The sequence below is a fragment of the Erwinia sp. BNK-24-b genome (assembly GCF_047456155.1).
In the GTDB taxonomy this organism is placed as follows: domain Bacteria; phylum Pseudomonadota; class Gammaproteobacteria; order Enterobacterales; family Enterobacteriaceae; genus Erwinia; species Erwinia phyllosphaerae.
On record NZ_CP179901.1, the window covers coordinates 1,722,950 to 1,780,620 of the forward strand.

The 57,671-nt window shown below is 54.2% G+C and carries 46 protein-coding genes and 2 tRNA genes (2 of these 48 running past the window's edge); 31 read left to right on the forward strand and 17 right to left on the reverse strand.

The genetic code is table 11. The annotated features are described in order from the left end of the window. Positions 1–3,518, reverse strand: partial view of a trifunctional transcriptional regulator/proline dehydrogenase/L-glutamate gamma-semialdehyde dehydrogenase gene (gene putA, locus ACMGGR_RS07655; protein ID WP_414148569.1) — the 5' portion only. The gene continues 433 nt to the left of window position 1, outside the view; 3,518 of the gene's 3,951 nt are visible here — the first part of the coding sequence; it begins with the start codon at positions 3,516–3,518; the stop codon falls past the left edge of the window. Positions 3,519–3,949: 431 nt separating this feature from the next. Between putA and putP the strand changes: the two genes are divergently transcribed. The 9 genes from putP to ACMGGR_RS07700 all read left to right on the forward strand — a co-directional run bounded on the left by putP (position 3,950) and on the right by ACMGGR_RS07700 (position 14,639). Next, positions 3,950–5,434, forward strand: a complete 1,485-nt coding sequence (gene putP / locus ACMGGR_RS07660) for a sodium/proline symporter PutP (protein WP_414148570.1) — start codon at positions 3,950–3,952, stop codon at positions 5,432–5,434. A gap of 207 nt (positions 5,435–5,641) precedes the next feature. Then, positions 5,642–5,998: a DUF6516 family protein gene (locus ACMGGR_RS07665; RefSeq protein ID WP_246757627.1), complete on the forward strand. Its 357-nt coding sequence runs from the start codon at positions 5,642–5,644 to the stop codon at positions 5,996–5,998. 22 nt (positions 5,999–6,020) lie between these two features. After that, positions 6,021–6,401 carry a helix-turn-helix domain-containing protein gene (locus ACMGGR_RS07670; RefSeq protein ID WP_246757626.1) on the forward strand — a complete coding sequence of 127 codons (381 nt, stop codon included), beginning with the start codon at positions 6,021–6,023 and terminating at the stop codon, positions 6,399–6,401. A gap of 194 nt (positions 6,402–6,595) precedes the next feature. Beyond that, positions 6,596–7,423, forward strand: a complete 828-nt coding sequence (gene efeU / locus ACMGGR_RS07675) for an iron uptake transporter permease EfeU (RefSeq protein WP_246757625.1) — start codon at positions 6,596–6,598, stop codon at positions 7,421–7,423. 27 nt (positions 7,424–7,450) lie between these two features. After that, positions 7,451–8,569 (forward strand): iron uptake system protein EfeO, encoded by a 1,119-nt coding sequence (efeO, locus tag ACMGGR_RS07680; RefSeq protein ID WP_414148925.1) that lies wholly within the window; start codon positions 7,451–7,453, stop codon positions 8,567–8,569. 1 nt (position 8,570) lies between these two features. After that, positions 8,571–9,851: an iron uptake transporter deferrochelatase/peroxidase subunit gene (efeB, locus tag ACMGGR_RS07685; protein ID WP_414148571.1), complete on the forward strand. Its 1,281-nt coding sequence runs from the start codon at positions 8,571–8,573 to the stop codon at positions 9,849–9,851. A 545-nt stretch (positions 9,852–10,396) separates the two neighbouring features. Beyond that, positions 10,397–11,185, forward strand: coding sequence for a phosphate starvation-inducible protein PhoH (phoH, locus tag ACMGGR_RS07690; protein ID WP_246757623.1), 789 nt, complete (start codon positions 10,397–10,399; stop codon positions 11,183–11,185). 327 nt (positions 11,186–11,512) lie between these two features. Then, positions 11,513–13,045 carry a methyl-accepting chemotaxis protein gene (locus ACMGGR_RS07695; protein ID WP_343215865.1) on the forward strand — a complete coding sequence of 511 codons (1,533 nt, stop codon included), beginning with the start codon at positions 11,513–11,515 and terminating at the stop codon, positions 13,043–13,045. 298 nt (positions 13,046–13,343) lie between these two features. After that, positions 13,344–14,639 carry a hypothetical protein gene (locus ACMGGR_RS07700; RefSeq protein WP_414148572.1) on the forward strand — a complete coding sequence of 432 codons (1,296 nt, stop codon included), beginning with the start codon at positions 13,344–13,346 and terminating at the stop codon, positions 14,637–14,639. A gap of 777 nt (positions 14,640–15,416) precedes the next feature. Here ACMGGR_RS07700 and ACMGGR_RS07705 read toward each other — a convergent pair. Continuing rightward, a tRNA-Ser gene (locus ACMGGR_RS07705) sits at positions 15,417–15,504 on the reverse strand. A 244-nt stretch (positions 15,505–15,748) separates the two neighbouring features. On the opposite strand from ACMGGR_RS07705, the gene phoA reads away from it, so the two are divergent. Further along, positions 15,749–17,152, forward strand: a complete 1,404-nt coding sequence (gene phoA, locus ACMGGR_RS07710) for an alkaline phosphatase (RefSeq protein ID WP_414148573.1) — start codon at positions 15,749–15,751, stop codon at positions 17,150–17,152. A gap of 916 nt (positions 17,153–18,068) precedes the next feature. On the opposite strand, the gene ACMGGR_RS07715 is transcribed toward phoA, so the two are convergent. Beyond that, a tRNA-Ser gene (locus ACMGGR_RS07715) sits at positions 18,069–18,156 on the reverse strand. 219 nt (positions 18,157–18,375) lie between these two features. Here ACMGGR_RS07715 and ACMGGR_RS07720 point away from each other — a divergent pair. The 4 genes from ACMGGR_RS07720 (at position 18,376) to ACMGGR_RS07735 (ending at position 22,225) form a co-directional block, all read left to right on the forward strand. Beyond that, positions 18,376–19,839, forward strand: coding sequence for a peptide MFS transporter (locus ACMGGR_RS07720; RefSeq protein WP_414148574.1), 1,464 nt, complete (start codon positions 18,376–18,378; stop codon positions 19,837–19,839). A gap of 72 nt (positions 19,840–19,911) precedes the next feature. Next, the gene (ghrA, locus tag ACMGGR_RS07725) at positions 19,912–20,850 is read left to right on the forward strand and encodes a glyoxylate/hydroxypyruvate reductase GhrA (protein WP_414148575.1); all 939 of its coding nucleotides are present in this window, start codon (positions 19,912–19,914) and stop codon (positions 20,848–20,850) included. Positions 20,851–20,890: 40 nt separating this feature from the next. Beyond that, on the forward strand, positions 20,891–21,628 hold the full coding sequence (locus tag ACMGGR_RS07730; protein ID WP_414148576.1) for a phosphatase: 738 nt from the start codon (positions 20,891–20,893) through the stop codon (positions 21,626–21,628). Between the two features lie 33 nt (positions 21,629–21,661). Further along, positions 21,662–22,225 (forward strand): molecular chaperone, encoded by a 564-nt coding sequence (locus ACMGGR_RS07735; RefSeq protein WP_414148577.1) that lies wholly within the window; start codon positions 21,662–21,664, stop codon positions 22,223–22,225. A gap of 64 nt (positions 22,226–22,289) precedes the next feature. On the opposite strand, the gene ACMGGR_RS07740 is transcribed toward ACMGGR_RS07735, so the two are convergent. Continuing rightward, complete coding sequence (locus tag ACMGGR_RS07740; RefSeq protein ID WP_414148578.1) at positions 22,290–23,663, reverse strand: CoA transferase; 1,374 nt, start codon at positions 23,661–23,663, stop codon at positions 22,290–22,292. Between the two features lie 44 nt (positions 23,664–23,707). Continuing rightward, complete coding sequence (locus ACMGGR_RS07745; RefSeq protein WP_414148579.1) at positions 23,708–24,595, reverse strand: DMT family transporter; 888 nt, start codon at positions 24,593–24,595, stop codon at positions 23,708–23,710. A gap of 115 nt (positions 24,596–24,710) precedes the next feature. Here ACMGGR_RS07745 and ACMGGR_RS07750 point away from each other — a divergent pair, with 115 nt between their 5' ends. Next, on the forward strand, positions 24,711–25,418 hold the full coding sequence (locus ACMGGR_RS07750) for a glutamine amidotransferase (protein ID WP_414148926.1): 708 nt from the start codon (positions 24,711–24,713) through the stop codon (positions 25,416–25,418). A gap of 105 nt (positions 25,419–25,523) precedes the next feature. After that, positions 25,524–27,044, forward strand: coding sequence for an aldehyde dehydrogenase family protein (locus ACMGGR_RS07755; RefSeq protein ID WP_246757612.1), 1,521 nt, complete (start codon positions 25,524–25,526; stop codon positions 27,042–27,044). 486 nt (positions 27,045–27,530) lie between these two features. Here ACMGGR_RS07755 and ACMGGR_RS07760 read toward each other — a convergent pair whose 3' ends face one another. Together ACMGGR_RS07760 and ACMGGR_RS07765 are read right to left on the reverse strand one after the other, a co-directional pair. Beyond that, complete coding sequence (locus ACMGGR_RS07760) at positions 27,531–29,708, reverse strand: putative bifunctional diguanylate cyclase/phosphodiesterase (protein WP_414148580.1); 2,178 nt, start codon at positions 29,706–29,708, stop codon at positions 27,531–27,533. Between the two features lie 90 nt (positions 29,709–29,798). Then, positions 29,799–31,151, reverse strand: coding sequence for a cation:proton antiporter (locus tag ACMGGR_RS07765; RefSeq protein ID WP_414148581.1), 1,353 nt, complete (start codon positions 31,149–31,151; stop codon positions 29,799–29,801). Positions 31,152–31,512: 361 nt separating this feature from the next. Here ACMGGR_RS07765 and hemB point away from each other — a divergent pair, with 361 nt between their 5' ends. Next, on the forward strand, positions 31,513–32,490 hold the full coding sequence (gene hemB, locus ACMGGR_RS07770; protein WP_246757609.1) for a porphobilinogen synthase: 978 nt from the start codon (positions 31,513–31,515) through the stop codon (positions 32,488–32,490). Between the two features lie 49 nt (positions 32,491–32,539). On the opposite strand, the gene umuC is transcribed toward hemB, so the two are convergent. The 9 genes from umuC to ACMGGR_RS07815 all read right to left on the reverse strand — a co-directional run bounded on the left by umuC (position 32,540) and on the right by ACMGGR_RS07815 (position 41,865). Further along, positions 32,540–33,802 carry a translesion error-prone DNA polymerase V subunit UmuC gene (gene umuC / locus ACMGGR_RS07775; protein WP_414148927.1) on the reverse strand — a complete coding sequence of 421 codons (1,263 nt, stop codon included), beginning with the start codon at positions 33,800–33,802 and terminating at the stop codon, positions 32,540–32,542. Positions 33,803–33,913: 111 nt separating this feature from the next. Continuing rightward, positions 33,914–34,354: a translesion error-prone DNA polymerase V autoproteolytic subunit gene (umuD, locus tag ACMGGR_RS07780; RefSeq protein ID WP_246757608.1), complete on the reverse strand. Its 441-nt coding sequence runs from the start codon at positions 34,352–34,354 to the stop codon at positions 33,914–33,916. Between the two features lie 418 nt (positions 34,355–34,772). Then, positions 34,773–35,846: a porin gene (locus ACMGGR_RS07785; protein WP_414148582.1), complete on the reverse strand. Its 1,074-nt coding sequence runs from the start codon at positions 35,844–35,846 to the stop codon at positions 34,773–34,775. A gap of 82 nt (positions 35,847–35,928) precedes the next feature. After that, positions 35,929–36,585 carry a flavin reductase family protein gene (locus tag ACMGGR_RS07790; protein ID WP_414148583.1) on the reverse strand — a complete coding sequence of 219 codons (657 nt, stop codon included), beginning with the start codon at positions 36,583–36,585 and terminating at the stop codon, positions 35,929–35,931. A gap of 1 nt (position 36,586) precedes the next feature. Beyond that, on the reverse strand, positions 36,587–38,008 hold the full coding sequence (locus ACMGGR_RS07795) for a M24 family metallopeptidase (protein ID WP_414148584.1): 1,422 nt from the start codon (positions 38,006–38,008) through the stop codon (positions 36,587–36,589). Between the two features lie 24 nt (positions 38,009–38,032). Beyond that, positions 38,033–38,857, reverse strand: coding sequence for an ABC transporter permease (locus tag ACMGGR_RS07800; protein WP_414148585.1), 825 nt, complete (start codon positions 38,855–38,857; stop codon positions 38,033–38,035). Continuing rightward, positions 38,850–39,677, reverse strand: a complete 828-nt coding sequence (locus ACMGGR_RS07805; protein WP_246757604.1) for an ABC transporter permease — start codon at positions 39,675–39,677, stop codon at positions 38,850–38,852. The genes ACMGGR_RS07800 and ACMGGR_RS07805 overlap by 8 nt, the downstream gene beginning before the upstream one ends. A 9-nt stretch (positions 39,678–39,686) precedes the next feature. Further along, on the reverse strand, positions 39,687–40,736 hold the full coding sequence (locus tag ACMGGR_RS07810) for an ABC transporter substrate-binding protein (protein WP_414148586.1): 1,050 nt from the start codon (positions 40,734–40,736) through the stop codon (positions 39,687–39,689). Between the two features lie 22 nt (positions 40,737–40,758). Then, complete coding sequence (locus tag ACMGGR_RS07815; RefSeq protein WP_246757602.1) at positions 40,759–41,865, reverse strand: ABC transporter ATP-binding protein; 1,107 nt, start codon at positions 41,863–41,865, stop codon at positions 40,759–40,761. A 523-nt stretch (positions 41,866–42,388) separates the two neighbouring features. Here ACMGGR_RS07815 and ACMGGR_RS07820 point away from each other — a divergent pair. From ACMGGR_RS07820 to ACMGGR_RS07830, 3 genes are all read left to right on the forward strand, one after another. Next, the gene (locus ACMGGR_RS07820) at positions 42,389–43,492 is read left to right on the forward strand and encodes a sugar phosphate isomerase/epimerase family protein (RefSeq protein ID WP_414148587.1); all 1,104 of its coding nucleotides are present in this window, start codon (positions 42,389–42,391) and stop codon (positions 43,490–43,492) included. Between the two features lie 92 nt (positions 43,493–43,584). Next, positions 43,585–44,325: a GntR family transcriptional regulator gene (locus ACMGGR_RS07825; protein ID WP_246757600.1), complete on the forward strand. Its 741-nt coding sequence runs from the start codon at positions 43,585–43,587 to the stop codon at positions 44,323–44,325. Positions 44,326–44,653: 328 nt separating this feature from the next. Further along, the gene (locus ACMGGR_RS07830) at positions 44,654–45,346 is read left to right on the forward strand and encodes a DUF421 domain-containing protein (RefSeq protein WP_246757599.1); all 693 of its coding nucleotides are present in this window, start codon (positions 44,654–44,656) and stop codon (positions 45,344–45,346) included. Positions 45,347–45,407: 61 nt separating this feature from the next. Here ACMGGR_RS07830 and ACMGGR_RS07835 read toward each other — a convergent pair whose 3' ends face one another. After that, positions 45,408–46,490 carry an aldo/keto reductase gene (locus ACMGGR_RS07835; protein ID WP_414148588.1) on the reverse strand — a complete coding sequence of 361 codons (1,083 nt, stop codon included), beginning with the start codon at positions 46,488–46,490 and terminating at the stop codon, positions 45,408–45,410. A gap of 338 nt (positions 46,491–46,828) precedes the next feature. Between ACMGGR_RS07835 and ACMGGR_RS07840 the strand changes: the two genes are divergently transcribed. From ACMGGR_RS07840 to cheA, 11 genes are all read left to right on the forward strand, one after another. After that, the gene (locus ACMGGR_RS07840) at positions 46,829–47,743 is read left to right on the forward strand and encodes a manganese catalase family protein (RefSeq protein ID WP_246757597.1); all 915 of its coding nucleotides are present in this window, start codon (positions 46,829–46,831) and stop codon (positions 47,741–47,743) included. 293 nt (positions 47,744–48,036) lie between these two features. Beyond that, positions 48,037–48,279, forward strand: a complete 243-nt coding sequence (gene ycgZ, locus ACMGGR_RS07845) for a regulatory protein YcgZ (RefSeq protein WP_246757596.1) — start codon at positions 48,037–48,039, stop codon at positions 48,277–48,279. Positions 48,280–48,415: 136 nt separating this feature from the next. Then, the gene (locus ACMGGR_RS07850; RefSeq protein ID WP_246757595.1) at positions 48,416–48,664 is read left to right on the forward strand and encodes a hypothetical protein; all 249 of its coding nucleotides are present in this window, start codon (positions 48,416–48,418) and stop codon (positions 48,662–48,664) included. Positions 48,665–48,923: 259 nt separating this feature from the next. Further along, entirely contained in the window at positions 48,924–50,096 is a 1,173-nt protein-coding gene (locus ACMGGR_RS07855) for an HD-GYP domain-containing protein (RefSeq protein WP_414148589.1), read from the forward strand. A gap of 440 nt (positions 50,097–50,536) precedes the next feature. Further along, the gene (gene otsB / locus ACMGGR_RS07860; protein ID WP_246757593.1) at positions 50,537–51,295 is read left to right on the forward strand and encodes a trehalose-phosphatase; all 759 of its coding nucleotides are present in this window, start codon (positions 50,537–50,539) and stop codon (positions 51,293–51,295) included. A gap of 12 nt (positions 51,296–51,307) precedes the next feature. Further along, on the forward strand, positions 51,308–52,732 hold the full coding sequence (gene otsA / locus ACMGGR_RS07865; RefSeq protein ID WP_246757592.1) for an alpha,alpha-trehalose-phosphate synthase: 1,425 nt from the start codon (positions 51,308–51,310) through the stop codon (positions 52,730–52,732). Between the two features lie 927 nt (positions 52,733–53,659). Further along, positions 53,660–54,013 (forward strand): flagellar transcriptional regulator FlhD, encoded by a 354-nt coding sequence (gene flhD, locus ACMGGR_RS07870; RefSeq protein WP_246757591.1) that lies wholly within the window; start codon positions 53,660–53,662, stop codon positions 54,011–54,013. Continuing rightward, complete coding sequence (gene flhC / locus ACMGGR_RS07875) at positions 54,013–54,591, forward strand: flagellar transcriptional regulator FlhC (protein ID WP_246757590.1); 579 nt, start codon at positions 54,013–54,015, stop codon at positions 54,589–54,591. Before flhD ends, flhC begins: the two co-directional genes overlap by 1 nt. Positions 54,592–54,717: 126 nt before the next feature. Further along, the gene (gene motA, locus ACMGGR_RS07880; protein WP_246757589.1) at positions 54,718–55,596 is read left to right on the forward strand and encodes a flagellar motor stator protein MotA; all 879 of its coding nucleotides are present in this window, start codon (positions 54,718–54,720) and stop codon (positions 55,594–55,596) included. Then, on the forward strand, positions 55,593–56,630 hold the full coding sequence (gene motB, locus ACMGGR_RS07885; RefSeq protein ID WP_246757588.1) for a flagellar motor protein MotB: 1,038 nt from the start codon (positions 55,593–55,595) through the stop codon (positions 56,628–56,630). The genes motA and motB overlap by 4 nt, the downstream gene beginning before the upstream one ends. A 10-nt stretch (positions 56,631–56,640) precedes the next feature. Then, a protein-coding gene (cheA, locus tag ACMGGR_RS07890; protein ID WP_414148928.1) for a chemotaxis protein CheA crosses the window boundary here: on the forward strand, positions 56,641–57,671 show its 5' portion. 970 nt of this gene lie beyond the right edge of the window; only the first 1,031 of its 2,001 coding nucleotides appear in the window; its start codon is at positions 56,641–56,643; its stop codon lies off the right edge, out of view.

Genomic DNA, 57,671 nt, shown 5'->3' on the forward strand with positions numbered 1-57,671 from the left:
CCAGGCAGCAGACGAACGGTGCCGCTTTGTCCCAGTTCCGCGAACTGTTTGCAAATTGCCGCCAGCTCTGGCTTATCCTTCGCCCATTCCGTCAGCGTCTGATGGGTGGTCAGCAATACCGGACGCAGCGCCGCATCAACCGGACGTTCGCTGTCCTGGCGATCCAGCGTCAGCTTCAGCGCGCCTTCCGGACGGTTAGAGAGCAGACGATACAGATAAAGCGGCCCGCCCGCTTTTGGACCGGTGCCGGAAAGGCCCTCGCCACCGAACGGCTGCACGCCAACCACGGCACCAACCATATTACGGTTAACGTACAGGTTGCCCACTCTGGCGCTGGCGGTAACCTGATTGATGGTTTCATCAATACGCGTATGCACGCCCAGCGTCAGGCCATAGCCGGAGGCGTTAATCTGCTCGATAATTTTCGGCAACGTGCTGCGGTTATAGCGCACCACGTGCAAGACCGGGCCAAAGATCTCTTTATCCAGATCCGCGACGTTTTCCAGCTCAATCAGCGTTGGCGGAATAAATGTGCCGCTCTGCCACTCTTTACTGTCGTGCGCATCGTTAAAGGCGGCCTGGTAAACCTTCATCCCTTTACTGCGCATCGCCTGAATATGGCGCTCGATATTCTCTTTCGCTTCGCTGTCGATCACCGGACCGATATCGGTTGAAAGACGTTCAGGATTACCCATGCGGCATTCGGCCATCGCGCCGCGCAGCATTTGCAGCGTATGGTCGGCCACGTCTTCCTGAATACACAACATACGCAGGGCAGAGCAGCGCTGGCCCGCACTGTCGAAAGCCGAGGCGACGATATCGACCACCACCTGTTCAGTCAGCGCGGAAGAGTCGACGATCATGGTGTTCATACCGCCGGTTTCAGCGATTAACGGCGTTGGTCTTCCCTGCGGATCCAGACGACCTGCAAGGTTACGCTGTAATAGCGTTGCGACCGCGGTAGAACCGGTAAACATGACGCCACGTACGCGGTCATCGCCGGTCAGCTGCGCGCCCACGGTTTCACCCATGCCCGGCAGAAGCTGTAACGCACCCACCGGCACGCCCGCCTCATGCAGAATAGCAACGGCGGCAGCGGCGACCAGCGGCGTCTGTTCGGCAGGCTTAGCCAGCACGCTGTTGCCAGCGGCCAGCGCGGCGGCAATTTGTCCGGTAAAGATCGCCAGCGGGAAGTTCCACGGGCTGATACAGACTACCGGGCCCAGCGGACGGTGCGTTTCGTTATCAAAATCGTCACGTACCTGCCCGGCGTAGTAGTGCAGGAAGTCCACGGCCTCTCGCACTTCGGCAATGGCGTTATTAAAGGTTTTGCCCGCTTCACGTACCAGGATACCCAGCAGACGCTGTAGCTGTCCTTCCATCATTTCGGCGGCGCGAGTCAAAATTTCTGCACGCGCGGCAGGCGGGGTGGCGAACCAGATTGGGCCAGCGTTGACGGCGGCATCCAGCGCGGTAGAAACTTCCCGGGCCGTAGCGTGGCGCACATAGCCAACGATATCGGCAGGTTCTGCCGGGTTAACGACCGGCAGCTGTTCGCCGCTTTCCGTTTCACCATCGATAACCGGCGCGGCATGCCACGGCTGGATAGCGCTATTAAGCAGGGCGCTGGAAAGCGAAGCCAGACGATGCTCGTTGGCCAGATCCAGACCGGCAGAGTTCTGGCGATTGTCGCCATACAGATCGCGCGGCAAAGGAATTTTTGGATGCGGCAGGCCGATTGCGCCTTCCGTGCGGGCCAGTTTTTCGACTTCCTGTACCGGATCGGCAACCAGGTCTTCAATTTGCAGCGTGTTGTCTGCAATACGGTTAACGAAGGAAGTGTTTGCGCCGTTTTCCAGCAGGCGACGCACCAGATAGGCCAGCAGCGTTTCATGTGTGCCGACCGGCGCATAAATACGGCATGGGCGATTCAGCTTGCCGTCGGCCACTTTGCCTACAACCTGTTCGTACAGCGGTTCGCCCATGCCGTGCAGGCACTGGAACTCATACTGGCCAGGATAATAGTTGTTACCCGCCATCTGATAGATCACCGCCAGCGTGTGCGCGTTATGCGTAGCAAACTGCGGATAGATCAGGTTAGGTACCGCCAGCAGCTTGCGCGCGCAGGCCAGATAAGAGATATCGGTGTAAACCTTGCGGGTGAATACCGGGTAGCCTTCCAGTCCGTCCATCTGCGCGCGTTTGATTTCGCTGTCCCAGTAGGCGCCTTTTACCAGACGGATCATCAGGCGGCGGCGGCTGCGCTGAGCCATATCGATGAGCGCATCGATCACAAACGGGCAGCGTTTCTGGTAGGCCTGAATAACAAAACCGATGCCGTTCCAGCCTTCCAGCTCCGGCTCAAAGCAGAGTTTTTCCAGCAGATCCAGCGACAGCTCCAGCCGATCCGCTTCTTCCGCATCGATATTGATGCCGATGTCGTAAGAGCGCGCCAGCAGCGTCAGCGATTTCAGGATGGGGTAAAGCTCGCTCATCACGCGTTCATACTGCGCGCGGCTGTAGCGCGGATGCAGAGCGGAGAGCTTGATTGAGATGCCCGGGCCTTCATAAATGCCGCGGCCGTTAGAAGCCTTACCAATAGCGTGGATCGCCTGCTGGTAGGAAACCAGATAGGCTTCGGCATCTTTAGCCGTCAGCGCGGCTTCGCCCAGCATGTCATAAGAGTAGCGGAAGCCTTTCTCTTCCAGCTTGCGGGCATTGGCCAGCGCTTCCGCGATGGTTTCGCCGGTAACAAACTGTTCACCCATCAGGCGCATCGCCATATCCACGCCTTTGCGGATCAGCGGCTCGCCGCTTTTACCGATGATGCGGTTCAGAGAGCGGGAGAGGTTAGCTTCGTTATGCGTTGCCACCAGGCGGCCGGTAAACAGCAAACCCCAGGTCGCCGCATTAACAAACATCGAAGGGCTACGGCCCAGGTGCGACTGCCAGTTGCCGTTGCTGATTTTATCGCGGATCAGCGCGTCACGGGTTGGCTTATCAGGGATACGTAATAGCGCTTCCGCCAGGCACATCAGCGCCACGCCTTCCTGAGAAGAGAGTGAGAACTCTTGCAGCAGCGATTGCACCATTCCGGCGCGCCCGCCTGCACCTTTTTGGTGCCGAAGGGCGGTAGCGAGCTTGTGAGCCAGCTTTTGCGTTTGCTGTCCTAATGGCTCGGGCAGACGGGCCTGCTCAAGCAACATCGGCACTGCCTGTGTCTCAGGCGTGCGCCATGCCGCAGTGATGGCCGAGCGCGTAACCGACTGTGGCAGAATATGTTCTGCAAACTCCAGAAACGGCTGATGCAGTTCTTCAACCGGCGCCTCGTTGTTCTCCTGAGCCACCGCCTGCAAAGGGAATTCCGGCAGGGCGTCGCCTCTTTCCAGCTGTTCCAGATAGTTAAAAATAGCCTGTTTAATCAGCCAGTGCGGCGTGCGGTCGATCTGGCCTGCGGCCTGGCGAATACGGTCGCGCGTGGCCTCGTCCAGCTTAACGCCCATAGTGGTTGTGCCCATGCCTTCAAACTCCTTGCAAATAGTCAAAAATGAAACTGGCAAGCAATATCACTTAAGTTGCAACTTTGTGCAACCTTGTTAAATGTGACCCTGATTGCAGAGTGCAAAATCGCTTTTTTTAAAAGCGGCATGAATATTGCTGCAAGAATCCGGCCAGATTTGCGAAACGCCACAATTTCTGGTTTTACAGGGGTTTTTTGGCAGGTGCTACCGGTGAGTTTGTGATCCAGTGCAACCTGTCAGATCGCCGTAAACGATGTAAGGTGAAATTTATGTAACGAGTGTGTTAAACCATTCAGCGGTGTTGTACCAGCTGACGGTTTACGGCAGGATACCCCGCCTGGGATGGGGATGAGTGGCACCGCTACGTTCCGGCGGTAACGCAAATAGCCTGGCGGTTGCACATTAACAATAATAAGTGGAGAACCTGAATGACAGTAAGTACACCGATGATGGTGACCTTTTGCGTTTATATTCTTGGCATGGTGTTTATCGGCTTTATGGCCTGGCGCTCGACCAAGAATTTTGACGACTATATTCTCGGGGGACGTAGCCTTGGCAGCGTGGTAACCGCACTGTCGGCAGGCGCATCAGATATGAGCGGCTGGCTGCTGATGGGCTTGCCCGGCGCTATCTTCCTGTCCGGTATTTCAGAAAGCTGGATCGCCATTGGCCTGACGCTGGGCGCCTATCTGAACTGGAAGATCGTTGCCGGACGCCTGCGCGTACAAACCGAACATCACGATAATGCATTAACGCTGCCGGATTTCTTTGCCAGCCGTTTTGAAGACCATAGCAAAATCTTGCGGGTTATCTCGGCGCTGGTCATTCTGGTGTTCTTCACTATTTACTGCGCTTCCGGCATTGTGGCCGGTGCCCGCCTGTTTGAAAGCACTTTTGGCATGAGTTATGAAACGGCGCTGTGGGCCGGTGCGGCCGCCACCATCATCTATACCTTTGTGGGTGGTTTCCTGGCGGTAAGCTGGACCGATACCGTTCAGGCCAGCCTGATGATTTTCGCACTAATCCTGACGCCGGTAATGGTGATTATTGCCGTAGGCGGACTGGGCGACTCGCTGGCGGTTATTCAGGCCAAAAGCATTGAGAATATCGATATGCTGAAAAACCTGAACTTCGTGGCGGTGATTTCGCTGCTGGGCTGGGGGCTTGGCTACTTCGGCCAGCCGCACATTCTTGCTCGCTTTATGGCGGCAGATTCTCACCACTCTATCCGTAGCGCGCGCCGTATCGGTATGACGTGGATGATCCTGTGCCTCGGTGGCGCAGTAGCCGTCGGTTTCTTCGGTATTGCCTATTTCCAGAACCATCCTGAACTGGCGGCGGGCGTCAGCGATAACAGCGAGCGTATTTTTATCGAGCTGGCTCGAATTCTGTTCAATCCATGGATTGCCGGGATCCTGCTTTCTGCTATCCTGGCGGCGGTGATGTCGACGCTGAGCTGCCAGCTGCTGGTTTGCTCCAGCGCGCTGACGGAAGATCTCTACAAGAACTTTTTGCGCAAAAACGCTACCCAGCGCGAGCTGGTCTGGGTAGGGCGGCTGATGGTGCTGCTGGTGGCCGTGATCGCTATCGCGCTGGCTTCTAACCCCAATAACCGCGTGCTGGGACTGGTAAGCTACGCCTGGGCCGGTTTTGGTGCTGCCTTCGGCCCGGTAGTGGTCTTCTCGCTTATCTGGAAGCGCATGACGCGTAACGGTGCGCTTGCCGGTATTATCGTGGGTGCCGCTACCGTGCTGATCTGGAAGCAATACGCATGGCTGAACCTGTATGAAATCATTCCGGGATTCATCTTTGCCAGCATTGCTATCGTGGTATTCAGCATGATTGGCAGCAAGCCTTCCGCAGCGGCGGTAGCGCGTTTTGAAACGGCGGAGGCCGAGTTCCATTCGCGTTAACAGTAGGTGACAAAGCTTAAAGGTGGTGGATAAACCTTAAGCGCTTTGTTTACAAGCTAAGGCTCGCTTCGGCGGGCCTTTTTTATGCGAGGGTGGGGGCAGAATAACGGCAGGCATCAGGTTAATTATAAGGATCTTAAGAGAGCGAAAGGTTGAAACGCTACTTTTATAGGGTTATGATTGGGTCATATAACAAGGATTTGTTGCATGGACTATGGATTAGAAACGCTTCTGAGCTTGCACGGTACAAAATATGAATATGCCTGTGGCTACTGGTATGAAATTATCGCTTATCGGGTAGAGCCGGGCATTAACAGGCCACACGGCATCAGATATTCGTTAACGCTGCACGATCGCCATAATCAACGTGTTTACGGTATGGATAATGCGCATGCGCCTCACTGTCCGCAAAAAAGAATGTCAAGAGCGCGGATCCAGCGATGGGATCACGTGCACCAGACGCTGACAGATAAGGGTAAGCCTTATGATTTTGTTGATGCGGCACAGCTCATGGAACATTTTTTTACCGCTGTTGACGACATTATCGCGCAAGTGATCCAATGACGTTATAAAACAAGGGACTATTATGAAAGCACTTATTGGTATTATGCCGGAAAATGAATTTCGCGCGCGAATAATGGCGATTGTCAGAAAAGAATATGTGCCCGCTGAGGATGAGCCGAAAATCTGGTTTTCATCGCTTAATGCCGTTGCACAGATCCTCAGCCCTGAAAATCTTGAGCTGCTGGATCTCATCGATCGGGAAAAACCAGAAAGCATCTCCCGCCTGGCGGAATTGTCGGGACGGGCAAAGAGCAATCTTTCAGCCACGCTTACCACGCTGGCAAAGCATGGTTTTGTAAAAAAGGTAAAAGGTAATAACTGCATCAAACCCGTCGCTATTTTTACCGAATTTGATATCAGAACCGCCCGTTTCCCGCCCCGAAAAGCCAGCGCTGCCGCATAAGCGTTTCCCCCGTCATTGTGCGGGGCGTTCACTTCCTTCCATGTTTCGCCAGCCTGGAGGCGTAAGACCACCTCAGACAGTGAAAATAAACGGCCCGCCTCTTGTATTTCTTATGCCGATAATGATAATCGGTATCGTTTAGATTTACCCTTCTTTACCCGTTGCCCGTTCCTTCTTTGATGCCCGAGGTGCCTGTGTTTGTGCCGTTTCTGATTATGTTACGCGAAGGCCTCGAAGCCGCGCTGATCGTTAGCCTGATTGCCAGCTATTTGCAGCGCACCCAACGCAGCGAATGGTTTGGCGCCATGTGGGTTGGCGTGTTTGTCGCCGCCACGCTCTGCCTGGTGCTGGGCTACGTTATCAACGAGACCACCGGCGAGTTTCCCCAGCAGGAACAGGAACTTTTTGAAGGCGTGGTAGCGGTGGTCGCCGTCTGCATCCTCACCGGAATGGTGTTCTGGATGCGCAAAGTTTCACGCAATATCAAAGTGCATCTGGAAGGCGCGGTGGATAACGCTTTACAGCGCGGAAAGGGCGGTGGCTGGGCGCTGGTGCTGATGGTTTTTCTGGCCGTCGCGCGTGAAGGGCTGGAATCGGTCTTTTTTCTGCTGGCGGCCTTTCAGCAGGATGTTGGTATTGCGCCGCCGGTTGGCGCTATCCTGGGGCTGGCCACGGCTATCGTGCTCGGCATGCTGATTTACTGGGGCGGCGTGCGGCTGAATATGGCGGTGTTCTTTAAATGGACCAGCCTGTTTATCCTGCTGGTCGCGGCGGGCCTTGCGGCGAGTGCCGTTCGTGCATTTCATGAAGCCGGCTTGTGGAACGCGTTCCAGGGCCAGGCTTTCGATCTCAGCGACGTGCTTTCTACCAGTACGCTAACCGGTACGCTGCTGGAAGGCGTTTTTGGCTATCAGGAAGCGCCAAGCGTCAGTGAGGTCACGGTCTGGCTTTGCTATTTCATTCCTGCGCTGCTGCTTTATTGTCTGCCTGCACGGCCTTCGGCTGCGGCAATTTCACGTTAATTTGTTCGGCTTACACCTAAGGGATTTATCATGATTCACCGTTTTCGTAAGACGTCGCTGGCGGCAGCGCTGCTGGCCTGTTCTTCTGCTGCTCTGGCTGCAAATGTACCCCAGGTAAAAATCACGGTTAACGACAAGCAGTGCGAGCCGATGAACGTCACCGTCAATGCCGGTAAGACGCAGTTTATTATCCAGAACAACAGCCAGAAAGGGCTGGAGTGGGAGATCCTGAAAGGGGTCATGGTGGTGGAAGAGCGGGAAAACATCGCGCCAGGTTTTACACAAAAGCTTACCGCTAATCTTGCAGCGGGCGAATATGAAATGACCTGTGGATTGCTCAGCAACCCTAAAGGCAAGCTGGTGGTGAAAGGTGTGCAGGATAAGTCAGACGCGCAGCCGGTGCTGATGCAGCTGGCTGGCCCACTGGCCGACTACAAGACCTGGGTCAACAGTGAAGTAGCCGCGCTGGTTACGGGCACCAAAGCCTTTACCGATGCGGTTAAAGCGGGCGACATTGAGAAAGCGCAGGCGCTCTATGCGCCAACGCGCGCGCACTACGAGCGTATTGAGCCAATCGCCGAGCTCTTCTCCGATCTGGACGGCAGCATTGATGCCCGTGAAGATGACTATGAGAAAAAGGCCGCCGATCCTAAATTCACCGGCTTCCACCGCCTGGAAAAAGCGCTGTGGGGCGACAAGTCAACCAAAGGCATGGAAAGCTACGCCGACAGGCTCTATGCCGACACGCTGGAACTGCAAAAACGCGTCAGCGAACTGGCTTTCCCGCCGGGTAAAGTGGTGGGTGGCGCGGCCGATCTGGTTGAAGAGGTTGCTTCCAGCAAAATTTCCGGCGAAGAAGATCGCTACAGCCGTACCGACCTGTGGGATTTCCAGGCCAACATTGATGGTGCACAAAAGATCGTTAACCTGCTGCGTCCAATGCTGCAAAAAGCCAATCCCGACCTGCTGGCGAAAATCGACGCTAACTTTAAGAAAGTTGACGCGGTTTTATCTAAATATCGCAGCGGCGAAGGATTTGAATCCTATGACAAGTTAACCAGCGCCGACCGTACCGCGATGAAAGGGCCTGTCACTACGCTGGCGGAAGACCTGGCTTTACTGCGCGGAACGCTGGGACTGGATTAGTATGGTAAAGCGAGCTGATGACGAAGCGGCGCTGCCTTCGCGCCGCCGTCTGCTTAAGGGAATGGGTATTCTTGGCGGCGTCGCGCTGACGGGCGGCTGTCCGGCACATGGCGCGACGGAAAAATCGTTTTCGCCGGGCGCGCTGTCGCCCAATGCCCGACAGCAGACCCAGCCTTTCTTCGGCCCGCATCAGGCTGGCATCGTCACGCCACAGCAGGCGGCGATGATGCTGGTGGCCTTTGACGTGCTGGCTGCGGATAAGGCCGATCTGGAACGCCTGTTCAGGCTGTTGACCGATCGCATTGCTTTTTTGACCCGGGGCGGTAAAGCGCCGCTGGTCACTAATCCTCGCCTGCCGCCGATGGATTCCGGTATCCTGGGTGAAACGATTTATCCCGATAACCTGACGATAACGGTTTCGGTCGGCAATGCCTTGTTTGACGAACGCTATGGCCTGCAGGCGTCAAAGCCGCGCAGGTTACAGCCGATGACGCGTTTTCCTAACGATGCCCTGGATGCCAGCCTGTGCCACGGCGATCTGCTGCTGCAAATCTGTGCTAATACCAACGACACCGTTATCCATGCGCTGCGTGATATCATCAAGCATACGCCGGATCTCCTTAGCGTTCGCTGGCGGCGGGAAGGGTTTATCTCGGACCACGCAGCGCGCAGCCAGGGTAAAGAGACGCCGATTAATCTGCTGGGCTTCAAAGACGGTACGGCCAATCCCAATACGGCCGATGGCTCATTGATGGATAAAATCTTATGGGTGACCACTAAGCAGGATGAGCCTGGCTGGGCAGTCGGCGGCAGCTATCAGGCCGTCCGGATTATACAGTTTCATGTTGAATTTTGGGATCGCACGCCGCTGCGGGAACAGGAAAACATTTTTGGCCGCGTCAAGCACAGCGGTGCACCGTTAGGCATGCTTAACGAACACGATGTGCCGGACTACGCCAGCGATCCGGAAGGTACGATTACACCGCTGGACGCGCATATCCGTCTGGCAAACCCGCGCACGCCTCAGACCCAGGAAAACCTGATGCTGCGTCGTGGCTACAGCTACTCGCTGGGCGTATCTAATTCTGGCCAGCTGGAAATGGGACTGCTGTTTGTTTGCTATCAGCACGATTTGCAAAAAGGCTTTCTTGCTGTACAAAAAAGACTCAATGGTGAGGCGCTGGAAGAATATATCAAACCCGTCGGCGGCGGTTATTTTTTCGCGCTGCCCGGCGTCGTTGACGACAAACATTATCTTGGACAAGCTTTACTTCAGGCCTGATGGTTTTCAACCTTCCGTTACGCCTCGTGCGGAAGGTTGTTTTTTAATCAATTGCCAACTTTCTAACCAGTTCTCACTATTTAGAAAAAAGTGTTCCTCGATTATCAATAGCTATCTCATTGAATTTTATCACCTGTTAATTTAGCCATCGCGTACGCGTCCTGTTATTCGGTGGTTTCCTCTGCCTCGCCTGCAAATTTAATGTTGCATTATTGTGGGAATATGTTGAAATTTAATTATCAGGCGTCAGATGTTTCCAGTGTGCAACACGGAGATCGCGAATGGACAAGTCCTTTTACGGACATAAGCGTCAGACAAATATCGCATCCTTACGCGAGGGCCTCATTGCCCCGGTGACTTTCTCCCTCTTTTTTTCACTTCGTGCCGACTCTTTTCAACACCATCCGGTACCCGTATCTTTATCCCGAGTACCATTCCAAAGGCCAGCTAAGGCTTACAAGGAAGCCGCCAAAACCTCTAAAGCGTTCACGTAATCGCACCGCCTTATCGGGTGTGGGAAATGAAACCAACTGTAAGGTGCCACTATGGGAAGACAGAAAGCAGTGATCAAAGCTCGTCGTGAAGCCAGGCGTGTGCTTCGTAGCGATTCACGCAGTCATCGTCAGCGTGAAGATGAATCGGTCACCTCGCTGGTGCAGATGGGTGGGCTGGATGCAATTGGCATGGCGCGCGACAGCCGCGACCATTCACCGATTGAAGCCCGTAATGAAGCTCAGGCGCACTATCTTAAAGCCATAGAGACGAAGCAACTGATTTTCGCCACTGGCGAAGCAGGCTGCGGTAAAACCTGGATTAGCGCTGCGAAAGCGGCCGAGGCCCTGATAAATAAGGATGTAGAGAGGATCATAGTGACGCGTCCGGTGCTGCAGGCGGACGAGGATCTGGGATTTTTGCCCGGCAACATCGCAGAAAAATTCGCTCCATACTTCCGGCCGGTCTATGACGTTCTGGTTAAACGTCTTGGTTCTTCCTTTATGCAGTACTGCCTGCGTCCCGAAATAGGTAAGGTTGAGATTGCACCTTTTGCCTATATGCGCGGACGTACCTTCGAAAATGCCGTGGTGATCCTTGATGAGGCGCAAAATGTCACCGCCGCCCAGATGAAGATGTTTCTGACTCGCCTTGGGGAAAACGTTACCGTTATCGTGAACGGCGATATCACACAGTGCGATTTGCCGTCACACGTTCACTCCGGCCTCAGCGATGCGCTGGCCCGCTTCAAAGAGGACGAGATGATTGGCGTGGTGCGTTTTGGTAAAGAAGATTGCGTACGCTCACAGCTCTGCCAGCATACGCTGATGGCTTATGGTTAACAGCGATAACAATCGATAGCTTTTTATCGTCATCTTAAACAGTTGCTCTGCAAGCCCGAACGGGGAAATCCCGGTTCGGGCTTTATTTTTGCCTGCTTTACGCCTTTTTTCCTGATTTTTTCTTCGTCTGTAACTTTTTTTGCGCTGCCTTTGGCTTAAAAAAATAGTTCAGATTAGTGAATGCGTTAGCTGAAAAATGAGACGGAATTGTGCAGAAGCTTTAAAGCTCGAATAGGTTGTGCCGATAGTAGTGATTGTCAAGATAAGTGCCTGTCGCGCACCTTTCCCCCTTTTGAGAGCGTGAATAAGATGTTTAGAAACCTTTCGGTGAGTACCAAATTCGTTGCTGCTTTTGGCGTTGTCGTAGCGCTGCTTCTGCTGCTCTGCGCAACCTTTTACATTAACTTCTCGCGGATTATCGATTCAAATAACTGGAACGTGCATACCTGGCGCGTGATAGATGAAAGCCGGGGGCTAACGTTAAGCCTGGTTAATATGGAAACGGGACTGCGTGGCTACGCCATCAACGGCAAAGAGGAAATGCTGGCACCCTGGACGGAAGGCCAGAAAACGTTTTCCCAGCATGTCCAGCAAGCAAAATCGCTGACTTCAGATAATGAAAAGCAGCAGGATCGGCTAGCCCGGCTGGCCGCGCAGGAGCAGGCCTGGGAAGCGTCTTTTGTGACGCCGCTGATTGAAAGGCGCCGTGCCCTGAATGCCGGCACGCTGTCCGGGGAGGCTTTCCAGGCCGCTTTCCAGGCCAACACAGGCAAAACGCAGATGGACGCTATGCGTCAAATCATCAACGAGCTGGCGGGGGATGAGCAGGGTTTACTGGTTAAACGCCAGGCCACCGTGGATTCTACCGAAGCGCAGACCAGGCTGACCCTGCTGTTTGGCGCGCTGGCTGGACTGATTGTTGCCTCTACGCTTGGCTATCTGCTGGCCCGTTCCATTACCGTGCCTCTGCATCAGGCGGTAAACGCCGCTCGCGCTATTGCAGCCGGCGACTTGTCAACGGTGTTGGTGGCTCGTTCAAAAGATGAAACCGGCGTGCTGATTGAAAATTTTGCCGTTATGCAGACGCAGTTGAAGAAAGTGGTTTCTGAAATCCAGGATGCCGCCGCTTCTATTGACAGCGCAGCGAAAGAGGTGGCCTCTGGAAACACCGATCTCTCCAGCCGTACGGAAGAACAGGCTGCATCGCTTGAAGAAACCTCTGCCAGCATGGAGCAGCTGACCGCAACGGTGCGTCAGAACTCCTCTAACGCGCAGCACGCCAGCGGCCTTGCCTCCGATGCGTCACGCGTGGCGGAGCATGGCGGAGCGGTGGTTGGCAAAGTGGTCTCGACCATGTCTGCCATCTATGACAGTTCCAAAAGCGTGGCCGACATTATCAGCACGATAGAAAGCATCGCTTTCCAGACGAATATCCTGGCGCTTAACGCCGCTGTTGAAGCAGCACGCGCCGGTGAGCAGGGAAGAGGCTTTGCCGTGGTGGCATCCGAAGTCCGTGCGCTGGCGCAGCGCAGCGCGGTGGCGGCTAAAGAGATTAAAGCACTGATTGAAACCTCAAGCCTGCGTATTACGGAAGGCAGCGAGCTGGTGGCTAACGCCGGAAAAACGATGGATGACATTGTTGCTTCTATCGGTAACGTTTCGCAGATTATGGCCGAAATCTTCTCCGCCTCTGGCGAACAGGTAAACGGTATTGAGCACGTAAGTACGGCAGTCAGCCAGATGGATGAAGTAACCCAGCAGAACGCCGCGCTAGTGGAAGAAGCCGCCACCGCAGCAGCTTCGCTGGAAGACCAGGCCGCTCAGCTTATTCGCACTATTGCTATCTTTAAAATAGCCTGAGCCTGAAGGGCAGCGTCTGCCGATTGAAGTAACACGATATTCGAAACAAAGCATCACAGGCTATAAGTGGCCTGTGCTGGCGGGGATGGCGGAAAGATATAAGCTTCCTGAGCCATAATTCTGCTAATCCCCTGAAGCCCGAACCTGAGTTCGGGTTTTTTTTCGCGAAAATTTTGTCAACGGCGGCTGATAAGAGGGGAAGAGTGCGAAAAAAATTGCCCTGAAGCTGCCAGTACAGGAACCAGAGGCGATATCGATTCACTCAGATCCAAACCCTCACTCTCAGGTGGAATCGTTTATGTCAGTCGACAGGCTTAATCCAGCAGGTGGCATTACCCAGCCCCAGCCGTTTGATAATATGTTCAGCACGGATACTAAAAACGCAGATGCGTTCAATAATCAAAGCGTAGCGAAGCAGTCTGGCGGTGGCGGCATAAATTTCGGCATGGCTCAGCCGGGCAGCAGCAGCCTGAATTTTGGCGATCTGTCGCAGAAAAGTAATGCCGTCCAGAATAGCGGGGACGCGACTAACGCACAGAGTTCCGGCAGCGAGCTTAATCAGCAGACCACGCAGTTGCTGAACGAAGTGCTAAAGATAATTATGCAGATGCTACAGCAGTTCAACGGCGGCAGCGACAGCGATACTAAAGGTTCCGGTTCGCCATCGACTACCAGCGGCAACGGTTCCGGCTCGCCGGCAACCAGCAGCAATACCAATGGTTCCGCTTTGCCGGCAACTGATAGCGATATCAACGCTTCTGGCTCGTTAGCAACCGGCAGCGGTGGCGAAGCCTCTGCCGGGAATACTGACGAAGCGTTGCCTTCTTATCAGGAAGCGACGGCCAGTCCGCCATCTTACCAGGCGGCGACGGCTAACCCGCCTTCTTACCAGGATGCCACCGCTTCTGCTCAGCCGGAAGCCGCAGCAGCAACAGGCGCAGCGGATGCTGATGCAGCGACGGCCGGAAACACGAAAACGGCTGCCACATCGGCGGAAAGCACCGCTTCTGCCTCTTCAGCCAGCGCAACAGCGGCTTCCGATCAGGTTACAGGCAGCGGGCCACGCTCTTTTGATATTACTAACGCCGAGGATCACGATATAACCCTTGGCATGTTTGATAAGGATAATAAGCAGGTGGCCTCCATGACGCTGAAGCCGGGCGAGAAGGGCACCATGAATTATCAAAACGACTTCACGGGCGTGATTAAGCAGGCTGATGCGGATGGGAAGTTTCAGGACAGTGCCAGTCGCCTGGAATTTTATAACGGCTTCATTAATACCAGCGATATCGACGGGCGAAACGCGGCTATCAGCGCTACCGACCATAACGGATTTAATATCGGTGATAACAAAAGCATTGCTGACGGCGCGCCAGACAATATCGTTTCAACCGACTCAGCCGGAGACAAGACTATTGCAGGCTGGTATGACGGTTCAACCGATACCATGAAAGCTGGCGGAGAATATATGGAAAATCAGCTGGGAACCGGTGACACCTATATTCATCCAAACGACGACCAGCTCGGCCAGGGGAATAACCCTATGCGCCATACCGATGCGACTAAGGTCGATGTGACCTTCAGTAAGGCATAAAGCTGCCTGTCGAACCCGGTCAAGGCTTCTCACCCTTCCTTGTGGGGAACATGCATAAAAAAAGCCTGAACGTGAGTTCAGGCTCAGACTGTTAACAAACTTACTCAGCTCGTGCTTTCCGGCATTTTAACAGCAACACCGTAGCTTTCTGGCAGCGGAGGCCAACCGGATAAGCGGACCGTTTTGGCGCATGGACGCGCCAAACGAGCCTCCATGGATGGATTCACGGCGTGTCCGTGTTCCGGTTGACCTCTGCTGCTGTTCTCCGGGCTGAACGCGACCTGACGTTTAAGAGTCTGTTAACGCCCTCAGTCCCAACTGACTAAAGTCAGTTGTCGAACCCGGTCAAGGCTTCTCACCCTTCCTCGTGGGGAATATGCATAAAAAAGCCTGAACGTGAGTTCAGGCTCTTCTTTAAATATGGCGGTGAGGAAGGGATAGACTCGCTTTGCTCGCCCCGCGGGCAGTTCGTTCGCGAGCGCCCGAACTGTCCAACTGACTAAAGTCAGTTGTCGAACCCGGTCAAGGCTTCTCACCCTTCCTCGTGGGGAACATGCATAAAAAAAGCCTGAACGTGAGTTCAGGCTCTTCTTTAAATATGGCGGTGAGGAAGGGATAGACTCGCTTTGCTCGCCCTGCGGGCAGTTCGTTCGCAAGCGCCCGAACTGTCCAACTGACTAAAGTCAGTTGTCGAACCCGGTCAAGGCCTCTCACCCTTCCTCGTGGGGAATATGCATAAAAAAAGCCTGAACGTGAGTTCAGGCTCTTCTTTAAATATGGCGGTGAGGAAGGGATTCGAACCCTTGATACGTTGCCGTATACACACTTTCCAGGCGTGCTCCTTCAGCCACTCGGACACCTCACCAAATTTTTATCCATCACCCTCTCGGGCGACGGGGCGCTACTATAGGGAGTCCGGCGTTAAGGGTCAAGAAGATTTTTTCCTTTTTATTCTGGCAGGTTAAGCGGTGAACAGCATGCGCTGCCTTTCTGCTGGCGCAGCCGAAGCCTGTCACCCTTATGACACTTTCCTGACACAAAATCGTCATGGTTGTATCGCAGACTAAGCTCCTGAAATTTTTAGCAACGTTTGCTCATGGAGTTATGCAATGAAGAAAAGCCTGTTTACTTTTTCCTTTGCCGCCACGCTGTTATCAACCGCGCTTTGCGCGCAGGCCGCAGATTATAATCGCGCCGCGCAGGGCGACATCACACAGCCCGGCGGCGCTCGCCGGTTGCAGCAAGATCAGACAGAAGCGCTAAAAGCTTCGCTAAACAGCAACAAAGCAAAAAATGTCATCCTGCTGATTGGCGACGGTATGGGCGATTCCGAAATCACTGCCGCGCGTAACTATGCTGAGGGTGCGGGCGGTTTTTTTAAAGGGATCGACGCGCTGCCGTTGACCGGTCAGTACACGCATTATTCGCTGGATAAAAAGACGCATAAGCCGGATTACGTCACCGATTCTGCGGCATCGGCCACCGCATGGAGCACCGGTGTAAAATCCTATAACGGCGCGATTGGCGTGGACGTAAACGGCAAAGATCACCAGACGATCATGGAGATCGCAAAGGCCGCAGGAAAAGCGACCGGCAACGTCTCTACCGCAGAACTGGAAGATGCTACGCCAGCAGCGCAGATTGCGCACGTGACCTCCCGTAAGTGTTACGGCCCGGAAAAAACCAGCGAAACCTGCGCGGGCAACGCGCTGGAAAAAGGCGGCAAAGGATCCATTGCCGAGCAGCTGTTAAACGCCCGCGTTGACGTAACCTTGGGCGGCGGTGGCAAAACCTTTGCTGAAACGGCCAAAGCAGGCGAATGGCAGGGTAAACCACTAAACGAACAGGCTAAAATTCGCGGTTATCAGCTGGTAAGTAATCTTGAAGGGATGAATGCGCTAACGGAGGCTTCACAGGATAAGCCGGTACTTGGTTTGTTTGCCGACGGTAATATGCCGGTGCGCTGGAAAGGGCCAAAAGCGACCTATCACGGTAACCTTGAGGGCAAACCGGTCAGCTGCGAAGTTAACGGCGAGCGTCAGGCTTCTACGCCAACGCTGGCCCAGATGACCGATAAAGCTATCCAGCTATTAAGCAAAAACCAGAACGGTTTCTTTTTGCAGGTGGAAGGCGCGTCGATTGATAAACAGGATCACGTAGCGAATCCATGCGGCCAGATTGGCGAAACGGTCGATCTGGATGAAGCCGTCCAGAAAGCGCTGGCGTTTGCGCATAAAGATGGCAATACCCTGGTCATCGTTACCGCCGACCATGCGCACTCCAGCCAGATTATCGCCAACGACAGCAAAGCGCCTGGCCTGACGCAAACGTTGCAAACGAAAGAGGGCGGGCTGATGACTATCAGCTACGGCAACTCGGAAGAGGAATCGCAGGGACACACCGGCACGCAGCTGCGTATTGCGGCTTATGGCCCGCATGCAGCGAACGTCGTGGGATTAACGGATCAGACGGATCTGTTTTATACCATGAAGGCGGCGATGGAAATTAAATAAGCGGAAGGAAAAAAGCCTGAACGCGAGTTCAGGCTCAGACTGTTAACAAACTTACTCAGCTCGTGCTTTCCGGCATTTTAACAGCAACACCGTAGCTTTCTGGCAGCGGAGGCCAACCGGATAAGCGGACCGTTTTGGCGCATGGACGCGCCAAACGAGCCTCCATGGATGGATTCACGGCGTGTCCGTGTTCCGGTTGACCTCTGCTGCTGTTCACCGGGCTGAACGCGACCTGACGTTTAAGAGTCTGTTAACGCTCTCAGTCTGAACGTGAATTCGGGCTATCTTTGAAATATGACGGTGAGGAAGGGATAGACTTGCTTTACTCACCCTTCCTCGTGGGGAATATGCATAAAAAAAGCCTGAACGTGAGTTCAGGCTCAGACTGTTAACAAACTTACTCAGCTCGTGCTTTCCGGCATTTTTACAGCAACACAGTGCTTTCTGGCAGCGGAGGCCAACCGGATAAGCGGACCGTTTTGGCGCATGGACGCGCCAAACGAGCCTCCATGGATGGATTCACGGCGTGTCCGTGTTCCGGTTGACCTCTGCAGCTGTTCGCCGGGCTGAACGCGACCTGACGTTTAAGAGTCTGTTAACGCCCTCAGTCTGAACGTAAATCTGGGCTATCTTTGAAATATGACGGTGAGGAAGGGATAGAATCGCTTTACTCACCCTTCCTCGTGAGGAACATGCATAAAAAAAGCCTGAACGTGAGTTCAGGCTCTTCTTTAAATATGGCGGTGAGGAAGGGATAGACTCGCTTTGCTCGCCCTGCGGGCAGTTCGTTCGCGAGCGCCCGAACTGTCCAACTGACTAAAGTCAGTTGTCGAACCCGGTCAAGGCTTCTCACCCTTCCTCGTGAGGAATATGCATAAAAAAAGCCTGAACGCGAGTTCAGGCTCTTCTTTAAATATGGCGGTGAGGAAGGGATTCGAACCCTTGATACGTTGCCGTATACACACTTTCCAGGCGTGCTCCTTCAGCCACTCGGACACCTCACCATATTGTTGTTGCAACCTCGTTGCTAACGGCCGCTAATGTAGGGAAAAGCACTGCGCCGGTCAACTCTCTTTCTGCATTTTTCCGTTCGTTCACTCACTTTTACAGCGGTTTGCTGCTTAAAACGTCAAAAAAACGTTTAACTTATTGGTAACAACACATTCTGCGGCGCAATGTGCATAATGATCTGCTTCATCAGCCAGTAAATCGTGAGGCCAGTAGTGAATCAGATTGACAGCAGAAGCGCTGAACCGGACGGAACCCGCGCGCTCTTTTTTATCCAGATTTTTTCCACGCTCGGCTTTGCCGTGCTTTATTCCTCGCTGGTGCTTTACGCCACTAAAAAACTGGGCTTCAGCGAAACGCAGGCCAACACCATGATGGGCGTCTTTGGCGCATTTAACTATGGCCTGCACCTGTTTGGCGGCTACCTCGGCGGACGCTTCCTCAGCAACCGCAATCTGTTTGTGCTGGGGATGGTCCTACAGGTGATCGGCTGCTGGGTGCTCTCCGGACAGCAGGCGGAAGGGCTTTACTGGGGGCTGGCGATGTTCCTGACCGGCAGCGGGCTGAACGTTACCTGCATCAACATGATGCTGACGCAGCGTTTTGCGCCGGAAGACAGCCGCCGCGAAAGCGCCTTTCTCTGGAACTACGCCGGAATGAACCTGGGCTTTTTTATAGGTTTTACCGGCGCGGGCTACTTCCAGCTTCAGGAACATTATCAGGCACTGTTCCTGTTTGCGACGCTGGGAAATGCTGTCGCTATCGTCGTTTCTCTTCTGCGCTGGAAAACGCTGGCCGATCTTGATACGCCGCTGCTCCACGTCAGCGGTAGCCAGCTGCGGCTGCGCATGCTGGCGGGGCTCATTATTCTGGCCGTGCTGGTGCCGGTTTTACGCATCTTGCTGACGCATGCCGGCTTTACCGGCACTTTTGTGCTGGCACTCGGTGCGGTAATTTTTCTGCTTCTGGCCGTGCTTACCTTGCGCCATCGCCCACGCGAAGAGCAGCGCAAAATGACTGCTTATCTGCTCCTGGCCCTCAGTTCGCTGATCTTCTGGACGCTGTATCAGCTGGCACCGATGGGGCTGATGCTGTTTACCGAACACAACATCATGCTGGACGTCTGGGGTATCCGTATTGCGCCGCAGTGGGTACAGAATATCAACACGCTGGTTATTGTGTTTGGCGGGCCGCTGCTGGCTATTGGATTCCGCAACCTGCGCGAACGCGGCTGGCGCGTTGATATTCCTTTGCAGTTTGCCGCTTCGCTGTTCTGCATCGGACTGGGCATGCTGGTCCTGCCGATTGGCATTATGCTGGCGGGCCAGGACGGCATGGTGGCGTTTAAATGGATCGTTATCAGCTACGTCCTGCAAAGCATTGCGGAACTGCTGATTTCGCCCGTCGGTTACGCGATGATCGGCAGGCTGGCCCCGCAGCGCTATCAGGGCATTATGATGGGCTGCTGGATGATGGTTACGGGCGTAGCGTCGGTACTTTCCGGCTACGTCTCCGGGCTGATGCCGCAAAACAGCGGCAGTACGCCTGCGCTGACTAATCCGGGCTACAGCCATATCTTTACGCTGCTGGGCTGGGGCAGCGCGGCGACCGGGGTGATGCTGCTGGTACTGATGCCGCTGCTGCGCAGGCTGATTCAAGCGTCCGCCTCTCGCCTTTAAGCAACAACCGGAATTTTTACTTGCCACGGCTGCTGTTTTACCCGAGCCTGAAGAAAAAACAGGAGAACCTGCATGGATATCATCTTTTACCATCCTTCTTTTAATACGGAAAAATGGATTGCCGGTTTACAGCAGCGTCTGCCGCAGGCGCGCATACGTAAGTGGACAGCGGGCGATACGGCGCATGCGGATTACGCGCTGGTACGCCAGCCGCCGGTGGAAATGCTACAGGGACGTGCGCTGAAAGGCGTCTTCGCGCTGGGCGCGGGCGTGGATGATATTCTTAACCAGCTGCGCGAGCATCCGCACATGCTGGCCGAAGGCGTGCCGCTGTTTCGTCTGGAAGACACCGGCATGGGCCGCCAGATGCAGGAGTACGCGGTATGGCACGTTCTGGGCTGGTTTCGCCGCTTTAACGACTATCAGCAGCAGAAAAATGAGGCGGTATGGCAACCGCTGCGCAATCATTCCCGCGATGACTTTACTATCGGTATTCTGGGCGCGGGCGTGCTTGGCAGCAGCGTGGCGGAAAGCCTGCGCTTCTGGGGATTTCCGGTGCGCTGCTGGAGCCGTTCGCCAAAAGACTTGCCGGGCGTGACCAGCTTTCATGGCGAAGCGCAGCTGGATGACTTTCTGGCAGGTAGCAAGGTGCTGATCAACCTGTTGCCAAATACGCCGCAGACCGTCGGTATTCTTAACCGTAAACTACTCGGCAAGCTCAAGCCACAGGCTTACCTGATTAACCTGGCGCGCGGCGCGCATCTGGTGGAAGACGATCTGCTGGCGGCCATTGAGGCGGGCGAAATCAAAGCGGCGGCGCTGGATGTGTTTGTGCAGGAGCCGCTGGCGCAGCAGCATCCTTTCTGGGCGCACCCTGCTATTGCCATCACGCCGCATAATGCCGCTGTAACTTTACCGGAAGAAGCTATGGACTATATCGCCGACGCGATCCGACTGCGCGAAACTGGCGCAATGCCGTCTGGCCTCGTCGATGTGGTAAGAGGCTATTAATTCAGCGGGCAGTGGATTGCCCGTTAGCAAGGAGAAAACTATGTATCCTGTCGATCTTCACATGCATACCGTTGCCAGCACGCACGCCTACAGCACGCTGCGGGACTACGTTCAGCAGGCGCAAACCTGCGGCGTCAAACTGCTGGCGATTACCGATCACGGGCCTGATATGGCAGATGCGCCGCACTACTGGCACTTTGTGAATATGCGTATCTGGCCACGCGTAGTGGAAGGCGTAGGCATCCTGCGCGGTATCGAAGCCAATATCAAAAACGTCGCGGGCGAGATTGACTGTACCGGGCCGATGATGGAGGTCATGGATATCGTGGTCGCAGGCTTTCATGAGCCGGTTTTCGCGCCGCGCGACAAGGCGACCAATACGCAGGCGATGATCGCCGCGATGGCCAGCGGCAACGTGCATATCATCAGCCATCCGGGCAATCCGAAATATCCGGTGGATATTCCCGCTATTGCCGAAGCCGCCGCAAAGTACGAGGTCGCGCTGGAGCTGAATAACTCCTCTTTTACCCACTCACGGAAAGGCAGCGAGCCAAACTGCCGGGCGATTGCGGCAGCGGTGCGCGACGCGGGCGGCTGGATAGCCTGCGGTTCCGATTCCCATACGGCATTTACGCTGGGAAACTTTGAACACTGTCTGCGAATTATGAAGGAAGTGGATTTTCCGCAGGAACGCGTATTAAATGTTACGCCGCGCCGCCTGCTCGATTTCCTGCAGCGCAGAACCGGCAGCGCCATTGCGGAATTTGCCGAACTGTGACGTTGTCACGCCTGATATTATGGACCTACTGTTATGAATGAATTTTCGATCATCTGCCGCATCCTTGGCTCGCTCTACAATCGCCAGCCGCAGGATCCGCTGCTGGTGCCGCTTTTTACTCTGCTGCGTGAAGGTAAGCTGCAGCAGCAGTGGCCGCTGGAGCAGGATGAGTTGCTAACCCGCCTACAGCAGAACAGCGATCCGCAGGCGCTGGCGGCTGACTATAACGCTCTGTTTGTCGGCAGTGACTGCAAAGTACCGCAGGAAGGTTCCCGGTGGGAAAATGGCCCGCAGGAGAGCGCGGTTCGCGCCTTTTTGCAAAGCCGTGGTATGCCTTTGAGCGAAGCACCGGCCGACCGTTTTGGCTCGCTGCTGCTGGCAGCGTCCTGGCTGGAAGATCAGTCGCAGGAAGATGAAGTTCAGGCTCAGATCGCGCTGTTCGATGACTTTTTACTGCCCTGGTGCGGCCAGTTTTTGGGCAAGGTAGAAGCCTGGGCCGACACGCCGTTCTACCGCACGCTGGCCGCGCTAAGCCGTGAAGCGATTCAGGCAATGCGTGATGAACTGGCGGAAGAAGGCGAGCAAGGCGAGAGCTAAGCGCTCTCCTCAACCAGCGTTCGGTCGTGAAATAACGCGTACTAATGCGAAAACGGGCAGCAAATTACGTCTGCCATGCTGCCGTATCTGAACCGAGCGGCGAAGCGGAGCGCGACCAGACCAGCGGCGTGCCCGGTAGCCAAACCGGCGGATTAAGGCGCTTGCCAATGCCCCAGCGCGTTATTTCCGTCGCGGCATTTTCATCATACAGCCCCGCTGGCCCCAGACCGTCGGGCTGCACTGTGTCGGGATAAGGATGGTCTGTCAGCACGCAGGCTGTTCTGGCTAACGATAACCTTGCCGTAAAACCTGTGTTATTACGCAGCCGCAAACGCATTCCCTCCAGCGCGGCTGCTGCCATCAGGTAGCCGGTAGCATGATCCAGCGCCTGCACCGGCAGCGGAGCCGGGGCATCGCTCAACTTCCACTGGCGTCCGGTATCGGCTATACCGCAACCCATCTGCACCAGGCTGTCGAAACCGCGCCGGTTACGCCACGGCCCCGTCCAGCCCCACGCGTTCAGGCTGATATCAATCAGTCCGGGCGAAAGTTTTTGCAGACTCTCGCTGTCATAGCCCAGCGCGGGCAGTGCATCAGCACGATAGCCGTGTACGATAATGTCTGCCTGGCCCAGCAGCTGTTCAAACAGTTTCCGCCCTTCGGCAGATTTCAGATCCAGCCGCGCGCAGCGCTTACCCAGCGTGATCTCCTCTTCCAGTGCGGGTTCCTGCCAGCCCGGCGGATCCAGACGCAAAACCTCCGCACCCAGCCCGGCCAGAAAGCGTGTAGCGACAGGGCCAGCGATAATCCTCGTCAGATCCAGGATCTTCACGTTATGCAGCGGGCGCAGGACGTGCAGCCGCCAGGCAGGCAGCGCGGCTTCCGGTTGCAGCGTTTGCGCAATCAGGGCTTCTCTCTGTACGCTCTGGCCCTGCGGATGTTGTTGCCAGGCAGCAACGCTGCGCATTTCAGCCGCGCAGCCGCCAGCCTCGATCACCGCCTGCTCCAGCGAGGTTTTTTGCCAGCGTCGGACAGCGGCGGCAAGCTCTTTACGGTCAGAATGAATGCCAAGCACTTTTTCCATCGCGGCCCGATGAGGGGGCGCATTAGTATGCAGGCGGATCCAGCCGTCGTCGGTAGCATAGTCGCCAGCGAAGGCATCCCACTGCGCAGGCGCAGAACGGTTGATGGGATGAAAGCTGTGCTGAAACCAGCGCGAGGCCAGGCGCATATTAACCTGGAGCCGGGAAGGATTGTTCACCAGCGCGGCCGCCGCCTGCATTGCCAGTGCAAAGCTGGTGGCCGCCAGTTCGGTAACGGGATAAACGGAACTCAGGCGTTCAGTGCCGTTAAAGCGCACGTCTGGAACGGGCGTTGCGCTGTTGCGCAGGGCCTGCCAGAGCTGTTGCCATAAAAGCGTAGTCAACCGTTTTGCCATGGTTTTCTCCTTTTTTTAACCATAGCAATGAAGCCTGGCTGGCGCTACCGTATGCGTTTCAGCCTGGGCAGCCGCGCATGCATACGCAGATTACGTAAATTAATGACCGCAATCGCGGTGCCCAGCACCACCAGCAGCGAACCACAGATTTTAAACACGTTCATGCTGTCGCCCTGAAACAGCACGCCCATAATCACCGAAAGCACCGGGGTCAGCAGTGACCAGGGCATAATCAGGTTGACGTTATAGGTACGCAGCAGCCCATACCAGATGGAATAGGCAACCACAGAAGAGCAGACGGCGCTATAAATAATCGCCAGCCAGCCTCGCCAGGAGGCATGAACCAGGCTGGTCAGCTGGCCGCTTTCCATCACCAGCGAAGAAAAGCCGACAATGGGGATCGCCAGCAAAGAGAGCCAGCCCGTCATAGCCAGCGGCTTGATACCGGAAGATTTCTTCACAATTAAATTACTGATTGCCCATCCGGCCGCGCTGCATAACAGCAGGCAAAGCACCCACCAGGAGGGAATTGTGGGGCTTCCGGCTAACACCACAACGCCGGTTAAGGAAACAGCGATGCCCAGCATCTGCACCAGCGACAGTTTTTCCTGCAAAAAAACCATGGCCAGGACCATTGCGAAAGGCGTACCAAGCTGCACCACAATCGCGCCGGTCCCGGCATCGGTATACTTCAGCCCAAGAAACAGCAGGGAAAAGTGCATAAAGCCGAAGGTAAAAGCCAGCGGCAGCAGATAGCGTAACTGCTCGCGCGTGACGCGGGTAAAAGGCACCAGGATCAACGCTACTACCACAAAACGCATCAGCGTCAGAAAAAGCGGCGGGATCTCGCCCAGCCCCCATTTCACCACGATATTGTTAAAGGCCCACAGGGTGACGACCAAAAAAACCAGCAAAAAATGACGTAATGCCACAACGTAATCCTTTAGTGTGTTTAATCATTCGCTTATCATGGCACGAATCGCGCTTATTTTAAGCGCATCGCCCGCTTTTTTGTTTCCCCGGTTAAACCGCTATCGTTCAGCAAGGATATTTCTGACTATGAGCTTACCTGTAGCAATTATTCAGTTCGAAACGCCGCCTGAAAACGTAATGGCACGTGTGGGCGAGCAGCACCAATGGTTTGTGGCTGCGACAGGCTTAGGGCCTGACGATTATCTGGTGGTACGTCCCGATTTGGGTGAAGCGTTGCCGAATCCCGCTTCGCTTTCAGCTGCCATTCTTTCTGGCTCCTGGGCGATGGTAACGGATCATGCGGAATGGAGTGAACGTTCAGCGGCATGGATCCGTAGCGCAATGGATCACCAGCTGCCGCTGCTTGGCGTTTGCTATGGTCACCAGCTGATGGCTTACGCATTGGGCGGCGTAGTGGATGACAACCCGCGCGGTTGGGAAGGCGGGCTGCAACAGGTTACCAGGCATGCCGACTGCGCTGGCGATCCGCTGCTGACGATATTGCCCGCGCAGTTTTCCGCCTGGCTTTCCCACCGTCAGTCTGTGCTGCAACCGCCAGAGGGCGCGCGGGTTATCGCTTCTTCAGCGCTCGATGACTGCCAGATTGTGCGCTACAGCCCGCAGGCGCTTTCAGTGCAGTTTCATCCCGAATTCACGCTGGAAATTATGACCGCCTGTCTCCAGACGAGCGAGCAAGGTGATGTCCCCGTCTGGCCTCTGCGGCTGCTCCAGGCGTTTTGCCAGCAATATCATTCTGCCGACAAACGCGCGGCGTCGCTTTAATATCGTGCCGGTCACACTTTCTGTCGCGCCAGGCTGTCAAACTAAATCGTTCTGTTAATGTTAACTTAAAGTTGTTCAATTGTTAATTATCACGGAGGGACGATTATGCGCTACGCATATCCAGGCAGCAGCGACTCTTTAATAGAGCTGAAATCGCACTACGGCAACTTTATTAACGGCGAGTTTGTTGCGCCGCTTAACGGCAATTATTTCACTAACAGCTCGCCGGTTGACGGCTCGGTTATCGGCGAATTTCCTCGTTCAGGGAAAGAAGATATTGAAAAAGCGATCGACGCCGCGCATGCCGCGGCCGAAGCGTGGGGGAAAACCTCTGTCCAGTCGCGGTCGCTGGCGCTGCTGAAGATCGCCGACCGGCTGGAAGAAAATCTGGAATATCTGGCGGTAAACGAAACCTGGGATAACGGCAAACCGGTACGCGAAACCCTGGCGGCCGATTTACCGCTGGCGGTCGATCATTTCCGCTATTTCGCGGGCTGTTTGCGGGCGCAGGAAGGCACGGCGGCAGAAATCGACGAGTTTACTGCCGCCTATCATTTTCACGAACCTCTGGGCGTGGTCGGCCAGATTATTCCGTGGAATTTTCCTCTGTTAATGGCGGCCTGGAAGCTGGCTCCGGCGCTGGGCGCGGGTAACTGCGTGGTGTTGAAACCCGCCGAGCAGACCCCGCTGTCGATAACCCTGTTTGTCGAACTGATTGCCGATTTACTGCCGAAAGGCGTACTCAATGTGGTGCATGGCTATGGCCGCGAGGCGGGAGAGGCGCTGGCAGGTAACACACGTATCGCCAAAATCGCGTTCACCGGGTCGACCGCAACGGGCGGCCATATTCTGGAGCTGGCGGCAAAAAACCTGATCCCTTCTACCGTAGAGCTTGGCGGCAAATCACCAAACATCTTCTTTGAAGATATTATGCAGGCCGAGCCTTCATTTATAGAAAAGGCGGCGGAAGGCGTGGTGCTGGGCTTTTTAAACCAGGGCGAGGTCTGTACCTGTCCGTCACGTGCGCTGGTGCAGGAATCTATTTATGTCCCGTTTATGGCAGCGGTGATGGAGAGAATAAAAACCATCAAGCGCGGCGATCCGCTCGATACCGATACCATGATTGGCGCGCAGGCTTCACAGCAGCAGTTTGATAAAATCCTCTCTTATCTTGATATTGCGCGCCAGGAAGGGGCAGAAGTGCTGACCGGCGGCAATATTGAAAAGCTGGAAGGCTCGCTGGCGAACGGTTATTACATTCAGCCGACGCTGTTAAAAGGTAATAACAGCATGCGCGTTTTCCAGGAGGAGATTTTTGGGCCGGTAGTCGGCATTACTACCTTCAAGGACGAAGCGGAAGCCATCGCCATCGCTAACGACTCTATTTACGGGCTGGGCGCAGGCGTCTGGACACGTGATATCAACCGCGCCTATCGGGTAGGCAGAGCCATCAAGGCAGGGCGCGTCTGGACTAACTGCTACCATCTCTATCCGGCACACGCCGCGTTTGGCGGCTATAAGAAATCAGGGATTGGCCGCGAAACCCATAAAATGATGCTCGATCACTATCAGCAAACTAAAAATCTGCTGGTGAGTTACAGCACGGAACCGCTGGGCTTTTTCTGACCTTAGTTAACGAAGGTGTCGCCAAAATGGTTCGCCGTTTTGTACCGACGGGCAGCACCTGAGTTTAAAGTGCGGGGAAAGGAGACAACGAGCAGAGAGTGGCGCGACATGGACGTCGCGCCCCGAGCTGACAGGGATGCCGTTTTTGCGTCTTTACGACCGTACCCTGTTCGCCACGCCTGTACCGCTTCCTTAAGCTATTCCCTGTTCGCCACGCCTGTGCCGCTTCCTCAAGCTATTCCCTGTTCGCCACGCCTGTATTGGTTTCTCAAGCTATTCCCTGTTTGCCATGCCTGTATCGGTTCCTCAAGCTATTCCCTGTTCGCTACGCCTGTATCGGTTCTTTAAGCTATTCCCTGTTCGCTACGCCTGTATCGGTTCTTTAAGCTCTTTCGCTCTTTCACTATGCTTTGCGCCAGTTTCCGCAAGTTCGGCGGTGCCGGACGCTTGATACTACATATCGTTAACGTGACGTTGTCACTTGTATCAGCCTGCTTTACGTGGGGTTAACAGCGCTTTGATCTCTTCTTCCGCCACGGCGTGGGAAAACAAAAATCCCTGTAGCTGATTGCATCCCGCCTCGGCCAGCGCCTGCATCTGGCTGCTGGTTTCCACGCCTTCCGCCGTCACGGTTAACCCCATAGCCTGGCCCAGCCTGACCACCGATTCGATAATCGCCGTGGAATTTTCCGTCACGCCCAGCGACTGGGTAAAAGAACGGTCGATCTTGATTTTATCCACCGAGAAATGGCGCAGGTAGTTAAGGCTGGAGTAGCCGGTGCCGAAATCATCCAGCGCGATACGGAAACCTGCCTGACGCAGCTCGCTCATGATCTCCTGCGCGCCTTTCTCATCTTCTATCAGGACGCCCTCGGTGATTTCCAGCTCAATACGCGAAGGCTGCGTTTTCTCCTGCTTAACGATGGCCTTGACGCGTTCGACAAAACCCGCCGAACGAAACTGTAAAGGCGAAACGTTAATCGCCATAGATAAATCTGGCCAGGCAAGCGACACGCGGCACGCCTCGCGCAATACCCACTCGCCAAGCTGAATAATCAGCCCCATCTCTTCCGCCAGCGGAATGAAGTCGCCCGGAGAAATCAGGCCGTGAACCGGATGATTCCAGCGGATCAGCGCTTCCAGCCCCACCACTTTCTGGCCGGCAATATCCATCAGCGGCTGGTAATAAACCGCCAGATCGCGCTTGCTCTGTAGCGCAATACGCAGGTCGCCCGCTATCTGCTGGCGCTTTTTAACCGATTCATCCATTGATTCGTCAAAAATGCGATGCTGTCCGCGCCCCTGGCTTTTGGCTTCGTACAGCGCGATATCCGCCTTGCGCATTAGTTCCAGCCTGTCGCTGGCGTTTTGTGGAGCCGTGGCCACCCCAATACTGACGCCGATCCAGGTCTGGCTGCCTAATAAAGTAAAAGGGCGAGCCAGCGACGCGATAATACGTTCGCAAAGTTGCTCAATGACGTGCGGGGAGGTTATGCCTTCCAGAATCACCACAAACTCGTCGCCGCCCAGTCGCCCAACCGTATCGTTTTCCCGCACCAGTTCGCTGAGCCGGTGGCCTACATCGATGATCAGTTCGTCCCCGGCATGGTGCCCATAGGTATCATTCACCAGTTTGAAGCGATCCAGATCCAGCAGCAGTAACGCTATTTGTCCTTCGCTGCGCATTAGCCTGCCTAACGCCTGTGTCAGCCGTTCTTCGACCAGCGCGCGGTTAGGCAAACCGGTTAATACATCGTGAAAGGCCAGATGCTGAGCCTGTGCCTCGCTGGCGCTAAGCTGTAGCAGCGACTGCGATAGCCGCGACGAGGACAGCCATAAACGGCGGATCATTAACACGCAAATCAGCGTGATAATCAGCACCATCACCAGGCCAACAGGGCCGATGACCTGAAACATCTGCGAACCGGGCGTAGAAGGCCGCCAGCTGATATAACCCAGCGGCTCGCCTGCGACATTGGTCAGCAGATAGTTAGCACATTTGTGCAGCGGATTGCCGTCGGCGTAATGCAGGTCGCGCAGCAGGCTGCGCTGGGCGAGGGAGTCAAGATAGCTGCTGTCCAGATACTTAACGCTGACCAGGCGGAACCGGCCGTTTTGCCCGTAGCCGTTGTCTATGGCGCTAATGGCCAGCGCGGCGGGGCGTTTGTCGATCAGGGTAAAATCTACCGTTTCGGCATGGCGGCTACCGATGGCAAAGGGAATTTTCAGCTTATTCAGCAGGGAAGTGACCGGCAGGCGCAAATGCTCAAATCGCGCTACCGGCACGTTTTCGCCCCATTCCCAGCGGTAGACCGGCTGATTATGCTCATCAAGAATATAGATAAGCTGATGGTCAAACATCTCCGTCAGCCAGGCACCGACGTTTTGATTCAGCCAGAGGATATCCAGCGGCGCACGCTCCAGTCGGCTGCCAAGCGGCTGCCATAGCGCGAGGCTACGGTTCTGCTTGATCATCTCTGCCAGGCTTTGCGAAAGCGAGGTCTGAATAATGCGCTGCTGCTGTCCGGCGGCGTCGCGATTGGTTTTGGCCGTCGCCCACCAGACGGTAAACGTGGCAGCGGTAAACGTAATCAGTAACACCAGCACTAACGGGATAAGCACTTCACGAATAAAATGGCTGCGAAAACTGTCTGATATTTTCATCTTTTTATCAACCCGCTCTCCAGAACAGCAATAGATCCCCTCGCTTTGAGGCTAGCATAAATCCTGGATTGAGCAGGTTGATGGCGGAAGCTACTCCCGCTCTTTTTGCTGCCGGGCGGCTATCCGCGCCTGACGCCAGTTCAGCAACGGCGTCACCGAAATACCGTGCAGAATGACGCTGGCCACGATCAGCGTAAAGGCAATATTCGCCATCCGCGTCATCTCCGGGCCAGCGACGCCATGCGTATAGGCCCAGGCAATATAGTTAATACTGCCGATACCGCGAATACCCAGCCAGCCGATAATCAGCTTTTGCTGCCAGGGAACCTTAATGCCCGTGGTGCCCAGCCAGACCGCTACCGGACGCACCACGATAAAAAGCACCGCCGCCATCACCAGGCCCAGCGGATCCCAGTGCTGCGCCAGCGTCACGCCCAGCACGATGATAATGCCCGCAGCAAACAGGCGTTCTACCGTATCGCCAAAAGAGAGGGCGTCGCCAACTACCAGGCCAACGGAGCGCGCCGGATCGGGTTTAAAAGAGTCATGTCGAATATGCGGATTAACCAGCAGTTCAGCGGGTGGCCGATGTTCGCTGTCGTCGAAAGCATCGGCAGGCTGGCGGCTGATTACCCGCACCTCCGCGCGGCGCAGGCCGACACCGGCTGCAAACGCGGCCAGAAAGCCGGAGGCATCCAGCGTCTGAGCAGCGGCATAGCTTAGCGCAATCAGCGCCAGCGCCAGAAAGTCGTTGGGAGCAACGTCCTGATGCGCGTGGCGTAAGTGCGTTACGTATTGTCCGACAAAGCGACCAAGAACAAAGCCGATCCCCAGCCCGCCCACGATGGCCCACAGCACATCTTTTAGCGCCCAGTGGGTGAGCAATTCTGCCGACAGCGGCTGCTGCGTGGTCAACAGCGTCACGGCCAGGATCAGCAGCGGCAGGGCCGTGCCGTCGTTCATTCCCGCCTCGCTGGAGAGCGAAACGCGCAGGTTATCATCATCGCGCGCGTCGTTAACGGAAATCAGGCTGGCGAGTACCGGATCGGTTGGTGCCACAATGGCGCTAAAGGCCAGCGCGTAAGGCCACGACAGGCCAGCCAGGTAGTGGGCGGCCAGCGACATGCCGGCCACGGTCAGTAGCATTCCCGGAAACGCCAGCCGCAGCCCGAGCCGCCAGCCCGGATTACGCAGCGGCAGACGCAGCTTCAGGCCGGTAATAAACAGGGAAGCCGCCATCGCGATTTCGGTCAGGTGCGCGGTCAGGACGCTGTGGGCGGCAATATCAATATGCAGCAGATCCAGTACCCACGGGCCGCAAACCACGCCCGCTATCAGATAAAGGGTAAACGTGGTGAGCGGACCACGGTTAATCCAGCCCGATGCCAGCGACATCAACAGTAAAAGCGCGCCGGTAGCGGCGGTCCAGCTTAGAAATCCCATCTTTACTCCTTTGCAGTCACTGGCTTAATTATGGACGTTAAAAAAGAATCGGGCTGGATATCTGTTTGAAAAGGCAAATTTTTACCAGGGATGCGGTTAAGGCTGGCCTTATCCTCAGCAAAAAAGCCCGCTGGTCGGAAAAATAACGCTATAGCGGGCGATGAGAAAGCTCGGGCGAGAAGCCGGGTGAAAAGGGAAGCCGATGGCAAAGGCAGCGGGCAGGAGAAAGCCAGGCATTCTGTGCCGTTAGCCAGGGCAGGAAGATGACAGACATTGTCAGAAAGCGCCTGTAGGTATACTGTTAACAGACTTCTCCGGCGGTGCCGCTTTGCCGCTGACCATCTGTTAAACCGAGGTTGTTTTGTCCAGTCTATCCCCAAACCTTCGCCCAAGACGTCTGCGTCAGACCCCATCTTTCCGCTCGCTGTTTCAGGAATCTTCGCTCAGCATCAACGATCTGGCGCTGCCAATCTTTGTTGAAGAAGAGCTGGATGACTATAAGGCTATCCAGGCGATGCCTGGCGTGATGCGCATTCCCGAAAAGCGTCTGGCCTATGAGATTGAGCGTATCGCCAAAGCGGGCATCCGTTCCGTAATGACCTTTGGTATCTCTCATCATACCGATGCCGACGGCAGCGACACCTGGCAGGAAAACGGCCTGGTTTCGCGCATGGCGCGCATCTGTAAAGATGCAGTACCGGAAATGATCGTCATGTCCGACACCTGTTTTTGCGAATACACCACGCACGGCCACTGTGGCGTACTGCACGACCACGGCGTGGATAACGATGCAACGCTGGTGAACCTGGGCAGACAAGCCGTTGCCGCCGCGCGCGCCGGTGCAGACTTTATTGCGCCTTCTGCGGCGATGGACGGGCAGGTGGCGGCAATCCGCCACGCGCTGGATGAAGCGGGCTTTACCGATACGGCGATCATGTCTTACTCCACCAAGTTTGCCTCTTCCTTCTACGGCCCTTTCCGCGAAGCGGCGGGCACCTCGCTGAAGGGCGATCGCAAAACCTACCAGATGAACCCGATGAACCGTCGCGAAGCGATTCGCGAATCGTTAATCGATCAGGCGGAAGGTGCGGATGCGCTGATGGTGAAACCGGCGGGCGCCTATCTGGATATTATTCGTGACGTGCGCGAGCGCAGCGAACTTCCGCTGGCGGCTTACCAGGTTAGCGGCGAATACGCGATGCTGAAGTTTGCCGCGCAGGCTGGCGCTATTAACGAGCAGGACGTGGTGCTGGAAAGCCTGGGCGCCATCAAGCGCGCCGGTGCCGATCTGATCTTCAGCTATTATGCGCTGGAGCTGGCCGAAAAAAATCTGCTGTAGCAGCATGGAGAGGGGCAGGCTGTCGCCCGGCTGAACGGGCAATAGCCTCTCACCTCGCTACGGGCATATCGCTGTAGCGCGTTGTCCAGGCGGGAGAGAGCATCTCCCGCTTCATTGACCAGCTTTTCTCAATGCCCTGTCCGGCGAACCAGATTTTGCCCTTGCCGGACTGGTTCAGCGTATCTATTACCTTCATCAACGCCACGCTGTTCGCCAGCGGTTTTTCTTCGGCAAACAGGTCGTACTGCGCCACGCCTTCGCTATAAAAGTCACTGAGCATCACGCCCGCTTTCAGATAGCGTTCGCCTTCGCGCCAGATGCGGTCAAGCGCTTCGGTCGCTACGCGAATAATATCGCGCGTATCGTTTGAAGGCAGCAGCAGTCGGCCGGAAGCCTGATTGTTATAGCCGCTGGCGTTGCTGTCATACGGGCTGGTGCGGATAAACACGCTGATAAAGCGGCAGTACTGTTTTTCACCGCGCAGCTTTTCCGCCGCGCGCTCTGCCCAGGCGCAGATGGCCTGGTGCATATCGCTATAGTCCGTAATACGGTGACCAAAAGAGCGGCTGCACACAATTTGCTGTTTGGTGGGCGCAAGCTCTTCTATTACCAGACAGGATTCGCCGCGCAGCTCGCGCACCGTTCTTTCCATCACCACGCTAAAATGTTTTTTGATGGTGGGCACGGAGCTGTCGGCCAGATGCAGCGCGTTTTTAATCCCCATCAGCTGTAGCCGTTTACCGACGCGACGACCAATACCCCAGACTTCTTCAACAGGCACCAGCGGCAGCAGCTTGCGCTGACGGGCGGGATCGGACAGATCGACCACGCCGCCCGTCTTGCGCCACTTTTTTGCGGCGTAATTGGCAAGCTTGGCCAGCGTCTTGGTGGGCGCAATACCGACGCCTACCGTCAGCCCGGTGGCCTGTAAGATCGTCTGCTGAATTTCACGGCCAAACTCTTCCAGCGCGATACAGTTGCTGACGCCGGTTAAATCGATAAAGGCTTCATCGATAGAGTAACGTTCTACAGAGGGGGCCAGCTCGTCGAGAAGGGTCATTACGCGGTGGCTGAGATCGGCATAGAGCGCGTAGTTAGAACTAAAAACCTGCACCTGCATCCGTTGCAAATCATCTTTAATTTTAAAGTAGGGCTCGGCCATTTTAATACCCAGCGCCTTTGCTTCCGCCGAACGCGAAATAATACAGCCGTCGTTATTAGAGACGACAACGACCGGCCTGTTTTTTAAATCCGGCCGGAAAACCTTCTCGCAGGAAGTATAAAAGTTGTTCACATCAACCAGAGCAAACATAGTCATAGCCCAAATCAAGCCAGAGCGCGGCGGTTATCCTTGCGGTAAAGAGCCCGTCAGCCAGCGCGGGCTCTTTACCGGGAAAGCTAAAAACAGTGATTCAGCGAGCCGTTACGTAAAACTCTCGCGGCTGTTTTTTGTAGATTTCAGAATAAAAGTGACCACGCCGAAGATCTCCAGCTCTTCCGCATTGTGAAACTCGACGGGAGAATAGTGGCGATTGCGCGGCACCAGTTGCAAGCAAGGACGGGTACGCAGTTCCTTAACGGTAAATTCGCCCGCTACCGCCGCCACCACAATATCGCCATGCGTCGCCGACAGCGCCCGATCCACCACCAGCAAATCGTCATGGCCGATACCGGCCTCAATCATCGAGTCGCCGCTGACCTTAATAAAATAGGTGGCGCTGGGATGACGGATCACCAGCTTATTCAGATCCAGCCGGTCCTCAATGTAATCCTGGGCCGGACTGGGAAAGCCGCAGGGGACGCGCTCAATAAAAAGCGGCAAAAAAAGGTCGTCCATAATTTCAGCAGGAAAAATCGGCTGCATAATAGTTATTCCGGATTAGCTGTATATACATACAGTATCGCCGAACGCGGTGAGCAATCAAGACGCTAAACTGAATTTTCATAAAACTTACTGATCTTGCAGCGTTTTTAATTTTATTTGAGCGCCGGGCTTATTTTAGCCAGGGCAGAAAACAGGCGGTTAATTTAGCCGCAATCAGGCAGAGGATAAAAAGGAATTAGCGCGAAAGATAAATTCTGCTTAGCTTTTTTATGCTGATCAAGACGCCATCTGACTATTACGGCGGCAGCGAAAGATCGGGCGATGGCTAAAACCGCCCGATAAAAATGCTTTTTCCCGGCGGTATGCTATGTTTTTACGCCTCGAAAAATCAGTGCCGCATGCTGTTTTGCCAGCTTGCCTGGATCGGACTGCCCCAGGACTATCACTGGCAGCTCTGTCAAAACTGATAAACCAGCCCAAGCGCCAGCACGTCATCGGTAGCCAGTCCCAGCGGGTTATCCTTTCTCAGGAGGTTTACTTTGTACTCTCCAAACGCCACCATATTTTTATTGAAGTAATAAGAGGCACCTGCGGCGATATAGTTAATAATGTCTGTATCGCCGATACCTTCAATATCTTCTCCTCTGGAGGATACATAAGCCAGAGAAGGACGAAAACCGTTGGTAAACTGATATTGCGCCACGATTTCCAGGTTTTTCGCCTGATTGGCGAAGCCACCGCTCACCGGGATGGCGTTCTGGCTGACATCATAGACGGCGGCCAGATAGATGCTGTTTGCGTCGTATTTTAAACCCGCCGCATAATGCTGCGCTTTATCGCCTTTGCCTCTGCTCAGGCTATTCTGCGCTTCGGTGCGATCCAGACTGGCGAGGGATCCTACTACACTCACACCTGAGTCAAAGGAATAGGACATCGATAGCGCATAGCCATCGCCGTTGGAGCGCGTCACTGCACCGCTGTCGCCAGTGCGATCGTTCTTACCTTCGTACTGGGCGGCAACGTTTAGTCCCTTGAGCAGGCCAAAGAAATCGTTGTTACGCCAGGTCAGCAGTCCTGTAGACCTGCCGATGAGAAATACATCATTGTAATCGGAGTCGCTGCCGAAATACGGCAGCATATCGGTATAGCTCATTACGTCATACACAAGGCCAAAGTTGCGGCCATAGTCTATTGACCCCAGCTCACCGTACTTTACTCCGGCATAGCCAAGGCGGGTGGCGTTGCCATTTTGTGCATCACTGCCTTCAGCGTTATGCAGGCTATACTGGTAGGACCAGGTGCCGTAGCCGGTAAGCTGGCTGGATATCTGCGTCATACCGCTAAACCCGCCCTGAAGATTTGAAGAGACGTCGCCATCATTGTTCGCATCATCAGAAATAGAGTGAGAAACTTTAATTCGACCGATAAGCTCCAGCCTGTTGCCATCTTGATTATATATCTCTGCGCCGTGCGCCGGACACAGGAAAGCCAGCAGTGGCATTGCTGCCATTGCAAATGAACGCCTCATCATTATTATTTACCCTGTCTGAATATAATTATTTTCCCATAGGAGGGAGTTTATATATAAGCCATTGCCTGACGGGCGACACCCGCTATTTAATTAACTGACTTTCCTTCCACTGTTCTTTGGTTAATGTTTTCACGTCAAACTGTTCACGCGTGCGGCAGTAGGTATTTCCGCCCATACGGCCTATAGCGTCCATCAAATGCTGATCGATATGCAGGTTTTCCGGATTGATCGCATCGCTTCTGATGTACACGCCGATGACCTCGCCTAAGATAATTTCACGCGCCGCCCCAACCTGAAGCGTGGTGTGACGCCGACACTCCAGCGCTGCCGGAGCGGCCAGAATTCGTGGGCTGCCTACCATTCTCCCTGGCGTAGTTTCCAGCCCGGCAACGTCAAGCTCATTTACCTCCGGGCCAAATTTGATGGCGCAGATTTCCATCTGGCTGACCAGCGCATCATCAACAATATGAACAGTAAATTCGCCGGTTTCACGAATATTGCGGGCGGTGTCTTTAAAGCGCATGTCGTCATAATTTTCCACGCCGATGGCCACAATCGCCGGAGCGTGCGTCAATACGTTAAAAAAGCTGAACGGGCCCGCATTGGGCACGCCTTCTTTACTGACTGTGGTGACCAGTGCGACAGGGCGAGGGATGACGGTGCCAATCAAAATTTTGTAACGTTCGCGCTCGGTTAACGCAGAAAAATCAAAATAAGTGTGTGGGATAGCGGGGTTCATTTCAGGCTCCGGAAGCAATACGGTGAGTTTCAAGGGGTGTATGGTGGCTGAGATTTTCAAACCCATCATGGGTCACAACGTAGCAATCACCGATGTTACAGCCAGCCGAAAGCGGTTCCAGCCACTGGGTATGCAGCACAAACACCATGCCTTCTTCCAGCCGATCGTAGTTGTGCGAGGAAATGTTAAAGCTGTTCTGTCCCCCCGCCATGCCGACCGAGTGGCCGAGGTTGGGGTTATGAGGCCCGTGAGTTGCCGGATATACATGCATCAGCTTGCGGCCTTGTGCCTCCCAGTCGAGATCGCGCACATACTGTTGTGGGATCAGACGCGCGCTGCCGTCAGGCATCGGAGACCAGTTGTAAGGCATACTGCGCGCCTCTGGCGAAATGAGCAGACCTTGCTCAATCATTGATTCAAAGGCGGCGTTGTTGATATCGCACATCAGCGCACCGGGCCTGATCAGACGCTCAGCCCGCTTCACGCCCTCGGTACAGGCTGCCAACACTTTTTCCTGGCGTTCGGTAATCTCACCAACCGCAATCATTCGGGCTGTCTGCGCGGTGTAGCCGCGCCAGGTAACATTGGAGATATATAAATTGATCAAATCACCGGGGCGAACGACGTGTCCGTAAGGCTTGCCGCAATGGGTGCCGAATTCATTAATGCCAATCTGATAGCCGTCACCGGTTTCGCCACCAAACGCCATTTGTGCAGCGGTAAATGCGGCAAAAATCTCATGATCCGTCACGCCTGGTTTAGTAACGTGCCAGGCTGCCTGGGTGCCGATGCCGATCAGCTGAGCCGCCGCACGGAACATTTCGATTTCGCGCGGCGAACGCACTTTCTGTAAGCGGTCGAGGATTGGGTTGTCGCTAATAAATTTGCACCCCGGCAGCATCGATTCCAGCCCGGCCCAGAAGGTCAGGGCAGTCCGGTCACCGATTATCCCGATTTGCGCTTTCTTCATGCCAAAGCCAGTGAGGATTTCGCTGCATTTTTCCGCCGTTTTAAGCACTGAGTCACCGGGCCTGTCGGCGTACTCACGGCCAATCGGCCCAATCTGCCAGATATCGTTAACCAACAGCGGTTCGCCAGCGGGGGGAAGCAGCACGGACTGAGTAAAGAAAGAGAGTAGCGTCAATGGCTTATCGACATCGGTCGGGATAATTAATACTCCTTCGCGCATCCAGTCACAGAGGTAGCGCAGATAGTGGTTGGAAGCATGAAACCAGCCGACGCTGCCGGTATGAACAACCAGCGCATCGTGCCCGGCTTCAACCGCTGAACGGCGAACGCGGCGCAAACGCTCCTCAAACTCTTCCGGCGGCAACGGTAACGGGGCTGAGAAGTCAAAATCGGGCTGAAAATCGGCCAGCAGAGAGCCAATGCGGTAGCCCGCGGCCTGAGGATGAGTATTCATAATAATTCCTTTTTATTCATTTGGTTATTGATTGTTCGGGCGAGGTGCCAATACGCGTCGGGCCACCAGTAGCCCCAGCAGCGTGATGGCGATCAGGATCCCGGAAATAGCCGCAACGCGGACATCCAGTGATTCCTCAATCAGCGCAAACATGCGCAGCGGCAGAACCGTGGTGCTGGCATCTGCCAGAAACAGCGTGACGGTGACGTTATCCAGTGACTGGATAAACACCAGAAATGCCCCGGCAAGAATGCCCGGCATCAGCAGCGGTAAAGTTACCCGTCGTAAAGTCATGAACCAGCTGGCGCCCATGGTAGTGGACGCTTCTGCCAACGAAGGGTTCACTCCCTGAGCCACCACCGAGGCGGCGCGATACATTAAGGGGCCAAACACCACTACGTGGCCCAGCACGGTCAGCCATAAAGAAGGAGCAAAGCCAAAAAAGTTCGCGACAATCAGCGCTGCCAGCCCATAGACCAGGCTCGGCAGCACCAACGGTGCCAGCAACAGTGGCTCAATCGCATTAACGCTTTTACGCTTCATCCGCGTCATGCCGATGGTTGCCGGTACCGCAAACAGCAGCGAGCCCAGTACCGCCAGTCCGGCAATTTTCAGTGAGTTCCATGCAGCAATGTGCTCAGTACCGGATTTGACCGGATCTAACAACGCTTCATACCAGCGAAGGGAGAAGCCTTCTGGTGGGTACTTCAGCGTTTGCCCGGCGGTAAAGGACATCATGATGGCGATGACAATCGGTGCGACCAGATAGATCAGACACAGCGTGCCAAAGCCAAACACGAACAGTTTATAAAGCAGCGGCGGGATCGGATTTTCTCGTTGTTCAGACATGGCCACTCAGCCTCCTGTGACGGGAAATCATGGTCAGTGCAACCAGCAGACAGCCGGTAGACACCAACAGCACCACCGCAATAGCTGAAGCCAGGGGCCAGTCAAACAGCGTGCCGACTTCGCGATAGATCAACTGAGGAACATATACATTGCGCGCGCCGCCAATTACCGCCTGGGTAACGAACGAGCTGCTGGTGCTGGCAAAGACCAGGATCCAGCCCGCCAGCAGGCCAGGAAGCATCAGCGGGAGCAATATAGTCAGCAGAATACGCCACGGCCCGGCCCCGGAAACCAGTGCGGCTTCGGTCAGCGACCAGGGCGTACGGGTCATAATGGCAATCAACGGCAAAACGATCAGGGGCAGATCGATCTGGCACATTGCCAGTACCAGTCCGGTTTCGGTAAACATCAGGCTGGTTGGCATGCCGGTGATCCCCAGCGCCATCAGTGCCTCGCTGATCGGTCCCTGGCGCCCCAGAATAACGATCCACGCAAAGGTTCTGACCACATTGCTGGTCAGCATTGGGATCAGCGTCAGGAAGATGACAATCTGCCGCACGTTTTTGCCGCTGTGCCAGTAAAGCAGCGCAATCGGCATGCCCAACAGCGTGGTGGCGATAACCGTTTCTATCCCCAGCCTGGCAGTGTTGATCAGCACGTGAAAGTTGAACGAATCGCCAAAAAATCGGATGTAGTGCTCCAGCGTCACGCCACTTTTAGCAAAGAAGCTGAACCCCACTAAAACAGCGAGCGGCGTTGCAAAGAACGCCACAAAAAGCAGTAGCATGGGCATAACATAGGGAAAGCCGCTCTGTTTCATAACCTCGCCTCACCCGGCTACAAGCGTGTCGAACTCGCGGATCCAGGCATCGCGATTCTGATTAATCGCCGCCCAGTCAGGATAAACCAGCGTTGGAAGCTGGGCGCGGGTAACATAGGCCGAAATAGCTGGCGTCAGCTCCACGTTTTTGTTGGTAGGGAACATTTCTGCCGGAGGCTGTTTGAACCGATCCTGCGCCGCCTGAGAAATGGCCGCATCCATATAGGCATAGACGGCGTCGGCGTTTTTGGTGCCTTTGACCATGTGAATATTGACTGGTGCGGCTGGAGAACCGGTTGTAGGATGCACAAATTCCGCGTTCATCCCCAGGCTCTTCAGGCGTGCCACGTTGCTGGTACTGCACATAAACACGGCAATTTCCTGCTGCTGAAACAGCGTCATCTGATGGTTGGTGCTGTCGACAATGCTGGCCATTTGTTCAGGATGAGTTTTGAACAACCTGAACACCGCAGCCATATCATTCGGTCCGTTGCCATAAATTTTGGCAATTTCGGTGTAGGCCATTACGGCAGTGTTAGAAGCGAAACCGGTCCAGGAGACCAGCCCTTTATATTTCGGGTTATCAAACAGATCGGCATAGCCAGCCGGACGCGGAACAAGGTCAGGATTATAAGCAATCCCGTTGACTTCTACCGTCACGGTCGGGCCGTACTCGCCCTGGAAACTTTTGTCGAGCAGGTTCCAGTTTTTCAGTCGCAACGGGTCGATCTTCTCAATCAGATTATTTTTTACGGCGATGTCCATTTGGCCTGGCGACATCAACAAGGCATCGTAGGGCGGGTTGCCAGGGCTGGCCATCACTTTTGCCAGCTGATCCTGCGCCATCGCCGGAGCAATCGTCAGCCCAAACCCCTCTTTGCTCATTATCGGCGTCAGCACACTGCGGTAGGCATCCTCCCAGTTGCCAGGGAAAGTGGCCGCAACGGCTGACTGTTGGCTGGTAGCCATCGCCCGAAGAGAAAGAGGCAGCAGGGAGGTTGCTGCCGCGCCCACTAGAAATTGACCGAACCGACGACGACTGATTTCAAAGTCTTTCATGTTGTTCACCTCTGGTTGTAATTTACGGTTGTGGTTCAGCCGGAAAGGCATGACAGCGAGAAGTATCGATTTCAGCAAAAAGCTGTGAGCCGGGAAGGGGGATGGAGGTGCCGGGCCCACGAACCTGTGAGGCACGTAAACCGTTGCCACAGTCCAGGGTGAGCTCGTGAACAAGTACCGGCCCAAGCGGCACCGACACAGTTAACCTTACCGGCTGGCGATTTTCGCCGGGCAGATCGAACAAAATCACCTCTTCAGGTCTGAAGGTAATGACCACCTTCGAGCCGAGGGTAAAATTAAGCCTGCGTGGCAGACGAAGGGTTTTATTATCCGCCAGGCCAATCAGCGTCGTGTCGTTCTCAAAGCGCAGCACCTTACCCGGCAGCTGGTTGGTCTGGCCGATAAAGGTATTCACGAAAAGTGATTTTGGACGGTCGTAAACCGCCATCGGTGTATCAATCTGCTCAATATTGCCTTTGTTCATCAGTACCAGGCGGTTGGCGAGACTTTGAGCTTCCTCCTGATCGTGCGTCACAATCAGGGTGGTAATGCCCAGACTCTTTTGCAGATGCAGCAACTCGACCTGGAGATCGAAGCGCAGCGCACGGTCAAGTGCACCTAAAGGCTCGTCAAGCAGTAACAGCGAAGGCCGACCGGCAATAGCGCGCGCCACTGCAACACGCTGCTGCTGTCCCCCTGAAAGTTCACGGGGAAGACGGTTGCCGTATTCGCCTAAGCGAACCAGCTCCAGCATCTCCCTGACGCGTAACTTACGCTCAGCGCGAGAGATATGTTGACAGGCCAGCGGATAGGCAATGTTCTCGGCCACTGTCAAATGCGGAAACAGCGCATAGTTCTGAAAAACCATCCCAATGCCGCGCGCTCTGGCTGAGACGGTGGCCAGGTTTTGGTTGCCCAGCTCAATTTTCCCGGCTTTAGGCTGGATAAGTCCGGCAATGGCGCGCAGGACGGTCGATTTCCCGCAGCCGCTGGGGCCAAGCAGGGCAACAATTTCGCCTGGCTCAATGGTGAAGGCAATATCGCTAATCGCATTATTGCCGCCGTAGCTATGGGTAAGACCCTGGACGCTTAGCCGCTTACGTTCTGATGTTTTGGGCATAGTTGACATAGTGCTTTCCTGGTGCTGAGACGCTAAACAAAAAATCTGCGGGCAGATGACGAAAAAATTGCAAAGCACATGCCAATAAAACGCTGCGGGTTAAAAAAATGTGTAACTCCTTGAAATAAAAACGCTTTACTTTTTTATAAGTATTCGCAAATACTTTCGTAAGTTTGTGATACTTAGATTTAGAAACATAATGGTTAAAGTTAATTTCTTTTTTGGTGCGAGAGATTCATCAATTTGGTGCAAATATCGACCGATACAGAGAGGGCTGGAGCGGAAAGCTCGTGATGAAGGTAAAGCCTTCATCCGGGATATCTGGCTGAAAGCCTTATGTGACAGGGGTTAAAGCAAATCACTCTTAAAGCATAAGTATTTAAAGATAAAATTATCTACATTAAAATTTATATAAAAATATTTTTTATTAAATTATTTTATAATAAATACAGTATGTTGACAGGGTTTGCTTTACGCCTGGCATACCGCTTGCAAAGCAACATGAACACTCTTTGTAAAAAGGAATCACGTTGTGAGATTAGGCATTGATGGTTTAAAGCTTCCTGAAGCGAAAAAGCGCGGCCCGTTGGCAAGTCTTGACCACGTCACCGAACTGGGTTTGAGCGGGATCTTCTTCAGTACTTTGTTGGAGATGAGTCCCACCCTGGACGTCGGTGAGCTACGGGAGATTCGGGCCAAAGCCGACGGGCTGGGGCTCTATCTGGAAAGCGGGCTGGGCAAAATCAACCCTTATTGCAGCGCCGAATCGCCGGAACTGCGTGATGCTGGTAACGGCGATATTATTGCAGGGCTAACCCGCATGATCGAAGCTGGCGCTGAGATTGGCTGCAAAGAGTTGTGGGTATCTCCAGGAAATTTTAAGGCCGCTTATCCTGGCCGACTGGCAGTCGATCGCTTTCGTACCGATGTAACGTGGGATGAGCAACTGTTGGCGATGGAAAAGGTACTGCTTAAACTGGCCCCGGCAGCAAGGGCTAACGGCGTGCATATGAATATCGAGACGCATGATGAGATAACATCGTTTGAGATTTTGCGGCTGATTGAAGCGGTTGGAGAAGACTGCGTAGGAGTAGTGCTGGATACCGCCAATATGTTGCAGCGCGGTGAACATCCGGTATGGGCTGCTAAACGTCTGGCTCCCTGGGTTCGGCAGACGCATATAAAAGATGCCTACATTGGCCGGGCGCCTGGCGGCCTCGATTTCCAGCCGCGACCTTGTGGCACCGGCATCGTAGATTTTTCTGCCGTGCTCAGCCTGCTGGCCAGATGTAACCCGCAGCTGAATCTCTCGCTGGAGATTGCCCAGTCATCGGCAGATAAACCGCGTAAAGCAAACCCGCGCCAGTGTATTCAGATTGACGATCCTGTCTGGCGGGCAGGGCATCCAGACCTGACCCCTGAGGAGTTGGAAGCCTATTTCGCCATGCTGGATATATATCAACAGCGAGTCGTAGCGGGCGAGGTAGCAGACTGGGAAAGCTTTGAGTCCGCCAACTACGGTTATCCCGGCTACGAGCAGCAAGCCTATGGCTTTAGCCAGGCTGTCGGCTTTATTCAGCAGTCTGCTGCTCATATCCGGGCGCTCTGTGCCGGGCAGGGCATCATTCTAAATTAAGCAGTTGCGCAGGGATTGTATTATGGCGATAGTAAAGCCTGAAGGCCACGATGGGGAGCAGCGATGCTTATCGTAAGATTAGGGAGAAAAGAATGAAGACTACGCGCAGCCGGGGAGCCGCAGCGGTAAACAAAAAAGAAGCCCTCAGCGGAGAGGGCTCTGATGATGTTTCAGAACGTATTCGCGTTACCCTGGCTACGGCCATCGGCGAGGGAGCGCTAAAACCGGGCAGCAAGATCCTTGAAGAAGCCATTGCCGATCACTTTAGCGTAAGCCGTACCGTGGTACGCGGAGCATTAGGCGTGCTGGAAAGCGATCATCTGCTGGAACGAAAGCGTAATCGCGGGACTTTTGTGGCCGAGCCGGGCATTCAGGAAGCCAAAAGCCTGTTCGAAGCACGTCGTAAGCTGGAAAGTATTCTGCTGGAGTTGCTTACCGAACGCGCCACAAAGGACCAGCTTGACGCGCTGGAAAAACTCACGGATGAGGAGGAACACATTCATCAGCATGGCGATGAGAAATCTAAAACCGTGCTGTCCGGAAAATTTCATATCGTGCTGGCGGAAATGGCCGGTAATTCGGTTCTTACCGAAATGTTGTCTAAAATTGTCGCGCGGTTGTCTCTGGTGATGGCCTTGTATGAAGAGAAGCACAGCAATGACTGCGGTGCCGACCATCATCGGATGATTGTAAAAGCGCTAAAAGCTAAAGACCTGCTGAAGGCTCAGCAACTTATGGAGCACCATCTTACTGATATTGAAGGCCGGGTACATTTGACCGAAGGTCAGGGCGATCGCCACTCCTTTATCTCGGTGTTAGAAAATTTCTCCTGAGATTAACCTGCCGACGACGTCGGCAGCTGCTTAACATTCTACTCTGGAAAATCTATGATGGCGGCATATAGCTCAAGCCTCCTCATTTTAATGGCCGTAACGTCATTAGTGGCAGGCAGGGTGTTTTGTCAAACTGACAGGCTGTATTCAGACTGGCCGGACAGGCATCATTTCCGCTAAAAAAAGGCTAACCGGCGCAGTTACAAAGACTTATCAATGGCTTTTGTCACGAAAAAATGCCATAAGGGTTTGGTTTACGCTTTGCTAAAAGAGTGATGTCTGCTGAGGGATCTTCAGCTTTTTATTTTGCGGATAATAATACCTGCTTATGTTCAACTTCGACTGGCACCGTTTCCTTCTTAACAATCTTTCCATTACCTTTCTGGGCGAAGTCGTGGTACGCGTCGTATTCGCCTACGTTATCGTCTTCACCTTTCTTAAAATTTCCGGCAGGCGCGGCATTCGCCAGCTGTCGCTGTTTGAGCTGGTGATTGTGTTGACGCTGGGTTCAGCGGCTGGCGACGTCACCTTTTACAACGATGTGCCGGTCCTGCCGGTGGCAATGGTATTTGTGGTGCTGCTGGCGCTCTATCGCCTGACCACTTTTCTGACCGCGCGCAGTCCTCGCTTTTCAAAGCTGATCGAAGGCGAGGTGATTACGTTAATTCAGGACGGGCTTTATAAGCTCGACAGCCTCGACGGCCTGAATATCTCCGAAAACGAATTTTTTATGGAGCTGCGTCAGGAAGGCGTCGAGCATCTGGGGCAGGTTCGGCTGGCGCTGATTGAGCTGGATGGCGATATCAGCGCTTATTATTACAATGCGGACGAGGTGCGGCCGGGGCTTTCGGTACTGCCACCGGAGCACCGGCCTGACTTTACGCAAATGCCGTCAGACGGGTTATATGCCTGCAACCATTGCGGACTGACGCAGCGGTTACAGGCCCGGCAAAAGCTGGTTTGTCCGCGCTGCACGCGCGAGGTCTGGTCACTGGCGATGATGACTCAGCGCTCGCGCTAGCCGCACAACTTTCGCGTTTCGCGACGCGAGCGGCGAACCCGCTTTCGGGTTCGCCAGATGGTTATTTCTGCAAGTCTCTGCGCTCGTCCAGCGTTTGCTTATATTCGTCCAGAAAGACTTTTTCTGACGGATCCAGCCGGTCCATGCCGCTGGTAAAGCGGTGCCAGTAAGGATAGCGCGGAGCCGGACGCGTTACCTGCTCGATGCGTTTAATCTGCGCTTCGCTCAGCTTCAGTTCCGCTGCGGCCAGGTTATCTTTCAGGTGCGCTTCGCTACGGTTGCCGACAATCAGCGAGGTAATGCCAGGCCGCGTCAACAGCCACGCAAGGCAGACTCGCGCGGTCGAAACGTTATGCTCTTTGCCTATCTCGGTCAGCACGTCGATAACGTTATAGGCGTGTTCCATATCGTGTACGTAGGGTTCCGGCCAGCCGTTGCCCTGGCGCGAAGTCGGCGGCGTTTTGGTATTGCGCTGCACGGTGCCGGTCAGTAAACCTTCGCCCATCGGCCCCCAGATAAAAGTGCCAATATCCTGATCGAGCGCCATCGGCAGCAGTTCAAACTCCGCCTCGCGCGATTCCGGCGTGTAGTAAATCTGCTGGCTTACCGGCTTAAGGATATGGTTTGCCTGGGCATAGCCCAGCGTTTTCATCATCTGCCAGGCGGTATAGTTAGAGGTGCCGAAGTAGCGAATCTTGCCGCTGGTCACCAGGTCTTCCAGCGCGCGCAGCGTCTCTTCCACCGGCGTGACGCCATCCCAGTTATGGATCTGGTAGAGATCGATATGATCGGTCTTTAAACGTCTGAGGCTGTTTTCGCAGGACTTAATCAGGTGAAAACGCGTTGCGCCGCTGTCGTTGGGATCGGCGCTCATCGGGCTGCGGGCTTTGGTGGCCAGAATAAATCGATCGCGGTAGTCGGCCAGCGCTTCGCCCAGCGTCTCTTCCGCGCCACCCTGCGAGTAAAGGTCGGCGGTATCCACCGTATTGACGCCTTGTTCCAGCGCGATTTCCAGGAAGCGACGCGCCTGTTTAGCATCTACATTACCGGTTTTTTCAAAACCGGCCTTGCCGTTAAAGGTTAACGTACCGAGCGTCAGCTCAGAAATCATCAGGCCCGAATGGCCCAGCTTTCTGTACTTCATTGCTTTCTCCTCATTGTTAAAACCTGAGGGCAAGCATAGACCACGATCGGCCGCTCTCCGCCATTCAGAAACATTTCGTACAAATTGTTATGTGATTCAATAAGTTTTCAAAATATTTCCGCGCGCGGGTAACAGAATAAAATGGTCCTGGCGAGCAGAAAGATAGCGGCCTGCGGCTAGCGACTCCCTGAATATGCACTACGCTTGATGTGGGTTTTCTAAACCTGAATGTTGCTTTTAGCCTGCGTAAAGTACGTTGCCGCAACAGTTCAGGTTAGAGAATACCGGACAACCTGCCACAGAGCAGAACCGTAAGCCTGTTTATACTGGAGTGAGCTATGTTCAAACACGTAAAACAACTGCAATACACTGTTCGCGTAGCCGAGCCGAATCCAGGCCTGGCCAATCTTCTGCTGGAACAGTTTGGCGGACCACAGGGCGAGCTGGCCGCCGCCTGCCGCTACTTTACCCAGGGTCTGGCCGACGAGGATGCTGGACGTCGCGATATGCTGATGGATATCGCCACCGAGGAGCTGAGCCATCTGGAGATCATCGGCTCGCTGGTGGGCATGCTGAATAAAGGCGCCAAAGGCAAGCTGGCGGAAGGCACGGAAGAAGAGGGCGAGCTGTACCGCTCTATCACCGGTAACGGCAACGACAGCCATCTGACGTCGATTCTGTACGGCGGTGGCCCGGCGCTGACTAACTCCGGCGGCGTGCCGTGGACGGCAGCCTATATTGATACCATCGGTGAACCTACCGCCGACCTGCGCTCCAATATTGCTGCTGAAGCACGCGCAAAAATCCTGTACGAGCGCCTGATTAACGTCACGGACGATCCGGGCGTAAAAGATGCGCTGGGCTTCCTGATGACGCGTGAAGTCGCGCACCAGATCTCCTTTGAAAAAGCGCTTTACTCTATCCGTAATAACTTCCCTGCGGGCAAACTGCCGCCGGTTGAGCAGTACGCTAACGTTTACTACAACATGTCCGAAGGCGGCGATCTGCGCGGCAGCTGGAACTCGGACGAAAACTTCACCTATGTAGCCAACCCGCAGCCTGCGGTAGATGGTGGCGACGGGATGGCGAGTCTGGGCCTGCCGGTCGATCAGAAAGCCGATCTGGATAACCTGGCAACGCGTACCGCTTCCGATCCTTCCGTCAACCCGGTAACCGGCACCGACCTTGGTTCAGTAGCGCCGATTGAAAACGAAGCAACAGGCAAATCCGCCGTTAACATTCCTAAAAAATAATCCCCCGGCAGGCGAAACGTCCGTTTTGCCTGCTATTCTCAAAGTTGTACAACTTTTCTTAATTTGTTACCGCCAGCGGCATTTTTGCGCTAATGCGCTAACATCATTAAGGAATAATTGAACACTTTTGAATGAAGTGTGACCATCTACGCCATAAACTGTCGCAAAACAGCATTTTTTGCAAAAAAAACGCCTCGCAGAAATTTAAGATACTGTACATTACTTTGAAAGCTGTACAGGGTCGATTACGTCACCCCTTAGGGCACTTTTTCACCTGCTTAAGAGGATCCATTATGCGTCAGGACAGTTTTAACTCACAAACAGCGGAGATGAGCCTGTATTTTAGCGCTGATGCTGTGCCTTCTCATCAGGAAACGCTGGGCCAGGTAGTGATGGAGATTCTGAAATGTGGCATGACGGTAAACCGCCAGTCCATCTGTGCAAAGCTGTTAAGCCGTCTGGCAGACAGTCAGCAGGCCGATCTTGAAAAGCATCATCACGAACTTATCGCTATGCTGTTTGGTCGTGAAATCTGAGTATTTAGTCACCTTTTGTTATGCCCGCTGTTCGTCCGGCCTGTCTTTTCTTTCCGCGTCGGTTAAGGCATTCTTGCCCTGGCCGATGCGGAAAAACGATCCACACGGCATGTAACATCAAGCCAGAGAAGCCTCTATGGACAATCACCATTCCGAGAAACTAAGAGAAATCATGCTGGGAGAGGCGACCCTCGCCATTCTTGAACAGCAGCGTCCCCTTAATCCCGCTTCCCTTATTCAGGAACTCCGCCTGCTGGCGGCAAAAGATCCTGATGAAGCGCGTCGTAAAGCCTGCCTTGCCGCTATCCGGGAAATTCGTACCGCGCAGATGGCTGAAGGCGACAGAATGACGCGCCGCGCCGACGACGATAACGTCTTCCATTAGTTTTTTTCTTTTTGCGTTATCCGCGTTTGTAACTCCTTCATGCAAATATAAAAGAGGCATCTCCGGCCTCGTTAAGGTTGTTATTCCTCTCCCAAAAGCTGAAAAGTGGCTTACCCTTTTAGGCAGGACGGCCCGTTTCAGCCAGAATGTAAATAATCCGTAAAAAGAAAAATTACTGACCGCAATAGCTGAAGGTTTTTTCACCGGCGCCGATACTTGTGCTGAATGGAGGAAAAGGCAGGAGGTCAGGAGAGGCGGAATGATAATAAGAATTCAGACCAACGAATTACGTATTGGCATGTATGTGCACAAGCTGGAAGTGTTCTGGCTGAAGCATCCCCTTGTGCGCAACCATATGTTGCTGGCTACACAGCAGCAGATAGAGGTTATCGCGGAAAGCGGCATCAAAGAAGTCTGGATCGATCTGACGAAAGGCCGCGGGCCGGACCAGCAGGACGCGATTTACGAGCAGCAAATTTTACCGCAGGTGTCGGGCATCCATGAAGAAATCGCCCAGGCACAGGCTATTTGCCTGCACGCAAAGGGCCAGGTGATGAGCATGTTCAGCGATGCCAGGCTGGGCCGCACCATTGATACCGGCAGTACGCTGCCGCTGGTGGATGAGATAGGCGATTCGCTCAACCGGCATCCCGCCGCGCTGCTAAGCGTGGTCAGGCTGAAAACGCACGATGACTATACCTATCTTCACTCCGTGGCGGTCTGCGCGCTGATGGTCTCGCTCGCCCGTCAGCTTAATCTTGATGATGAACAGACGCGTCTGGCCGGTACGGCCGGGCTGCTGCACGACGTGGGCAAAGCCGGGATTTCGCTGGAGATCCTCAACAAACCCGGCAAGCTTACGAACGAAGAGTTCGACATTATGAAACAGCATCCGGTGATGGGTGAAGACCTGCTGCGTCGCAGCGGTGGCGAAGATGCCGTGCTGGACGTTGCGCTGCATCACCATGAGAAAATCAACGGCAGCGGCTATCCACACGGCCTGAAAGGGCAGGAGATTTCGCAGCTGGCGCGCATGGCAGCCATTTGCGACGTTTATGACGCCGTAACCTCAAACCGGCCCTATAAAGCGGGCTGGAACCCGGCCAGCGCCATGCACCAGATGGCAAGCTGGGAAGGGCATTTCGATCGCAAAATCTTTTATGCTTTTGTGAAAGCTGTGGGCATCTATCCGCTGGGTTCAATTGTCCGTCTCGCTTCCAAGCGCGTCGCGGTAGTGGTTGAGCCGGGTGCCAGCTCGTTGCTGCTACCCAAGGTATGCGTCTTCTATTCGCTTTCGGCTAACCAGATGCTGCGCCCGGAAGTGATCGACCTGGCTGACCGCTACTGCTGGGACAGTATTATCGGACCGGAAGAAGCGGACACCTGGAGCCACTACAACCTGACCGCGCTGTGGATGTCGCCCGTTATCTGACGCCTGGCGGATCTCTCCGCCTTTAACATTTCAACTCTATATTTCCTGTTTTTTCCAAAATTTTCACAATTTCGTATTACTCCTGGCGCTTTTTACCCACTTATTTGCCACGCTACAGGCGCAATGAACGGCTCCGCGCCGCCATGACGTCTGGCAGAGCCGTTATCAGCGTCTATACTGAATGCTGACAATTGTTACGTATGTGGCAATGAGGTGAGATTGACTGCACGTGGCGTGCAGAAAAAATGCAGAAGGAATCAGCAGCGACAACCCTCTCTAACGCATCCTCTTTCTCACTCCGGCCTGGTGCCGCATCCGCTAAAAATTTTTTTCCTCGTGCGTTGTGGGCATTGCAGACAGGTCGTCTGCTCCCGCCAGCGTCAGTCAGCCAGAGGCCGATTGACGTATCGCCGTGGCACACATAATCAGGAGGAAGAGTTGTGAACACGCTGGAATCACTACCGCCACTGTCACCAGATGGCCGTTACGCTTTTTTCTTTGATGTAGACGGGACGCTGGCTGCCATTCAGTCACGCCCGGAAGAAGTTTTTATTCCCGACAGCGTTAAAGCTTCGCTTTCGCGACTGGCTAAACAGAGCGATGGCGCACTGGCGCTGGTTTCTGGCCGTCCGGTCAGCGAACTGGACGCGCTGGTCGCGCCGCTGCGTTTTCCTCTTGCTGGCGTACATGGTGCAGAACGCCGTGACGCCAGCGGCCATATCGAACGCCTCTCCCTGCCGGACGACGTTGCCGCTTCGCTCTCTTCTTTATTAAGCGATGCCGTAGCGAAAATGCCGGACACGCAGCTGGAAACCAAAGGTATGGCTTTTGCGCTGCACTATCGCCGCGCGCCGCACTATCAGCAGGATATCCTGGCGCTGGCGGAAGAGATGACCCAACGTTTCCCGCAGCTCACGCTACAGCCGGGCAAATGCGTGGTGGAACTGAAACCGCAAGGCGTCAATAAAGGGGCAGCTATCTCTGCTTTTATGCAGCAGGCCCCGTTCGCTGGCAGAACGCCGGTATTTTTAGGTGACGATTTGACCGACGAAGCAGGTTTTGACGCGGTCAATGCCCTGGACGGCATAACAATCAAGATCGGTGAAGGCAGCACGTCAGCAGGCTATCGTCTGCCGGATGTCGCCAGCGTTTATCACTGGCTTGAAAAAACATTATTAGAAGAGACGATAAGTCATTAAGGAGTCAAGGTTATGAGTCGCTTAGTAGTCGTATCTAACCGCATCGCTGTACCAGACGGTTCCAAAGCCAGCGCAGGCGGCCTGACCGTCGGCATCGTAGACGCGCTAAAAACGACCGGAGGCATGTGGTTTGGCTGGAATGGCGAGATCAATGACACCGAAAAAGACGAGCTGGATCTGTTTGAGAAAGACAATATCACCTACGCCTCTTTCGGTATGAACCAGAACGATTATGACCTCTACTATCTGCAGTTCTCTAATGCAGTAGTCTGGCCAGCCTTCCATTACCGCCTCGATTTAGTGAATTTCCAGCGTGATGCCTGGGAAGGTTACTGCAACGTGAATACCAAGCTGGCGGAACGCCTGCTGCCGTTAATCGAGCCCGACGATATTTTGTGGATCCACGATTACCACCTGCTGCCGTTTGCCGCCGCGCTGCGCAAGCTGGGCGTAAAAAATCGTATCGGTTTCTTCCTGCATATCCCTTTCCCGACGCCGGAAATCTTCAACGCACTGCCGCCGCATAACGAACTGCTGGAAATGATGTGCGATTACGATCTGCTCGGCTTCCAGACGGAAAGTGACCGTACGGCTTTCCTGGAGTGCTTATCGCTGTTGACCCAGGTACAAAGCAGCGGCAAAACCCATGTCGCCTTTGGCAACCAGTTTGCCACCGAGGTTTATCCGATCGGTATCGAGCCAGACAGCATCAAAGAGATGGCCGAAGGGCCACTGCCGCCGAAAATGGCCGCGATGAAGCGCGATCTGGGCGATGCGAAGAACATTATCGCCTGTGAGCGTCTGGACTATTCAAAAGGCCTGCCGGAGCGTTTCCTTGCTTATGAAGCGCTGCTGGAGAACTATCCGCAGCATCACGGTAAAATCCGCTATTCGCAGATTGCGCCAACCTCAAGGGGTGACGTGCAGGCTTATCAGGATATCCGTCACCAGCTGGAGACGGAGGCAGGGCGCATTAACGGCAAATACGGCACGCTGGGCTGGACGCCGCTCTATTACCTGAACCAGCACTTCGACCGCCGCCTGCTGATGAAAATCTTCCGCCTGACCGATATCGGTCTGGTGACGCCGCTGCGTGACGGGATGAACCTGGTCGCGAAAGAGTACGTTGCCGCACAGAATCCGGAAGATCCGGGCGTGCTGGTGCTGTCGCGCTTTGCAGGCGCTGCCAACGAGCTGACCTCCGCGCTGATTGTTAACCCTTATGACCGGGACGAAGTGGCCGCCGCGCTTAACCAGGCGCTGACCATGCCGCTGAACGAGCGTATTTCGCGCTATAACGACATGATGGCGGTGCTACGCAAAAACGATATCACCCACTGGCGTCAGTCTTATCTGAAAGATTTAAAGGCATTGCCGGTACGCAATGAGGCACAGGGAGGGGCGAATAAAGTCGCCACCTTTCCCCGCCTAGCATAAGTCATGCCATTAAATTCAGGGGCGATCGCAGATCGCCCCTTTTTTTGCCCGTTGAAGAAAAACCTGTGCACAAATTACCCACAAAAGGGCCAAAAAAAAGGAAAAACAGAAAAATTAAGACTTTTGTCTAAAGAAATCAGCGATGATGCCGATACTAAGGTAGCAAGGTTAAAATTTCTGCTCAAACATTCACATTCCTTATGTAATCATTAGTTACATCTCCTGGCATGCGCCAAACACAAGCCCCGCGCGGCTTACACTAGCCAAACACTTCTTGCTATAAACCTGCATATGGTCACATTCAGACATTCCTTCCCGCCGCAGATAGTCACCTTCGGTGATTACGTTTTACACGCCATTAACATGGCTTTTTTGGTTTTTAACGCCATTTAATTGTCTTTAAGCGATATAAATAGCTAACAAGATGCAAAAACACACTATGTAGTTATTCAATCGACCTAAAAGAAACCATTTTCGTTGGTAAATGATCCCGTAACGTTAAAATTTAACAAAAAGGGCCGAAAGTGCTTAGTTAGTGAACTAATCAACAGCATTTCTGAAGGATATTTTAGTTAAAATACCCCCAAAAGTGTGATCTACGTCACACTTTATCTAAAATTTATGGTGGCCTCCGTTGTATCCGGAAATTAGAGCATATAAAGTTGCCTTGTTTTCGGAATAGTCCTAATCAAGGGCAAGATTGAGCAGGGAATGCGTCAGGAAAAAGGACGAAAACAAGGGAGCTGTAGCTGGCAAAATGAGTTAATGACTACTTTCTTCAGCGTGTTTTTTTAGGACCGACTGAAGCTTCGCGAACGTTTGGCTTCTGCCACTTAATTTTTTGCCATAAGAAGATTTACCAGCAGCAACAAAGGTAGCGGCGCAATCCGCCAACGTTTAAGTCGTGTCAGTCGGGATGGAAAAAAAATGGGTACATCAGAATTACTAAAACATATTTACGATATCAACTTGTCCTACTTGTTGCTTGCTCAACGCCTTATTAATCAGGAAAAAGCCTCCGCTATGTTTCGTCTGGGCATCGACGAGCCAATGGCCGATGCGCTTGCTCAGCTGACGTTGCCAGAAATGGTAAAACTGGCCGAGACTAATCAGCTGGTTTGTCAGTTCCGTTTTACTGACCATGCCACGATTAATCGCTTAACTCAGGAATCTCGCGTGGACGATTTGCAGCAAATCCACACCGGCATTCTGTTGTCCAGCCGTTTATTACGTAATGCTTCTGCAAAAAATGACGACATGCCGAAAAAGAGGGCGAGTTAATGAGCGAAAAAAGTATTGTTCAGGAAGCACGTGATATTCAGCTGGCTATTGAATTAATTACGCTGGGCGCTCGCCTGCAAATGTTAGAAAGCGAAACGCAGCTGAGCCGCGGCCGCTTAATTAAATTATATAAAGAACTGCGCGGCAGCCCACCGCCAAAAGGCATGCTGCCTTTTTCTACCGACTGGTTTATGACATGGGAACAGAATATTCATTCTTCTATGTTCTGTAACGCATGGCAGTTCTTACTCAAAAGCGGTTTGAGCAGCGGCGTAGATGCGGTAATTAAAGCTTACCGTCTCTACCTGGAGCAATGCCCGCAACAGGACGAAGGCCCGCTGTTGGCGCTGACCCGCGCCTGGACCTTAGTCCGGTTTGTTGAGAGCGGAATGCTGGAGCTTTCCGACTGTAAATGCTGCGGCGGTAGCTTTATTAACCACGCGCACCAGCCTGTTGGCAGCTTTGTCTGCAGCCTGTGCCAGCCGCCATCACGTGCGGTAAAAAGACGTAAACTTATCGCAGATCCTGCCGATAATATTTCACAACTGCTGGATGAACAGGTAAAACTTGCCGTTTAATGTTCACCACGTGGAGTGAATCCAGCAGCGGTTAATACCGCTGCTTTTTTTTGCCCGCGTGTTGCAACAACCTGCCTTATTCCGGTTCATCTTCAACCCACACGTCGCCAGACGTAAGGATTTATTGTGTTAGTTATATTGGGGTATATCCTGGTTCTCGGTTCAGTGTTGGGCGGCTACGCAATGGTCGGCGGCCATCTTGGCGCGCTTTACCAACCTTCTGAACTGTTAATTATCGGCGGCGCAGGCATTGGTGCGTTTATTGTGGGAAATAGCGGCAAAGCAATTAAAGCCACGCTGAAAGCGATGCCGCTGTTAATGAAAGGCTCAAAATATAATAAAGCGATTTATATGGATCTGATGGCGTTACTTTATCGCCTGATGGCCAAATCGCGCCAGCAGGGCATGCTCTCGCTGGAAGGGGATATTGAAAGTCCGAAGGAAAGTGAAATTTTTGCTAATTACCCGCGCATCCTTGCCGATAAAAGATTGGTGGACTTTATCACTGATTATTTACGACTGATGGTGAGCGGCAATATGAACGCGTTTGAAATCGAAGCCCTGATGGATGAAGAGATTGAAACCTACGAGCACGAGTGCGGCGTGCCGGCAACGGCCATCGGTGCTGTAGGCGACTCTTTACCCGCTTTCGGTATCGTTGCGGCGGTCATGGGCGTGGTACACACGCTGGCTTCTGCCGACCGCCCGCCAGCCGAGCTGGGTGAGCTGATTGCCCATGCGATGGTGGGAACCTTCCTGGGTATCCTGCTGGCATATGGCTTTATTTCACCGCTGGCTGGCGTTCTGCATCAGAAATGTGCCGAAGTCACCAAGATGATGCAGTGCATCAAAGTGACGCTGCTTTCCAGCCTGAACGGCTATGCGCCGCAGATCGCCGTCGAGTTTGGCCGTAAAACGCTTTACTCCACCGAGCGTCCGTCGTTTACCGAACTGGAAGAGCATGTCCGCAACGCTAAAGCGCCAGCGAAAGGACAGGATGCATGAAACACGACAGTCACCCCATTGTAGTCGTCAAAAAGAAAAAGCAGCACGGTCACGGGGGCAGCCATGGCTCATGGAAGATTGCCTACGCCGACTTTATGACCGCGATGATGGCTTTTTTTATGGTGATGTGGCTGATTGCGATTGCCAAGCCTCAGGAACTGGCCGGCATTGCCGATTACTTTAAAACGCCGCTGCGTGTAGCGATTACCGGCGGCACCAAAAGCAGTGAAAGCACCAGCGTGATCCCTGGCGGCGGGATGGATCCGTCACAGAAGAAAGGCGAAGTGCACAAGATCCCTGATATCGATGCGGAAAAACGCAAGCTGGATGAAATCCGCTTAAACCGCCTGCGCGAAAAGCTGGATCAGCTGATTGAAGCCGATCCGCGACTGAAGGCGCTGCGTCCGCATCTGATTATCAACATGGTAGAAGAAGGTTTGCGCATTCAGATTATCGATAGTCAGAACCGGCCGATGTTCAAAACCGGTAGCGCAGATGTTGAACCTTATATGCGTGACATTTTACGCGCCATTGCGCCGATTCTGAACGATATCCCGAACAGGATCAGTTTGTCAGGCCATACGGATGATATTCAGTACGCCAACGGCCAGCGCGGCTACAGCAACTGGGAACTGTCGGCGGACCGCGCCAATGCTTCCCGCCGGGAGCTGGTTGTCGGCGGCCTGGACAGCAGCAAGATGCTGCGCGTGGTCGGCATGGCGGACACCATGAAGTTAAAAAACCGCGGCGGCGACGATGCTGTTAACCGTCGAATCAGCCTGCTGGTGTTGAACCATGATACCGAAGCGCAGATTGAGAAAGAGAACTCTGAAAGCGACGCGGTACAGGTCAACGATAACGACGTAGCAAGTTTACCGAAAATAGTGGCGCCGTCCGTACCGGGCGACGCGGCGAAAAAACCAGACCCTCAACCCTCACAGGCTGAGCCGGTAGGTGGACAGGCAGCACCAACTTTAACACCAGCATCGCCTGCGCCAGCGGCCCAGACCGATCGCAACTCACAGCAGAGGTGATACCGTGAGCATGGATATCAGCGATTTTTATCAAACGTTTTTCGATGAGGCCGACGAACTGTTGGCCGACATGGAACAACACCTGTTGGGCTTAGATCCACAGGAACCGGATGCGGAACAGCTTAACGCTATCTTCCGTGCGGCCCACTCCATTAAAGGCGGAGCGGGGACTTTTGGGTTTACTGTTCTGCAGGAAACCACGCACATCCTGGAAAACATTCTTGACGGCGCGCGTCGCGGCGAAATGCAGCTGAGCACGCCTATCATCAACCTGTTTTTGGAAACCAAAGATATTATGCAGGAACAGCTGGATGCCTATAAAACCGCGACGGAGCCGGATGCGGCTACTTTCGCCTATATCTGTCAGGCACTGCGTCAGCTGGCCCTGGAAGCCAAAGGCGAAAGCGCGCCCGTAGCCGCTGCACCAGCCGCAGCCTCGACGCCAGCCGCCGCTGCGCCAGCTGCTGGCCTGCGCCTGGCGCTGGTTAACCTGAAGCCGTCAGAAATTCCGCTGATGCTGGAAGAGCTGGGCAATCTGGGGACGCTTTCTGACGTGACCAAAGGTGAAACGTCGGTAGAGGTGACGCTGGATTCTTCGGTCGGCCAGGATGATATCGTGGCGGTGCTCTGTTTTGTGATTGAAGAATCGCAAATCAAATTCCTGGATGCCGCTTCTGCACCGGTAGCCGTGGCGGAAGCGCCAGTGCTGACCGTAGTGGAAGAAGCCCCGGCTCCGGCGGCACAGCCTGCTGCGGCAGCGGTTGCCGAAGCTGCGCCTGCGGCAAAGCAAAGCGCCAAGAAACCGGCAGCGGCAAAGGCCAGCGAATCCACCAGTATCCGCGTGGCGGTAGAAAAGGTCGATCAGCTGATCAACCTGGTCGGCGAGCTGGTGATTACCCAGTCGATGCTGGCGCAGCGCTCCAACGAGCTGGATCCGGTTGCGCACGGTGACCTGCTGAACAGCATGGGCCAGCTGGAACGCAACGCCCGCGACCTGCAGGAATCGGTGATGTCCATCCGTATGATGCCGATGGAATACGT

Coding starts and splice junctions, on each gene's coding strand:
- ACMGGR_RS07810 (WP_414148586.1), bottom strand. CDS start 40,736: ATGAAAGACTTTGAAATCAGTCGTCGTCGGTTCGGTCAATTTCTAGTG.
- ACMGGR_RS07815 (WP_246757602.1), bottom strand. CDS start 41,865: ATGTCAACTATGCCCAAAACATCAGAACGTAAGCGGCTAAGCGTCCAG.
- ACMGGR_RS07795 (WP_414148584.1), bottom strand. CDS start 38,008: ATGAATACTCATCCTCAGGCCGCGGGCTACCGCATTGGCTCTCTGCTG.
- ACMGGR_RS07840 (WP_246757597.1), top strand. CDS start 46,829: ATGTTCAAACACGTAAAACAACTGCAATACACTGTTCGCGTAGCCGAG.
- ACMGGR_RS07735 (WP_414148577.1), top strand. CDS start 21,662: ATGAATGAATTTTCGATCATCTGCCGCATCCTTGGCTCGCTCTACAAT.
- ACMGGR_RS07765 (WP_414148581.1), bottom strand. CDS start 31,151: ATGGGATTTCTAAGCTGGACCGCCGCTACCGGCGCGCTTTTACTGTTG.
- ACMGGR_RS07850 (WP_246757595.1), top strand. CDS start 48,416: ATGGACAATCACCATTCCGAGAAACTAAGAGAAATCATGCTGGGAGAG.
- ACMGGR_RS07760 (WP_414148580.1), bottom strand. CDS start 29,708: ATGAAAATATCAGACAGTTTTCGCAGCCATTTTATTCGTGAAGTGCTT.
- ACMGGR_RS07755 (WP_246757612.1), top strand. CDS start 25,524: ATGCGCTACGCATATCCAGGCAGCAGCGACTCTTTAATAGAGCTGAAA.
- putP (WP_414148570.1), top strand. CDS start 3,950: ATGACAGTAAGTACACCGATGATGGTGACCTTTTGCGTTTATATTCTT.
- ACMGGR_RS07835 (WP_414148588.1), bottom strand. CDS start 46,490: ATGAAGTACAGAAAGCTGGGCCATTCGGGCCTGATGATTTCTGAGCTG.
- ACMGGR_RS07670 (WP_246757626.1), top strand. CDS start 6,021: ATGAAAGCACTTATTGGTATTATGCCGGAAAATGAATTTCGCGCGCGA.
- ACMGGR_RS07665 (WP_246757627.1), top strand. CDS start 5,642: ATGGACTATGGATTAGAAACGCTTCTGAGCTTGCACGGTACAAAATAT.
- ACMGGR_RS07855 (WP_414148589.1), top strand. CDS start 48,924: ATGATAATAAGAATTCAGACCAACGAATTACGTATTGGCATGTATGTG.
- ACMGGR_RS07790 (WP_414148583.1), bottom strand. CDS start 36,585: ATGAACCCCGCTATCCCACACACTTATTTTGATTTTTCTGCGTTAACC.
- ACMGGR_RS07730 (WP_414148576.1), top strand. CDS start 20,891: ATGTATCCTGTCGATCTTCACATGCATACCGTTGCCAGCACGCACGCC.
- efeB (WP_414148571.1), top strand. CDS start 8,571: ATGGTAAAGCGAGCTGATGACGAAGCGGCGCTGCCTTCGCGCCGCCGT.
- ghrA (WP_414148575.1), top strand. CDS start 19,912: ATGGATATCATCTTTTACCATCCTTCTTTTAATACGGAAAAATGGATT.
- motB (WP_246757588.1), top strand. CDS start 55,593: ATGAAACACGACAGTCACCCCATTGTAGTCGTCAAAAAGAAAAAGCAG.
- phoH (WP_246757623.1), top strand. CDS start 10,397: ATGGGAAGACAGAAAGCAGTGATCAAAGCTCGTCGTGAAGCCAGGCGT.
- flhC (WP_246757590.1), top strand. CDS start 54,013: ATGAGCGAAAAAAGTATTGTTCAGGAAGCACGTGATATTCAGCTGGCT.
- otsA (WP_246757592.1), top strand. CDS start 51,308: ATGAGTCGCTTAGTAGTCGTATCTAACCGCATCGCTGTACCAGACGGT.
- ACMGGR_RS07830 (WP_246757599.1), top strand. CDS start 44,654: ATGTTCAACTTCGACTGGCACCGTTTCCTTCTTAACAATCTTTCCATT.
- umuD (WP_246757608.1), bottom strand. CDS start 34,354: ATGCAGCCGATTTTTCCTGCTGAAATTATGGACGACCTTTTTTTGCCG.
- ACMGGR_RS07825 (WP_246757600.1), top strand. CDS start 43,585: ATGAAGACTACGCGCAGCCGGGGAGCCGCAGCGGTAAACAAAAAAGAA.
- ACMGGR_RS07800 (WP_414148585.1), bottom strand. CDS start 38,857: ATGTCTGAACAACGAGAAAATCCGATCCCGCCGCTGCTTTATAAACTG.
- ycgZ (WP_246757596.1), top strand. CDS start 48,037: ATGCGTCAGGACAGTTTTAACTCACAAACAGCGGAGATGAGCCTGTAT.
- flhD (WP_246757591.1), top strand. CDS start 53,660: ATGGGTACATCAGAATTACTAAAACATATTTACGATATCAACTTGTCC.
- ACMGGR_RS07805 (WP_246757604.1), bottom strand. CDS start 39,677: ATGAAACAGAGCGGCTTTCCCTATGTTATGCCCATGCTACTGCTTTTT.
- umuC (WP_414148927.1), bottom strand. CDS start 33,802: ATGTTTGCTCTGGTTGATGTGAACAACTTTTATACTTCCTGCGAGAAG.
- ACMGGR_RS07700 (WP_414148572.1), top strand. CDS start 13,344: ATGTCAGTCGACAGGCTTAATCCAGCAGGTGGCATTACCCAGCCCCAG.
- ACMGGR_RS07740 (WP_414148578.1), bottom strand. CDS start 23,663: ATGGCAAAACGGTTGACTACGCTTTTATGGCAACAGCTCTGGCAGGCC.
- phoA (WP_414148573.1), top strand. CDS start 15,749: ATGAAGAAAAGCCTGTTTACTTTTTCCTTTGCCGCCACGCTGTTATCA.
- ACMGGR_RS07785 (WP_414148582.1), bottom strand. CDS start 35,846: ATGATGAGGCGTTCATTTGCAATGGCAGCAATGCCACTGCTGGCTTTC.